The sequence below is a fragment of the Natrialba hulunbeirensis JCM 10989 genome, assembly GCF_000337575.1.
Classification (GTDB): domain Archaea; phylum Halobacteriota; class Halobacteria; order Halobacteriales; family Natrialbaceae; genus Natrialba; species Natrialba hulunbeirensis.
Genome location: NZ_AOIM01000034.1, coordinates 1 through 57,671 on the forward strand (window position 1 = coordinate 1; position 57,671 = coordinate 57,671).

51 protein-coding genes and 1 pseudogene (1 of these 52 running past the window's edge) are annotated in these 57,671 nt (G+C 63.1%); 24 read left to right on the forward strand and 28 right to left on the reverse strand.

The annotated features are described in order from the left end of the window. Window positions 1-1,585, reverse strand: a 1,585-nt coding sequence (locus tag C483_RS10470) for a heavy metal translocating P-type ATPase (protein WP_006653330.1), incomplete at its 3' end; no start/stop codon positions are given. Window positions 1,586-1,892: 307 nt separating this feature from the next. On the opposite strand from C483_RS10470, the gene hisG reads away from it, so the two are divergent. Then, on the forward strand, window positions 1,893-2,747 hold the full coding sequence (gene hisG, locus C483_RS10475; RefSeq protein ID WP_006653331.1) for an ATP phosphoribosyltransferase: 855 nt from the start codon (window positions 1,893-1,895) through the stop codon (window positions 2,745-2,747). A 59-nt stretch (window positions 2,748-2,806) separates the two neighbouring features. Here the strand turns inward: hisG and C483_RS10480 are convergent, their stop codons facing one another. Together C483_RS10480 and C483_RS10485 are read right to left on the reverse strand one after the other, a co-directional pair. Beyond that, window positions 2,807-3,523: a hypothetical protein gene (locus tag C483_RS10480; RefSeq protein ID WP_006653332.1), complete on the reverse strand. Its 717-nt coding sequence runs from the start codon at window positions 3,521-3,523 to the stop codon at window positions 2,807-2,809. Beyond that, on the reverse strand, window positions 3,513-3,767 hold the full coding sequence (locus C483_RS10485; RefSeq protein ID WP_241431507.1) for a PRC-barrel domain-containing protein: 255 nt from the start codon (window positions 3,765-3,767) through the stop codon (window positions 3,513-3,515). Before C483_RS10485 ends, C483_RS10480 begins: the two co-directional genes overlap by 11 nt. Before the next feature lie 173 nt (window positions 3,768-3,940). On the opposite strand from C483_RS10485, the gene C483_RS10490 reads away from it, so the two are divergent. Continuing rightward, window positions 3,941-4,957 carry a M48 family metalloprotease gene (locus C483_RS10490; RefSeq protein ID WP_049912570.1) on the forward strand — a complete coding sequence of 339 codons (1,017 nt, stop codon included), beginning with the start codon at window positions 3,941-3,943 and terminating at the stop codon, window positions 4,955-4,957. Window positions 4,958-4,995: 38 nt separating this feature from the next. Here the strand turns inward: C483_RS10490 and C483_RS10495 are convergent, their stop codons facing one another. Then, window positions 4,996-5,190: a DUF7534 family protein gene (locus C483_RS10495; protein WP_006653335.1), complete on the reverse strand. Its 195-nt coding sequence runs from the start codon at window positions 5,188-5,190 to the stop codon at window positions 4,996-4,998. Between the two features lie 164 nt (window positions 5,191-5,354). Here C483_RS10495 and C483_RS10500 point away from each other — a divergent pair, with 164 nt between their 5' ends. Further along, window positions 5,355-5,786: a universal stress protein gene (locus tag C483_RS10500; RefSeq protein WP_006653336.1), complete on the forward strand. Its 432-nt coding sequence runs from the start codon at window positions 5,355-5,357 to the stop codon at window positions 5,784-5,786. 87 nt (window positions 5,787-5,873) lie between these two features. Here the strand turns inward: C483_RS10500 and C483_RS10505 are convergent, their stop codons facing one another. Together C483_RS10505 and C483_RS10510 are read right to left on the reverse strand one after the other, a co-directional pair. Beyond that, complete coding sequence (locus C483_RS10505; RefSeq protein WP_006653337.1) at window positions 5,874-6,992, reverse strand: potassium channel family protein; 1,119 nt, start codon at window positions 6,990-6,992, stop codon at window positions 5,874-5,876. A gap of 278 nt (window positions 6,993-7,270) precedes the next feature. Then, a complete protein-coding gene (locus C483_RS10510) occupies window positions 7,271-7,831 on the reverse strand; it encodes a TATA-box-binding protein (protein ID WP_004267580.1) in 561 nt (186 codons plus the stop codon). A gap of 167 nt (window positions 7,832-7,998) precedes the next feature. Between C483_RS10510 and C483_RS10515 the strand changes: the two genes are divergently transcribed. Beyond that, the gene (locus C483_RS10515; protein WP_006653338.1) at window positions 7,999-9,084 is read left to right on the forward strand and encodes an RNA methylase; all 1,086 of its coding nucleotides are present in this window, start codon (window positions 7,999-8,001) and stop codon (window positions 9,082-9,084) included. A gap of 54 nt (window positions 9,085-9,138) precedes the next feature. On the opposite strand, the gene C483_RS10520 is transcribed toward C483_RS10515, so the two are convergent. From C483_RS10520 to C483_RS10545, 5 genes are all read right to left on the reverse strand, one after another. Next, window positions 9,139-9,498, reverse strand: coding sequence for a hypothetical protein (locus C483_RS10520; RefSeq protein ID WP_006653339.1), 360 nt, complete (start codon window positions 9,496-9,498; stop codon window positions 9,139-9,141). A 104-nt stretch (window positions 9,499-9,602) separates the two neighbouring features. After that, window positions 9,603-10,040, reverse strand: a complete 438-nt coding sequence (locus C483_RS10525) for an acyl-CoA thioesterase (RefSeq protein ID WP_006653340.1) — start codon at window positions 10,038-10,040, stop codon at window positions 9,603-9,605. A gap of 232 nt (window positions 10,041-10,272) precedes the next feature. After that, window positions 10,273-11,403 (reverse strand): guanosine monophosphate reductase, encoded by a 1,131-nt coding sequence (locus tag C483_RS10535; RefSeq protein ID WP_006653342.1) that lies wholly within the window; start codon window positions 11,401-11,403, stop codon window positions 10,273-10,275. Between the two features lie 213 nt (window positions 11,404-11,616). After that, window positions 11,617-12,621, reverse strand: a complete 1,005-nt coding sequence (locus C483_RS10540) for an AAA family ATPase (protein WP_006653343.1) — start codon at window positions 12,619-12,621, stop codon at window positions 11,617-11,619. A 99-nt stretch (window positions 12,622-12,720) separates the two neighbouring features. Continuing rightward, entirely contained in the window at window positions 12,721-13,935 is a 1,215-nt protein-coding gene (locus C483_RS10545) for a DUF7282 domain-containing protein (protein WP_006653344.1), read from the reverse strand. A gap of 177 nt (window positions 13,936-14,112) precedes the next feature. Here C483_RS10545 and rnz point away from each other — a divergent pair, with 177 nt between their 5' ends. Continuing rightward, window positions 14,113-15,048 (forward strand): ribonuclease Z, encoded by a 936-nt coding sequence (gene rnz / locus C483_RS10550; RefSeq protein WP_006653345.1) that lies wholly within the window; start codon window positions 14,113-14,115, stop codon window positions 15,046-15,048. An 84-nt stretch (window positions 15,049-15,132) separates the two neighbouring features. Further along, window positions 15,133-17,202, forward strand: coding sequence for a DUF460 domain-containing protein (locus C483_RS10555; protein WP_006653346.1), 2,070 nt, complete (start codon window positions 15,133-15,135; stop codon window positions 17,200-17,202). Window positions 17,203-17,236: 34 nt separating this feature from the next. On the opposite strand, the gene C483_RS10560 is transcribed toward C483_RS10555, so the two are convergent. Continuing rightward, complete coding sequence (locus C483_RS10560) at window positions 17,237-17,416, reverse strand: DUF7470 family protein (protein ID WP_006653347.1); 180 nt, start codon at window positions 17,414-17,416, stop codon at window positions 17,237-17,239. Between the two features lie 125 nt (window positions 17,417-17,541). On the opposite strand from C483_RS10560, the gene eif1A reads away from it, so the two are divergent. Next, window positions 17,542-17,832 carry a translation initiation factor eIF-1A gene (eif1A, locus tag C483_RS10565; protein WP_004267570.1) on the forward strand — a complete coding sequence of 97 codons (291 nt, stop codon included), beginning with the start codon at window positions 17,542-17,544 and terminating at the stop codon, window positions 17,830-17,832. A gap of 175 nt (window positions 17,833-18,007) precedes the next feature. Beyond that, window positions 18,008-19,396: a S8 family peptidase gene (locus C483_RS10570; protein WP_006653348.1), complete on the forward strand. Its 1,389-nt coding sequence runs from the start codon at window positions 18,008-18,010 to the stop codon at window positions 19,394-19,396. A 151-nt stretch (window positions 19,397-19,547) separates the two neighbouring features. Here C483_RS10570 and C483_RS10575 read toward each other — a convergent pair whose 3' ends face one another. Both C483_RS10575 and C483_RS19950 read right to left on the reverse strand, forming a co-directional pair. Beyond that, window positions 19,548-19,829, reverse strand: coding sequence for a hypothetical protein (locus C483_RS10575; protein WP_006653349.1), 282 nt, complete (start codon window positions 19,827-19,829; stop codon window positions 19,548-19,550). Between the two features lie 345 nt (window positions 19,830-20,174). Beyond that, a pseudogene (locus C483_RS19950) lies at window positions 20,175-20,303 on the reverse strand (alanine--glyoxylate aminotransferase family protein); the annotation flags it as partial. A gap of 84 nt (window positions 20,304-20,387) precedes the next feature. On the opposite strand from C483_RS19950, the gene C483_RS19955 reads away from it, so the two are divergent. Continuing rightward, the gene (locus C483_RS19955) at window positions 20,388-21,437 is read left to right on the forward strand and encodes a hypothetical protein (protein WP_152419865.1); all 1,050 of its coding nucleotides are present in this window, start codon (window positions 20,388-20,390) and stop codon (window positions 21,435-21,437) included. Here C483_RS19955 and C483_RS19960 read toward each other — a convergent pair whose 3' ends face one another. From C483_RS19960 to C483_RS10595, 5 genes are all read right to left on the reverse strand, one after another. Continuing rightward, complete coding sequence (locus C483_RS19960; RefSeq protein WP_152419866.1) at window positions 21,438-21,833, reverse strand: hypothetical protein; 396 nt, start codon at window positions 21,831-21,833, stop codon at window positions 21,438-21,440. It lies immediately after the preceding gene. 659 nt (window positions 21,834-22,492) lie between these two features. Continuing rightward, window positions 22,493-23,605, reverse strand: coding sequence for a pyridoxal-phosphate-dependent aminotransferase family protein (locus tag C483_RS10580; protein WP_006653351.1), 1,113 nt, complete (start codon window positions 23,603-23,605; stop codon window positions 22,493-22,495). A gap of 135 nt (window positions 23,606-23,740) precedes the next feature. Continuing rightward, entirely contained in the window at window positions 23,741-24,844 is a 1,104-nt protein-coding gene (locus C483_RS10585) for a DMT family transporter (protein ID WP_006653352.1), read from the reverse strand. A gap of 331 nt (window positions 24,845-25,175) precedes the next feature. After that, window positions 25,176-25,658, reverse strand: coding sequence for a cupredoxin domain-containing protein (locus tag C483_RS10590; protein ID WP_006653353.1), 483 nt, complete (start codon window positions 25,656-25,658; stop codon window positions 25,176-25,178). Window positions 25,659-25,830: 172 nt separating this feature from the next. Next, window positions 25,831-27,057, reverse strand: coding sequence for an MFS transporter (locus tag C483_RS10595; protein ID WP_193787509.1), 1,227 nt, complete (start codon window positions 27,055-27,057; stop codon window positions 25,831-25,833). 448 nt (window positions 27,058-27,505) lie between these two features. Here C483_RS10595 and C483_RS19515 point away from each other — a divergent pair, with 448 nt between their 5' ends. From C483_RS19515 to metX, 3 genes are all read left to right on the forward strand, one after another. Further along, window positions 27,506-28,402: a hypothetical protein gene (locus C483_RS19515; protein ID WP_083860424.1), complete on the forward strand. Its 897-nt coding sequence runs from the start codon at window positions 27,506-27,508 to the stop codon at window positions 28,400-28,402. A gap of 542 nt (window positions 28,403-28,944) precedes the next feature. Beyond that, window positions 28,945-30,285: an O-acetylhomoserine aminocarboxypropyltransferase/cysteine synthase family protein gene (locus tag C483_RS10605; RefSeq protein ID WP_006653356.1), complete on the forward strand. Its 1,341-nt coding sequence runs from the start codon at window positions 28,945-28,947 to the stop codon at window positions 30,283-30,285. Then, a complete protein-coding gene (gene metX, locus C483_RS10610; protein WP_006653357.1) occupies window positions 30,282-31,496 on the forward strand; it encodes a homoserine O-acetyltransferase MetX in 1,215 nt (404 codons plus the stop codon). The genes C483_RS10605 and metX overlap by 4 nt, the downstream gene beginning before the upstream one ends. Before the next feature lie 26 nt (window positions 31,497-31,522). On the opposite strand, the gene C483_RS10615 is transcribed toward metX, so the two are convergent. Together C483_RS10615 and serB are read right to left on the reverse strand one after the other, a co-directional pair. Beyond that, window positions 31,523-31,924, reverse strand: coding sequence for a hypothetical protein (locus C483_RS10615; RefSeq protein ID WP_006653358.1), 402 nt, complete (start codon window positions 31,922-31,924; stop codon window positions 31,523-31,525). A gap of 203 nt (window positions 31,925-32,127) precedes the next feature. Beyond that, window positions 32,128-32,766: a phosphoserine phosphatase SerB gene (serB, locus tag C483_RS10620; protein ID WP_006653359.1), complete on the reverse strand. Its 639-nt coding sequence runs from the start codon at window positions 32,764-32,766 to the stop codon at window positions 32,128-32,130. A gap of 387 nt (window positions 32,767-33,153) precedes the next feature. Here serB and C483_RS10625 point away from each other — a divergent pair, with 387 nt between their 5' ends. The 5 genes from C483_RS10625 to serA all read left to right on the forward strand — a co-directional run bounded on the left by C483_RS10625 (window position 33,154) and on the right by serA (window position 40,393). Then, the gene (locus C483_RS10625) at window positions 33,154-34,707 is read left to right on the forward strand and encodes an ABC transporter substrate-binding protein (protein ID WP_006653360.1); all 1,554 of its coding nucleotides are present in this window, start codon (window positions 33,154-33,156) and stop codon (window positions 34,705-34,707) included. A gap of 1 nt (window position 34,708) precedes the next feature. Continuing rightward, complete coding sequence (gene nikB / locus C483_RS10630; protein WP_006653361.1) at window positions 34,709-35,659, forward strand: nickel ABC transporter permease; 951 nt, start codon at window positions 34,709-34,711, stop codon at window positions 35,657-35,659. After that, a complete protein-coding gene (gene nikC, locus C483_RS10635) occupies window positions 35,656-36,564 on the forward strand; it encodes a nickel transporter permease (RefSeq protein ID WP_006653362.1) in 909 nt (302 codons plus the stop codon). The genes nikB and nikC overlap by 4 nt, the downstream gene beginning before the upstream one ends. Window positions 36,565-36,648: 84 nt before the next feature. Continuing rightward, window positions 36,649-38,673, forward strand: coding sequence for an ABC transporter ATP-binding protein (locus C483_RS10640; protein ID WP_006653363.1), 2,025 nt, complete (start codon window positions 36,649-36,651; stop codon window positions 38,671-38,673). A 133-nt stretch (window positions 38,674-38,806) separates the two neighbouring features. Then, window positions 38,807-40,393 carry a phosphoglycerate dehydrogenase gene (gene serA / locus C483_RS10645; protein WP_006653364.1) on the forward strand — a complete coding sequence of 529 codons (1,587 nt, stop codon included), beginning with the start codon at window positions 38,807-38,809 and terminating at the stop codon, window positions 40,391-40,393. A 178-nt stretch (window positions 40,394-40,571) separates the two neighbouring features. On the opposite strand, the gene C483_RS10650 is transcribed toward serA, so the two are convergent. Then, entirely contained in the window at window positions 40,572-41,549 is a 978-nt protein-coding gene (locus C483_RS10650; protein WP_049912573.1) for a hypothetical protein, read from the reverse strand. Window positions 41,550-41,694: 145 nt separating this feature from the next. On the opposite strand from C483_RS10650, the gene hisI reads away from it, so the two are divergent. Continuing rightward, the gene (gene hisI / locus C483_RS10655; RefSeq protein WP_006653366.1) at window positions 41,695-42,135 is read left to right on the forward strand and encodes a phosphoribosyl-AMP cyclohydrolase; all 441 of its coding nucleotides are present in this window, start codon (window positions 41,695-41,697) and stop codon (window positions 42,133-42,135) included. 8 nt (window positions 42,136-42,143) lie between these two features. After that, window positions 42,144-43,346 (forward strand): DUF7118 family protein, encoded by a 1,203-nt coding sequence (locus tag C483_RS10660; protein WP_006653367.1) that lies wholly within the window; start codon window positions 42,144-42,146, stop codon window positions 43,344-43,346. A 131-nt stretch (window positions 43,347-43,477) separates the two neighbouring features. Here C483_RS10660 and C483_RS10665 read toward each other — a convergent pair whose 3' ends face one another. Continuing rightward, window positions 43,478-44,758 carry a polysaccharide deacetylase family protein gene (locus C483_RS10665; RefSeq protein ID WP_006653368.1) on the reverse strand — a complete coding sequence of 427 codons (1,281 nt, stop codon included), beginning with the start codon at window positions 44,756-44,758 and terminating at the stop codon, window positions 43,478-43,480. Window positions 44,759-45,146: 388 nt separating this feature from the next. On the opposite strand from C483_RS10665, the gene C483_RS10670 reads away from it, so the two are divergent. The 3 genes from C483_RS10670 (at window position 45,147) to C483_RS10680 (ending at window position 47,048) form a co-directional block, all read left to right on the forward strand. Further along, window positions 45,147-45,857 carry a CatB-related O-acetyltransferase gene (locus C483_RS10670; protein ID WP_006653369.1) on the forward strand — a complete coding sequence of 237 codons (711 nt, stop codon included), beginning with the start codon at window positions 45,147-45,149 and terminating at the stop codon, window positions 45,855-45,857. Between the two features lie 157 nt (window positions 45,858-46,014). Continuing rightward, entirely contained in the window at window positions 46,015-46,428 is a 414-nt protein-coding gene (locus tag C483_RS10675; RefSeq protein ID WP_006653370.1) for a universal stress protein, read from the forward strand. A gap of 110 nt (window positions 46,429-46,538) precedes the next feature. Next, entirely contained in the window at window positions 46,539-47,048 is a 510-nt protein-coding gene (locus tag C483_RS10680; protein ID WP_006653371.1) for an HPP family protein, read from the forward strand. Window positions 47,049-47,142: 94 nt separating this feature from the next. On the opposite strand, the gene C483_RS10685 is transcribed toward C483_RS10680, so the two are convergent. From C483_RS10685 to alaS, 4 genes are all read right to left on the reverse strand, one after another. After that, complete coding sequence (locus C483_RS10685; protein ID WP_006653372.1) at window positions 47,143-48,351, reverse strand: AMP-binding protein; 1,209 nt, start codon at window positions 48,349-48,351, stop codon at window positions 47,143-47,145. Between the two features lie 66 nt (window positions 48,352-48,417). After that, window positions 48,418-49,218, reverse strand: a complete 801-nt coding sequence (locus C483_RS10690) for an alpha/beta fold hydrolase (protein WP_006653373.1) — start codon at window positions 49,216-49,218, stop codon at window positions 48,418-48,420. Window positions 49,219-49,307: 89 nt separating this feature from the next. Next, the gene (locus C483_RS10695; protein ID WP_006653374.1) at window positions 49,308-50,573 is read right to left on the reverse strand and encodes a M20/M25/M40 family metallo-hydrolase; all 1,266 of its coding nucleotides are present in this window, start codon (window positions 50,571-50,573) and stop codon (window positions 49,308-49,310) included. Window positions 50,574-50,681: 108 nt separating this feature from the next. Then, entirely contained in the window at window positions 50,682-53,462 is a 2,781-nt protein-coding gene (alaS, locus tag C483_RS10700; RefSeq protein WP_006653375.1) for an alanine--tRNA ligase, read from the reverse strand. Between the two features lie 299 nt (window positions 53,463-53,761). Between alaS and C483_RS10705 the strand changes: the two genes are divergently transcribed. Further along, on the forward strand, window positions 53,762-56,296 hold the full coding sequence (locus C483_RS10705; protein ID WP_006653376.1) for a PAS domain-containing protein: 2,535 nt from the start codon (window positions 53,762-53,764) through the stop codon (window positions 56,294-56,296). Between the two features lie 98 nt (window positions 56,297-56,394). On the opposite strand, the gene C483_RS10710 is transcribed toward C483_RS10705, so the two are convergent. Next, window positions 56,395-57,414 carry a replication factor C small subunit gene (locus tag C483_RS10710; protein ID WP_006653377.1) on the reverse strand — a complete coding sequence of 340 codons (1,020 nt, stop codon included), beginning with the start codon at window positions 57,412-57,414 and terminating at the stop codon, window positions 56,395-56,397. 199 nt (window positions 57,415-57,613) lie between these two features. Here C483_RS10710 and C483_RS10715 point away from each other — a divergent pair, with 199 nt between their 5' ends. Continuing rightward, window positions 57,614-57,671: the 5' end (the start) of a bactofilin family protein gene (locus C483_RS10715; protein WP_006653378.1), read on the forward strand. It continues 1,109 nt past the right edge of the window; the window shows 58 of its 1,167 coding nt (coding positions 1-58); it begins with the start codon at window positions 57,614-57,616; its stop codon lies beyond the right edge, outside the window.

Genomic DNA, 57,671 nt, shown 5'->3' on the forward strand with positions numbered 1-57,671 from the left:
TCCCCCGCACCTGCTCCAGCACGTCACCGCCCTTGAACAGGACGCCGTTCGTCGCCGAGAGCGTCGAGCCAACCATCGTCGCCGCCGGCGTCGCCAGTCCGAGCGCACAGGGACAGGCGATCAGCAGCGACGAGGCGAGCACGATCACGGAGAACTCGAGTACCGGGACGCCAGCGCCACCAACTGCGGCGACCTCGGGGCCGCCCTGGACGAGCCCCCAGAGCGGGATCATGTCGACGAACGCCGCGAGCTGTTCCGGGAACGCGGCCCAGAGCAGCGCCCAGGCGACGGCGTTGACGATCACCGCAGGGACGAAGTAGGCGCTCACCCTGTCGACCAGCCGCTGGATCTCGGGCTGGCGCGACTGGGCTTCCTTCACCCGGTCGACGAGCTGCTGGATCGCCGTCTCGGAGCCGACCTTCGTCGCCTCCACGAGGAGCACGCCGTTCTCGTTAATCGTCGAACCGACGACCTCGTCGCCGGCTTCCTTCTCGGCCGGGACAGATTCGCCGGTCAGCATGGACTCGTCGACCGCGCTCTGGCCGTCGACGACCTCGCCATCGGTCGGAATCCGCTCGCCCGGTCGGACCTTCATCACGTCGCCGACGGCGACGTTCTCGAGTGGGACCTGTTTCTCGTCACCGTCTTCAACGATGGTGGCCTCGTCCGCCTCCATCTCCAGCAACTCACGCAGCGCGTTGCCCGCCCGGGCCTTCGAGCGCACCTCGAGCCAGTTGCCGAGCGTGATGAACCAGAGAATGAACGCGACGGCCTCGAAGTAGAGCCCCGCGCCGGCGATGAGGCCAAAGAGGAACGCCGTACTGTAGACGTAACCCGCGGACGTGCCGAGCGCGACCAGCGTGTCCATGTTCGCCCGCCGGTTGTGCGAAAACGCCCGCCACGCGCCGGCGATGAACTCCTTGCCGAGCGTCGCCATCAGCGCCGTCGCGAGCACGAACTCGAGAAGCCCCAGAATCGGAACCGACGCGATGGCGAGGTCGACCGTCCCGAGATCGGGTAACGTCACGAGGCCGAACATCGCGAGCATGATCGGCACGAACGGGAGCGTCAGGATGCCGCCGCCGATCACCAGTCGGCGCTGGCGGCGGAGTTCCTTCTCGACGGCGCGCTCGCGCTGGCTCGCGCCCTGGGTCTCCTCGGCCTCGTCGTGGACGGGTTCGTAGCCGGCGTCCGCGATCGCGTCGCGGATGTCGGCCAGCGAGATATCGTTCGGGTTGTACTCGACGCGCGCCTCGTCCGAGGCGAAGTTCACGTCGGCCCGAATCACGCCGGGGAGGTCGGAAACGGCGTCGCCCACCGTGCCAGAGCAGGTCGAACAGGACATTCCCATCACGGTGAGCGTCTCGGTAACCGAGGCGGCCTCGTAGCCGGCGTCCGCGATGGCGTCGTAGATTTCGGCCAGCGAGGTCTCGGCCGGGTCGTACTCGACGGTTCCCTCGTCCGTCGCGTAGTTGGCATTGCCCGCGTCGACGCCGTCGAGGTCTGCGACCGCGTCCTCGACGGCTCCTGAGCACGTCGAACAGGACATGCCCGTGATCTCGAGATGGGCCCGTCTGGTTGTCATGGCTAGTCGTACGGGCTACACCTTCAAGCGGGTTGTGCCTTTGAAGAATCGACTCGTTCAACCATGGACTTTCGAAAGTAAACTCGAATTCGGTTCGGGAGCCAGATGCGAAAGCGGACCGGCCCCAGCGGGTGTGCGAGACTGCAGTGTACTCGAGTCCCGACTGCGGCGTCCGTGGAAACGCACCCCGTTCCACTGGTGGGTCGAGTGATTACGCGAAACTCGAGTATCGACCGCGTGAAGCGAGCACAACAGCAGCTGATGGAGATGAAAAGACAATTCCCCGCTGGGACCCAACACGCTGTAAATGCGAATCGCCGTTCCCAACAAGGGCCGCCTGCACGAGCCGACGATCGACCTTCTCGAGCGGGCCGGGCTCCATCTCGAGAACGGTGCCGACCGACAGCTCTACGCCGACACCGTCGATCCCGAGGTCTCGGTACTGTTCGCCCGCGCCGCCGACATTCCGGAGTACGTCGCCGACGGCGCGGCCGATATGGGCATCACCGGCTACGATCAGGTTCAGGAAGCGCAGGTCGAGGACGTCGCAGAACTGCTCGATCTCGAGTTCGGCACCTGCCGACTCGTCCTCGCCGCACCGGAAGACGACGAAATCGAGACCGTCGAGGATCTCGCCGGCAAGACCGTCGCGACCGAGTTCCCGAACATCACTCGCGAATTCTTCGCCGAACGCGGCCTCGAACCGACCGTCGTCGAGGTCTCCGGTGCGACCGAACTGACTCCCCACGTCGAAATTTCGGACGCTATCGTCGACATCACGAGCACCGGCACGACGCTGAAGATGAATCGCTTAGCCGTCGTCGAGGAGGTGCTCTCGAGTTCCGTCCGCCTGTTCGCCCGAGAGGACGTGCGCGAGGAATCGAAAGTCGAGGAGGTCCGGACCGCACTGGCGTCGGTGAAGCAGGCCGAGGGCAAGCGTTACCTGATGATGAACGTACCCGAGGAGCGCCTCGACGACGTGCGCGACGTGATTCCGGGAATGGGCGGCCCGACGGTGATGGACATCGCGAACGGCGGCGGCGAGAAGGTCGCGGTTCACGCGGTGGTCAACGAGGGAGACGTGTTCGAGACGATCACGGATGTCAAGCAGGCCGGCGCGAGCGATATTCTGGTGACGGAAATCGAGCGGTTGGTCGAGTGAGCGACGCAGGTACTGTTTTCGCTGTTACCGCCAGTTTCCGGTGTGGCAACCGTTGTGGGTCACGACAGTACTTCTTCTCGATACTCGGCCATCACCGGCCGCGTCGTCTCGAACGACTGCCCGTCTAGTTCGTACGTAACCGACACCGAGTCTGGCGTCGCCGCCACCAGTTTCTCGGGGTCGACTCGCGCACCAGCGACCAGTTCGCCATCCTCGCCGATGGTAGTCCTGACCGACACCGTCGGCCGACGGCTGCTCGGTTCACGGTTCGCCCCGACAGGACGACTGATATCGTCGATGCCGAGCGCTTCTGAAACGTGCGCTGCGGCCACTTTCGATGCGATCTCGTTCGCGCGCATGTACTTCCAGCGATCCCAGGACGTGGTGGTGAACGTGAGGTCACGCTTCGGCGACTCCTCGTCCCGGTCTTCGTACGCTTCTGGATCAACCGCATTCGAGGGCCCCTTCGATTGTACGTATTTCACCTCGGAGTCGGCGGCTGAATCGTCTGTGTCCGCTGGAAGATACTCGACCCATCGATCCCACTCGGTCCGCTCTGCCGAGAGTGACTCGGCCGTGCCGCGTTCAGTGTGGCGCTCGACGACGGTGGCGGTGGGCATGGGGTCCGTGGACTCGGCCACTCCTGTGAGATCATCGTCCGAACCGGGCTCGTCGTGTTCGCTGTCGGACTCGGTTATAGCGTCCAGACAGCCGACTGTCGACATCGGAAGGGAGACAACTGCCGTCGCGAGGAGGGAACGGCGGTCAGTCGGCATCCGACAGCGTCACCACGAGTTGGTCGTCGACGCCGACGATCGCGCCCGCGGAGATTCGAAGGTCGCCCTCCGGCGTCCGCGGAATGTGTCTGAGTTCGCCAGCTGACCGGTCCGTAGCGACGAGAACCGATTCTAACCGGCCAGTCTGTGGATTCATCGTCAGGTTCCGGACGGTGCCGAGTTGACGGCCGTCCGCACTACACACCGGCTTTTCCGTCAGGGCACTCGCAAGGATCGGGGACATACCACCAGTTTCGTCGTTCACATAAATAAAAACACGTGTCTGTTGTGTCACGTCGCGGGCAATCGTCGAGACCGAGCAGTGGAACGTGGAACGCGAAACGTGAATCAAGACACCAGCGAACGCGTCGTTCACGGATCTCAACACTTTTGGGATACGCATGGAAAGAGAGGCGCATGCCCTCCGCTCACGCGTCCCTGAAGGGTCGGATGGTCGCAGCGGTCTTCGGCCTGGTACTCGTCACGGCGGTGTTCCTCGCCGGTGTCTGGGCCGTCTTCTACGGCATCTTCACTTTCCTCGACATCGTGTTCGGCGCGCAGTACGCCGCCGGCATCACCATCATCACGCTGCTGGCGATCGGCTATCTCGAGTACACCCAACTCGAGACGATCGAACGACTCGCGGACGCCCACCCGGTCGACGAGGAGGCGGCCCCGGAGTTGTATCGGACGACGACGCGGGTTGCGGCCCAGTTGGACGTTCCCGTGCCGACGATCGCCGTCTCAGACCGCGACGCGCCGGAGGCGCTGGTTGTCGGCTTCCGGCCGGAGAACATGCACCTCGTGCTCTCACTGGGGACGATCGAGTCGGTCGGCGGTGCCAACAGCGACGAACTCGAGGCCGTGATCGCCCACGAACTCGCCCACGTCGCAAACCGGGACGCGATGGTCATGACGGTCGTCTCCCTCCCCGTTGTGCTCGCCGACGGCCTGAGTTCACGGATCGCCGAGATTGAAGATCCCGGCTGGCTCGCGGTTTTCACGGTGCCGCTCGGGTTCCTCTCAGCCGGCGTATTAGTCGTCGGACGAACGATCACGAGTCACCTCTCGCGGGCCAGAGAGCGAGCAGCGGATCGGGCGGCTGCGGAGGTGACAGGGTCGCCCGCCGCGCTCGCGAGCGCCCTCCGGCGACTGGATCGGGAGGTTGCGGAGACGCCGACGGCAGACCTCCGGGACGTGTCGGGTGTCTCCTCGCTGTCGATCGTCCCGCTGGAACCGGCGGAACTCGAGAAGGTTATGCTCGGTCCGGACGGCGACCGAGAGCCGGCCTACTGGGAACTCACCAAGCGGCTGCACCGACTCGAGCGCCGGTTGTTTGGGACCCACCCGCCGACAGAGTCGCGACTCGACGCGCTGGCTGCTCAGGAGCGCGAGCGAGAACGGGGACAGGCCCAAGAGAAAGAGATGGAGTGAGCAGCGAGCACGCGTACACGGATAAGCAGAAAGCAGCGTTACGTCTCGTTTCGAACGGACTCGAGTCCCCCGCCGTAGGTGAGGATAACCGAGAGGACAACGGCGACGACCAGAAGTGGTGCGGCGTAGCGTACGAGTGTGAACGGATCGGGTGGAGACACGATACTCGCGATACCGATCGCGAGCGCACACAGGAGGGCGAGTGTTCGTGCGAAGTGATCGTGGGAGGCCATCGTCGGTGAGTGGACTGTTCCTGTCAATACTCATAACTGTTTCTACATGGTCGGGCAAAGCGGCGACCACTACCGCGATTGAACAACATTTGAGCACCGACTCAGCGTGAGCAGGAGCTGTACCGCAGCGATACCACTATCATTGTCGGGAGCTAACACCACACATGCCCGAACACGTACTCGTGCCGATGGATCGGTCGGAGCAATCACGGACAGCGCTGGCGTTCGCTCTCGACGAACACCCGGACGCGACGATCACGTTGCTGCACATCATCGATGTAGGGAACCTCGCGAAGTATGGTGACGAGGGCTACTTCTTCAGCGACGACTTCGTCGATCAGTTGCGCCAGCGCGGTCGTGAACTACTAGAAGAAAACCGAAAACAAGCGATGGAGCGGGTCGACGGCGTCGAAATCGAGACCGAACTCAGAATGGGTTCGCCGGCGCGGACGATTACAGAGTACATCGATACTCACGACGTAGACCACGTCATCATGGGGAGTCATGGCCGTCACGGCGTGAGTCGCGTGTTGATCGGCAGCGTCGCCGAAACGGTGACGCGCCGGTCGCCGGTTCCGGTGACGATCGTCAGGTGAGTTACAGGTACCGGTACCGAGTATCAAATGAGCCGCTGGTACCTGCGATAGACACTCGGTGAACTGCCAATCAGCGGTTCGACCACGTCAGTCATCCACCGGCGGCCACTCCCACGCGTCGGCCCGCACGACACCGAGCAACTTCCGCCGGCGCTCGGCGTGGTCCTCGAGTGCCGCCTCGAATTCGTCGTCCGAAACAGTCGGAATACCTTCCTCGCGCAGCCGGTCGAGCTCCGGCGCGGGCGGGGCCTGCGCTGCCGGTTCGATGAACGCCGTCTCTAACGTCTCGAGGTAGCCGTCGACGCTCGAGCGCGCGTCCTCGACCAGCGTCGGATTCGGCTGGTCCTCGTCCGGAATGCCGTGTCGAAAGAGCGTGAGCGACTCGTCCAGAATCGGAACGGCGACCGCGGAGGCCTGGGCCGACTGCTCGCTGTGGTAATAATGCAAGATCGGGTAGGACTTGTGTTGCTCCCCGAGGAGGCTAAGCTGTGTGGCGAGGGACTCGAGTGAGAGATCCAGCCCGGCGAAGGGGTTGTCAGTGTTGGGATGGGTGTGGGTGTGGGTGTGGGCGTTGGTATCGGAGCCACCGTCGGCGGCTCCGGGCGTACTACCGGTACCATCCGAGCCGCCACGACCGCTGCCGTCGGGTGAGCCACCGGTCCACCCTGTCCTGACGAGCCGTTCGCTTCGGTCGCCCAGCCCCGTCACATCGCTCGCGAACGAGCGCTTTTCGGAGACTGCACCGAGCACCGAGAGCACGTAGGAGACCGCGAGCGTAACGAACGCCATGCCCGTCGCCGTCGTCACGGCGCTGACTAGTTCCCAAGTCGCGCTGGTCGGCGCGTAGTCACCGTTGCCGCTGGTGAACATGGTGTAGGCGACGTAGTAGAGCCGGCCCGGCCAGGTCGCGGGGTCGCCGGTGTGGGTGTTGACCAGCGCAGCCGAGCCGCCGGCGAAGAGGAACGCCCAGCCGAGCCAGAGCAGCCCGATCCACATGACGAGCGTGCACGCGAGAATCAGCGGACCGGCAATGCTGAGCGCGCGGGAGCGCTCCCGTGCGACGAACCGAAGGCCGCGCCAGACGCCCGTCGTCAGGCGTCCCGAAAGCGGGCCGGAGCCGCCGTCGACCCAGAGTGTCGTCCAGAAGAGGTCGACGATGACGGCGATCAGCAGCACGAGGCCGACGGCGAGATACAGCGGTTGCATGGATTCGGGCAGTGCCTACGACGCCCCGCGGTGTCAACGATGGCCCGGCGACGGACGACCCGGTTTTGTGCCCGTCGCTCGCGACCGGAACGCGCCGTGCGGTTTGCGAGCGACGAGACGACTCGGAAAGCGGACAGACGTGTCTCCGGGAAGCAGGACGGTCGGAGAACGGAGATCAGAGAGTGGCGAACGCAAACGCAGACCGCGAACGCAAACGCAAACGCAGACCCCGCAAAGAGAGATCATCAGCGAGCGCGAACCGGACCGATTCCAGCCCGTTACTCGAGTAGACCGAGATCTTCGAGTCGGGAAACGATCTTGTCGACAGCGTGTTCGGCGTCTTCAGGCTTCTTGCCGCCGGTGATGACGAGCTTACCCGAACCGAACAGCAGTGCGACGACTTCTGGGTCGTCGAGGCGGTAGACGAGACCAGGGAACTGCTCTGGCTCGTACTCGATGTTCTCCAGTCCCAGCCCGATCGCGATGGCGTTCAGGTTGAGGTTGCGGCCGAGGTCGGCCGAGGTGACGATGTTCTGGACGACGATTTCCGGATCCTCGTTGACCTGGATCTGGAGTTCACGGAGCTTATCGAAGACGATACGGAGGCTCTCGTGGACGTCGTCAGTGCTCTTTGCGCCGGTGCAGACGATCTTCCCCGACCGGAAGATCAGCGCTGCGGACTTGGGATTCTGGGTGCGGTAGACGAGACCGGGGAACTGCTCGGGGTCGTAGTCGGCCCCCTCGAGGTCCATTGCGACGCTCTGGAGGTCGAGTTCCTGTCCGATGCCGGTCGACGCCACCACGTTTTCGATGTTGATGGTGTCCTTCGGATCCGTCATAAGTCGCTTAAAAAGACGTATTTAAGGTTTATAAAGGTTGGTACCGACACCTGATATATCCGGTTTATTGAGTCGGGAAGCCCTGAGGCGGCCGATTTGCGCACGGAGCGGCCGACGGCGTCGGGAAAAACGGTAGGCTCATACCGTCCCCGCGGTGACGAACGACCATGTACTTCCTCGAGCTCGGCGGCGAGGACGACGCGTTCGCGGCCCGCGAAGCGGCGAGCGCCGCGAGCGACGTCCGCCGAATCGCACCCGGGCTCGCCACCGCCCGCGGCATCGACCCGTCGCGCGTCCGCGGACTCGCCTACACCCACCGCGCGAGCGAGCTGCTGGGGCGAACCGACGCCGACCTCGCGAGTGCACGGGCGCTCCTCGACGCAGTAGGGCTTGGACTCGAGTGCGACCCGGCCCCGTCAGAGACGACAGTCGCGGTCCGCGCGACGGACGTTCACGGCGCGACCGGGATCGACACCGCACAGGCCGAGCGCGAACTCGGACAGGTGTTGGTCGACCGCGGGTTCGGTGTCGATCTCGACGAGCCGGACCGGGTGTTACGGGCGGTGTTTTCGGCCGCCGACAGTAGAAGCGATGACGGCGACGGCGATGGTGACAGTGACGGCGACGGAGACGGCGGCGACGGCGTCTGTACCCTCGGCTGGCTCGCCGCCGAAAGCGTTCGGGACTTCGGCACCCGCGCACCGACTGACAAACCCTTCTTCCAGCCCGGCAGCATGGACCCGCTGCTCGCCCGCGCGGTCGCGAACATCGCCGGTGCACGACCCGGCCGCACCCTTCTCGACCCGATGTGTGGCACCGGCGGCGTGCTCGTCGAGGCCGGCCTCGTCGGCGCGGACGTGATCGGGACCGACGCGCAGGCGAAGATGGCCGAGGGCGCACAGCAGAACCTGAGGCATTTCCTGGATCGAGACGAGCCGTCACCAACTGGCGTCGAACGCGGCTCCTGGCACGTTGGCCGCGGCGACGGCACCCGCCTCCCGCTCGCCGACGACGCAGTCGACGGCGTCGTTTTCGACGCGCCCTACGGTCGCCAATCCAAGATCGACACCCACCGGCTTGAGGACCTTGTGGCCGGCGCGCTCTCGGAAGCCCGCCGCGTCGCCACCCGCGCCGTCGTCGTCGCCGACCGCTCGTGGGAACACGAGGCGCGCCAGGCTGGGTGGAAACTCGAGTCCGTCTTCGAGCGACGGGTGCATCGCTCGCTGACGCGATACGTGCTTGTACTCGAGTAGTAGCGGCGATAACAGCGGTGTCCCATTGCGGTCACGAATCAGTGTAGGCCGACGTCACGAACGCCACCGGTCCGCCGTCGCGGCGACGAGGCCAGCGGCAACCGCGCCGAGCCAGGCGCTGAGCGCAACCACGACGTCGGTGCCGTCCTGGGAGATGTCGAACACGCCCCAGAGGACGAACGCCGCGAGCCAGGTCGTCAGTCCGAACCGCCAGACGTGGGCGTACTCGAGACGGTCCGATCGGAGCACCGCCAGCCCGACGAGGATTCCGGGGACGAGCGCGAGAAGACTCAGTCGGACGGGCAAGAGTACGGCGTCGACGAAGATGCCGAGCAACGCGGCGGTCGGAATCGCGAGCAAGATTGCACAGCCGGCGACGACGCCGAGTTCCTCGAGTCGGTCCGCGAGTGCCATACCGGCCGCTCGAACGGGGCGGAAAAGAGAATATCGGTTCGAATGCGTGTGCGTGTCGACGCCGGAACCGGTTTTGAGACACTCATACGGATCGCTGTAGCGTGTCAGTAGTCGGCCGCGAGCGCACGCTCTCGGAGCCGGTCGCCCTCCTCCGTTTCGACGGACAGTTCGGGCACTGGAACCGGCGCGTTGTCCTCGTCGATCGCGACGAATGTGAACGAGGACGCAGTCGTCCGCTCGGTCTCGCCGCTGCGGGGTTCCTCGCGCCAGGCTCGGAGCGCGACGTGGACGCTCGTCCGGCCTGCGCCGTAGACGTAGGCCTCGACGAGTGCAGTGTCGCCGATCCGAATCGGGCGCTCGAAGTCGAGTTCGTTCACTCGCGCGGTGACGCAGGTCTCGCCGGCAAAGCGCATCGCCGACATCGCGCCGACCTCATCGAGCCACTTCATCAGGGTGCCGCCGTGGAGCGTTGCGTTGTTGTTCGCGTGATTCGGCTGGACGCGAAAGCGATTTCGGATACGAGTATCGAGAACAGTGGGCATGTGCCAGAATGTAGTCGGAGTGACGATAAATCCTGCCGGGTCCACCCGCTTTGGACGCTGTTTCGGCGACCTCACGGGAAAGCCGCTCTGGGTCGCGGACCAACGGTTTCTGAGTGCCGACACTGGGTTCGACTCCTGCGTTATCAACGGTCTTGTACCCGTCTCTGGCGGTCTCGCGTTTGTGCCGATTCAACTCGACGCCGTCTTGCGGTTCATCGGCGACAGTTGGTAATTAGTCGTCACTCTCAGCAGTGCTGTTCATACCTGGATCCGTGTTCTCGGTCTGTGACTCATCGATCGCCTCCACCCCGCTGTCGACGCTGACGCCTTCCCAGTCGTGGTCCGAGTGGTAGCCTTCACGTTCCTTCGCGCTGGGTGCAACGCGGATGAACTCCGCCTTCTCGCGCGCGTTCTGGATCGTATGGCCACCACAGTAGGAGAGACCAGACTGAATACCAGCACAAAATTCATCGACGACATCGGTGACTGTGCCTTTGTACGGCGTTAATGCCTCTACCCCCTCATCAGCCCGAACATTGTTGTCTTTGTCCTCACGCTTCTTGCCAGCAGCCGTCGTCGCCATTCCACGCGAGCGCTTGTACCGATCCCCGTCAATCTCGACCACTGCTCCAGGCGCTTCCTCGGTGCCAGCAAAAAGGCTGCCAAGCATTACCGTGTTTGCGCCAGCCATCAGCGCCTTCACGGCATCGCCAGATGTGCGGATGCCACCATCCGCACAGATGGTAATGTCCAGGTCATCAGCCGCTGTCGCGCAGTCATCAACAGCAGTCAACTGGGGGACACCAGCACCAGCGACCTTTCGAGTAGTACAGTGAGATCCAGGCCCGATACCAACTTTCACACAGTCAGCACCGGCGGCTGCAAGATCTTCAACTCCCGCTGGAGTAGCAACATTGCCAGCAATGAGATCGATACTGGGGAACGCTTCCCGGAGAGCTTCCACCGCGGTGAGTGTTCGTTCGAGGTGGCCGTGAGCCACATCGATTACGAGTGCGTCAACGCCACTTTCAATCACAGTAGAACTGCGCTCAATGTAGTCCTCGTTAATACCGACGGCAGCACACACCTGTTCACCCGCGGCTTTCACCTGTTCGATCTGCTCGGCCTGTTCAGCAGGCGTGAGAAACCGATGAAGCACACCGATCCCACCAGCACGAGAGAGTTCGATCGCGAGAGTTGCCTCTGTAACCGTATCCATGGCGGCGGAAACCAATGGATTGGCCAGTTCAATGCTTGGTGTGAGGGGCGTCGAAAGGGAAACATTACTGCGGCTATCGACTGGCGAGCGTTTCGGGACAAGGAGCACGTCACCGTAGCTCAGTCCAGTGCGGAGATCGTTCATACCGTTACATGACAGGGAGTCTTTGCTAATTAAACCTTCTCCCCCAATCCGACGCTGTTCAGAGTGAACCGTCTCGAGGGGAACAGGGCGCGGTGAATCGCCAGACCAGGGTCGAGTTCAGTGTGTAACGACGTGCATACTACTGGGGACGACGCACAGCAGGACGATTTCACGGAACCACGTATATAAACAGGACCGCTCAGTGAGACGCGCTCAGGTGTCCCGGCCTAACTCCGCCAGCAGGTGCGAGACGTGAATCCGGTCGCTCGAGCCCTCGTGCATCTCGAACTCGATATCGGCGGCGAGTCGGTGCATCCGCGCCAATTTCTCGCCCTGATACCGCTTTCGCGAAAGCCGCAACATTGAGTCGAGAACTTCCTCACCGTCCAGCCCCTCGTCGACGAGGAGGTCGTCTAAGGTCTTTCGAGCGTCGGTGAACTCGCCGGCCTCCGCGTCGTCGAGCATCGACTCGATTTCGTCCTCCAGCCCGACCTCGCCGATCGTCTCGTAGGCCGCGCTCATCGTGAGTTCGCCCGCGTCCTCGACCGTCGTCTGGGCCGCGAGAATCGCCTGCCGGAGGTTGCCGTTCGCGTAGCCCGCGACGAACTCGAGTCCGTCCGGTTCGTAGTCGACGTCCTCGGCCTCGGCGATGCGCTCGAGGACGGTGACGGTCTCCGCACTGCTCGGCGAGCGAAAGGAGACGGGGAAACAGCGTGAACGGATCGGCGGGATGAGCTTCGTCGGCTGGCGGGTTGCGATGATAAACTGCGTCGTCCGGTGGTGTTGCTCCATGATCCGGCGCAGCGCCTGCTGGAAGTCCTCGCGGACGTCTTCGGCGTTGTCGAGCAAGATCGTCTTGTAGTCGCCGGAGACGGAGGCGTAGCTCGCGGATTCTTTGAGAACGTGGTTGATCATGTCCCGCTTGGACAGCGAGGAGCGGCCGACGAGGAACTGTGCGAAGCGCGGGTCGTTCTTGATCTCGGTTTTCGTCCGCCCGAAGAAGTCGGCGACGTTGATCTCGATCAGGTCGTTGTCGGGGTCGGCGTGTGCCTCGCGGGCGAGTGCGCGCGCTGCCGCCGTTTTGCCGCTGCCGGGTGGCCCCTGTAAGAGGAGATTAATCGGCTCGTCGACGGCCCGCTCTAGGTACTCGCGGGCGTCGTCCTGTGGCAACTCGGCCAACTCGGGGGCGTGCGTGTCGGTCCACAGCGGCGCGTCCATCGGCAGGCGATAGGGACGGGACGGGTAAGAATCGGTCGGTTGTGGTCGGTTGCACGCCGTGACGTATGAGACGCGGGTAACGCACGAGACCCGCGACGGTCACTCCGCGTCAGTCGACTCCTCGCCAACGGTGAACGTCGTCGCAACCAGTTCAGGCAATGCCTCCTCGTCGACGACGATCTCGTCGGCATCCGGTTCGTACGGCGAGGCTGCCTCACGGTTCTCTGGATCGCCCTCGTAGATGACTGCCGTAAGCTCATCGCCGTCATCGACCGAGACGTTCTCGTCGAACGAGACGCGTACCTCCTCGTGCTCACCCGGCTCGAGTTGGTCGCTCGCGCCACGTATCTCCCAGTCATCGGGATCGGCGTCGGTCTCGTCCGTCCCGTTCTCTGCAGTTTCGTCCCCATCTCCGTTCTCACCGTCGTCTTCGCCTCCATCCTCGACGACCGCAACGAATCCCTCGACCGGAATCGCCACATCCGTGATCACACGGCTGTCACTCGCATCAGTGACCGTGACACTCGGCTCCGTGTGGAACTCGAGTTCGATCGTCTCGTGGATGCCGTCACGGTCAGTGTAGACGCCGAGGACGCGCTCGCCGGGTGGCGTCCCGCGAGTGTCGACTTCGAAGGTGACCGTCGTCGACTCGCCGCCTTCCAGGTCGAGCGTCTGCCACTCGAGTACCCGACCGTCGAGGCGGAGTTCGACGGGCTGTTGGGCGTCGAGGTCAGTCGGGTTGCGGATCTCGGCGGTGACCTCCATAGTTTCGTTCGTCGTGGCGCTGTCTGGTGCATCGAGGTCCTCGACGGCGAAGGAGTCCTCGAGTGCGTCGTCGATTTCCTCGGCGGTGACGGTGGCGGTAGCGCTGACGGGATAGCCGGCCGAGAGGTACGGTTGGTCCTCGGTGCCGTCGGTCTCCGCATAGGCGAAGTCGTCCTCGTCTGCGGTGTTCTGGTGGACGGTTGCGGTGAGGCGACCGAGCAAGTCCTGCTCTGCGTCATCGTCTCGCTCGATGGTGAGGTTCTCGTGGGTGCCGGCAGAGAGTGGGTCCGAGACGGCGAGGGGTTCGGTCGCGTCGGTGCCGCCGGTAATGACGACGTAGCCACCATCAGAGAGGGTGACCTCGTCGATGACGACCGCCGAGCCGTTTTGCTGTTGGTCTTCGAACTCGATCGTGGCTTCAGGGTCGTCGTCGATGCCGAAGAGTGCGGGTGCCTGCCCGACGACGATGCCCGCCGCGAGGACGATCGTGATGGCGATCAGGATGGCGACGACACGCTTTATCGTGCCGAAAGTCGGTCTCGAACTCATTGGGGGTGGCTAGATGCGCAAGGTTACGGACTGGAGTGACGTAAAACGCGCCGTCCGTTTGCACGACACTCGTCAGACAAGTCATGACTGACAGCGACACAGCGAGTGGCTACTGCACCGATGGGGCGACATTCGAAGCGGGTTTAGCCCCGGGCCGTCGAACACCCTATCACTACGATGCCACTACGCGTGACGTTCCTGGGGACGGCGGGTGCGGTTCCGACGACGAACCGGAACCCGAGCGGAATCCACGTCGCCCGCGAGGGAGAGGAACTGCTGTTCGACGCCGGGGAGGGAACCCAGCGCCAGATGATGCGCTTTGGAACCGGCTTCTCCATCTCCCATCTGTTCGTCACGCACCTCCACGGCGACCACGTCCTCGGCATTCCGGGGCTCCTCCAGACGATGGACTTCAACGACCGCGAGGAGCCACTCGCCGTCCACACACCACACGGGACCCGTCGCCAGCTCAAAGGACTCGTCAACGCGCTCGGCAACCGCCCCTCGTTTCCGGTGCGGATCAACGAAGTCGGCGACGGCGACGTTGCCTACCGCGCCGACGAGTACGAAATCCGCACGTTCGGCACGGACCACGATACGAACTCGGTCGGGTACGCACTCGTCGAAGACGACCGCAAGGGCCGCTTCGACCGCGAACGCGCCGAAGAACTGGGCGTCCCCGTCGGCCCGAAATTCTCGAAACTCCACAACGGCGAGCCAGTCGAACTCGAGGACGGCACCGTCGTCGACCCCGAGCAGGTCGTCGGCGAACCCCGGCCCGGCCGCAGTCTCGTCTACACCGGCGACACGCGGCCAACGGTGGCGACGATCGAGGCCGCGGACGAGCCCGACCTCCTGATCCACGACGCGACGTTTGCCGAGGACCGCGCGGATCGAGCAGCCAAGACCGCGCACTCGACGGCCCGGCAGGCCGCCGAAATCGCGAACCGCGCCGGTGCGGACCGGCTGGCGCTGATGCATATCTCCTCGCGCTACGCGGGCCACACCGGCGACCACCTCGCCGAGGCGCGCGACGTGTTCGACGAGGAGGTGGTCGTCCCCGAGGACGGCGATGTGATCGAACTCGAGTACAGGGACGCAGACGCAGCGTAACCGGAATTTACTGGCCACCTGACACCGCCGCCACGGACTCACGCCCGCGCCGGATTTATACTTACTTCGCCCCTACCCCCGTGCGTGAGTACGCGAACGAGTGCGCTCGATGCAGTCGTCTTCGGGGTCGACATCCAGAGCGGCGACGTGCGCGGTGACGCACCGTCGTACGCGCTGGTCGAATTCGACGGCGAGACGGTCTCGCGGGACGTCGTCTCACACCGAAAACTCAGACGGCTGATCGACGACGAGGAGCCGGCGATCGTCGCGACGGACAACATGTACGAGCTGGCCGCCGACAAGGACCAGCTCATCCACCTGCTCGGCGCGCTCCCGACGGGAACGAAACTGGTGCAGGTAACGGGTGCCGAACAGCCCGAGCCACTCTCTCGAGTCGCGAAACGCCACGGGATTCCCTACGGCAAGGAACCGATGCAGGAAGCCGAGGCTGCCGCCCGCCTCGCCGCCCACAACGTCGGCCACGAGGTCTCCGCCTTTACCGACACCACGACCGTCAAGGTCGCTCGGGGCCGCTCCACCGGCAGCGGCGGCTGGAGCGAGGACCGCTACACCCGCCGCATCCACGGCTCGGTGAAAAAGCGCGCCCGTGAGGTCGAGTCCGAACTCGAGGAGGCCAACCTCGCGTACGACACCGACATCCGGGAAGCATACGGCGGCTACGCGAACGCGGTGTTCACCGTCGAGGCGCGCCCACAGGATATCCCCGTCTCGCGCAACCGCTCGGGTGACGTCCGCGTCGAAATCGAGCGCGAGCGCCGCGACGGCATCGAGTTCCGCCCGCTCGCGAAGCGCCGGGACCACGTCGTCGTCGGGATCGACCCGGGGACGACGACCGCCGCTGCCATCGTCTCTCTCGAGGGCGACGTGCTCGATGTCTGGAGTTCACGGACCAGCGACACCGCCGACGTGATCGAGTGGATCGTCGAACGCGGTCGGCCGATCATCGTCGCCGCAGACGTGACGCCGATGCCCGAAACGGTCGAAAAGTTCCGCCGGAGCTTCGACGCGGCTGGCTGGGCTCCGGAGAGAGACCTGCCGATCGACGAGAAACAACACCGAACGCGCGAACACCCCTACGACGACGACCACCAGCGCGACGCGATGGCGGCCGCGCTGTACGCCGTCGACGCCCACGAAGACCAGTTCGAGCGCATCGCCGCGAAGCTCCCGCCGGGAATCGACCGCGGCGAGGTCACCGCCCGCGTCGTCGCCGACGAGGAGAGCGTCGAGGCAGTCCTCGCCGACCTCGAGGACGACGACGGCGACGAGGAGGAGACAACCGAACACGAACCGCGTGAACTCAGCGAGGAGGAACGGCGGATCAAAGATCTGGAACGACAGGTCGACCGCCTCCAGTCACACGTCGACACTCTCGAGGGACGGATCGCAGATCGCGACGACCGCATCGACGAGTTGGAAGGAGAACTCGAGTCGGCCCGCCGCCAGGAACGCAAGGAAGTGCGACAGGACCGCGAGGTAACCCGCCACCGTCGCAGGGCGGAGCGACTCGAGTACGAACGCGACGAGGCCCGTGAGCGCGTCGAGGAGTTAGAGGACAAGGTCGCGCGGATGAAGGCGCTCTGGAAGCTGGATCACTCGAACTTCAGTGATGTCTCCGCGAAGAAGGAGGGACTGGTGCCGGTCAAGGTCGTCGAGAAGTTCACGAAGGGAGCGATTCGCGAGGCCGACGATCAGTACGGAATCGCAGAGGGAGACGTCGTCTACGTCCGCGACGCGAGCGGTGCGGGGCGCTCGACGGCGGAGTTACTCGCGGGGTTCGAACCGCGGGNGTACGGAATCGCAGAGGGAGACGTCGTCTACGTCCGCGACGCGAGCGGTGCGGGGCGCTCGACGGCGGAGTTACTCGCGGGGTTCGAACCGCGGGTGATCCTGAAAGATGGCGGGCTCTCGGAGGTTGCCGACGAACTGCTCTTCGAGCACGGGATTCCGGTCGGACCTGCCGGCGACGTGGCGATGCAGGAGGTTGACGAACTCGCCGTCGCACGGGAAGAGGACGTGGAGGCAGTGATCGACGACTGGCACGACCGCGCCCAGGAGCGCCGACGCGATCAGAAGTCGGCGATGGTCGATCAGCTGATCAGCGAGCATCGGGCTGGCGATAACGAGGTCTGAGACGAACAGGACAGGACGGTGGGCAGAACGGAGCTTAGAACATACCGAACTGCTGGAGGACACTCGAGACGAGCGCCTTGACGACGAGACCGAGGCCAGCGAGCACGAGTGCGATGCCGACGGCGACGATAGGGCTCGCATACGCGACGATACCGATACCGGCAACGAGAATCAAGATGCCGACGATTCCGAGCAGTCCGAGATGTTTCAGCATAGTCGTGCATGCTCAGCCGACCGAAATAAACGCCGTGGTTCGCGGGACAGTCCTCGCCAGCGCGGGGTGTGATCGCCCCAGGGAATCGATAAAGGGTTAAACCGTTCGAACTCGAACCGGGGTCCATGAGCGACGACGGCGAGGGTGGTCGGAAGAACCTCCGAATGCCTGAGGAGGATGAGGTCTTCGCGACCGTCACGAACATGCTCGGAGCGAATCGGGTGACAGTACGCTGTGCGGACGGGAAAGAGCGCACTGCGCGCATTCCCGGCAAGATGCAAAAGCGCATCTGGATCCGCGAGGATGACGTGGTTCTCGTCGAACCGTGGGACTGGCAGGACGAGAAGGCAGATATCACCTGGCGCTACGAGAAGAGCGACGCGGATCAGCTCCGTCGCGAAGGGCACATTCAGTAGCGACTCGAGACGGCATTTTCGTTTGGTTCGGTTCGGTTCGGTGGGAGTGGAGTTTCGTTGTCGGGACAGTCGTGTCGACTCGGTAGCTGCCTCTGTGCATCGATGAGTGAGACGTGCCAACGACGCGAACAGACAGCACAGAAAGCTTATCTTGCAGGTTTACCTTTCAATCCGCATGACTCTCACTCGTCGCCAGCTCCTGCAGGGTGCCGGTGCGGCCGTCTCCGTGAGTCTCGTCACGTCTTCGGGGACGGCAGCGGCATCGCAGTCGTCCGCAGCGTCACCCTCGTCGGACAGCCGACGGGTGTTCGTCCACCCGCAAAACGGACTGCTCGGCGAGCTACTCGACGTCGTCGACTCCGTCGGCGGCACGACGCTTCGCGAGTACGACAACTTCGGGTTCGTGCTCGCAGAAGTGCCGTCGAACCGACTAGACGAGTTGCTCGCCGCTACCGGCGTCGCCTCCGTCGAAGAAGACGACGAAACCGGAATCCCAGACGACTGGTCGCCGTCGCTACTCGAGTCGTTGTTGCCGCCGGACCGATCGGACTGTGAGACCCACCCCGACCAGCAGGCCTCGTGGGGGCTCGAGCGCATCGGCGCGACCGAGGTCGAACCGGACGGGTCGGGCGTCGACATCGGGATTCTCGACACTGGCATCCAGGCCAACCACTGTAGCCTCTCGGTCGCTGGCGGACAGAACGTCACGGGCTCCGGACTCCCCGACGATTACGAGGACCGCCACGGTCACGGCACCCACGTCGCCGGCGTCGCCGGCGCGGTGGACAACGACCGCGGCGTGGTGGGGACGGCACCGAACGCGAATCTCTACGCCGTGAAGGTGCTCGACGACAATGGTGACGGGCGCTACAGCGATCTGATCGCGGGCATCGACTGGTGTATAGAGAACGACGTGGAGATCATCTCGATGAGTCTCGGTGGCGAGAGCGAGAGCGAGGCAGTCGCAGAGGCAATCGAGACCGCCCACGCGGCGGGCCACCTGCTCCTTTCGGCGGCCGGCAACGAGGGTAATACCGGAAGCGACTCTTGCACCGAGGAGACGATGACCTACCCGGCGACACACGACGACGTCGTCGCCGTTACCGCGATGAACGAAGACGACACGCTCGCCGCCTACAGCAGCGTCGGTGAGGGTGTCGACCTGCTCGCACCGGGCACCGACATCACCTCGAGTACCGTCGACAACCGCTACGCCGAGGCCAGCGGAACGAGCGTCGCAGCGCCGTTCGTCGCCGGCGTTGCGGCGCTGGTCTGGGAGACGCGCGAGGAGTCGGGACCGGAACCGGGAACCAACGAGGCAGTCCGATCGATTCTTGGCGAGACGGCGGAGTCGGTGCTCGACACCTGCGCGGAAGGAGACGGCCTCGTCGATGCCCGCGCGGCGGTCGGCGACGACCGGGCGACGGGTGGCTCCGATCACGAGGAGGGCTGGTCCGAGAGTGGCTCAGTTGGGACGCTCCGAGACAGCGTCTCGTCGGCGTTCGAGTGGGTCACTGAGCTGGTTGGAGCGATTATCGAACGGCTCGGACGGCTGTTCGGGTAGCGAGCGGGACGACACTCGCCTTTTGTCGACCGGCAGAGTCGGGACTTGGAAACTGGAACTGGGTACTCGAGTACCGCGGCTGTCGTGACTACGAGTCTACTGTCGCGATGGGACTGCTGTGCTGTACGGACACCGAGACGCGAAAAATCGATTACTGAGAGTTGACGCGGATTTCGACGGTTCCGAAGCCGGGCACATCGAGTTCGGTCATGTAGCCACGGAGGCGGCGACCGAGTGCGGGCAGTGCGCGTCGGAGGACGACGACTGCGAGTGCGACCGTAATCGTGATCGTTGCCGCGTAGACGGGGTAGCTCGCAGCGACGAGCAGCGCGAACGTACCGATCAGGAAGACGATCCCGCCGATGAGCGAGCTCGTGACCGAGGGTGGTTTGGGGTCTGTGCTTCGTGGGCGAAGGTGTGGATACTGTGTCATGGTGTGTAGCAGCCGTCGCCCCGAACGGGGGACGGGTGGTCTCGATTCGAAATACGGGTTCCCCGTATATAATGTTTCACTTTCTTGGTAGGAATGGATGTGTGTTACCACACAACATTATAGAAAACAACCGTTATAGACTCCATAGACCATTGTAACCACTACCATGGTAACCTTTGTCTACATTACCAAACGATTATACATTCGGACGTGAACGAGCTCGCTGTGATCCGTAGTGATGGCGACAGTCACAGCTGCGCAGTGCGAAGCGAACGGGAACCGAACAGGAGACAGAAAGCCCGAGAGGAGTCAGAAACGCCCGTCGTGCTGGATTCGGCTCGGTAGCTACAGATCCGCGACGTCTTCGATGGCGTCGGTGAGCGCCCGAATACTCTCGACATCGTGTTCGCCCATGTGACCGATGCGGAACGTCTGCTCGCCGAGCGCGGAGCCGTAGCCGTTCGAGAAGACGATTATGACCAAGAGGGTCATAACCATAGGAAATTGTTATAAGGAGTTTCTATAAGATATTTATTATTGTTGGCCTATGTGATTTTCATGGGAGAAGATAAATCCCAACACAGTCGGTCAAGAAGAGATTTTTGTCGAACGAGCGTTGCATTAGTAGGTTTCGGAGGACTCACACAAACATCATCAGCGGATGATGCGAATACTGATGATTACATGCGTCCACCACCAGGTGGAGAACCGTCTCCAACGACTGATGAATGGGATGGTGCCTGTTATGTCAATCCGTCCCTATACCAGTATGAGGGATATCATACGAGCAGTGTTGTTGAATATGATCGATTTTATGCGCCAAATAATCCTCTAGGAGCGTGGGGTCATGACCTGCAAATAACTGCGCGGTCGGAATTCGGACGTTGGAGTTCCCGATTAGGAGATGATCCAAGCGATGCCGATTTTGCTCCGTATTTGGAAGCACAAGGGATTAATTTTGATATGAATAATGGGAATCTAATGACTCCAAGTCCAGGTAATATGGAAAACAATAATTATTTCGGGACATCTCGTCCAGAAGACGATGATGCCGAGAAATTAAATGAACCCGATGATGACGAACTTGAAGATGTTCTTGAAGCAGCATTAGGTGCTGCTCCAGTAATTGGGGACATGCTAGATTACGCAGCTATCGCCGATGCCCTCATTGCGGATGGAAACAACGGTGAAGGATACGATTTTTACTGGCCATTCGCTACTGGAGGAGCATCTACGGGGTCAGGATTAACTGAAACAACCTGTACGATTCGATGTCAAGCATTTGGTGACCCAGATACGTACATTACTGGGACTATTGAAGCGACGATCTGGGCCGAAACGAATTTTGGTGATGAATGGGGGAATAGGTTACACACCCATGAATGGGAAGTAGAACTGTGGTGTCCTGATTGGGTCCCTGATGAAGTTGGTCAAGCCACAATATCTAGCCCAGAATTCACGAACGACGAGAAGACCAATATTGTGGTAGAAGACGTAGATGAGTCGTTGGTAATCAATGGGGAAGAAATAGATATAGAGAAGAGGGTAAAAAAATGTCCCCTCCCAAATTCGGCAAGTAAGTTAATCGGGTGCGCTACATATTTGTAACTAGCAATCATATTCTCTATTTTCTGGGTCCAATTTAAAGAAAGATACTTCCTCTTCCTCTGTAATAACTGCTTGAACACCCACTGGGATAGAATCAGCATATATTGCTGTCATGTCAATGGATTTCCATTCAGAAGAACCTACCTTTACACGAAATTTGAAGGCACCTTCTCGTGAAGGAAGGTCTGATCTTGTTATTGAAATGGTAGTTGGATTAAGATTATGAGACATCCCTAATGGGGATAATTTTTTAGTTACTTCATATACCAATTCATCCTCATCAACAATTTGTGCACGGATATTATAGCTGTTTGACCCATCCATATTTTGAATAGTTGCCAAGCAAAATTGGACAGGCTCGTCTAATTCTTCGTCCGAGGTACAACCGCTACTCATCAGTAGTATACTACTAGTACAAACTCCTAACAATGTTCGACGTGGTAGAGAAGGCATTTTTAACTACGTGAGAGGTTGTATTGGTTTAACTTATAGCCGTTGGTTCCAACCAATATAGCTGACGGCGACGAGAAGCGTGAACGTGCCGAGCAGGAACGCGAGACCGCCGCCGATCGAACTCGCGACCGATGGTGGTTTCGGGCCTGTGCCGCTCGGTTGAAGGTGTGGATATCAGATCATGGGTCATGTAACCGCCGTCTCGAACGGGACGTGTGAGTTAAGTCGACGTATGTCCTCGCCGCATATCACATTTCATATTTCTTATAAGAATAGTAGTAACGGTAACGCGCGCGACTGTAGAGATCATCCGATATAGACCGTATACCCTATTGAAACAAGTACTATGATACAGTATCTGAATCACGAAAATATCATACAAGCATGATGACTGGTCCGGCGGTGCGCAAAGCGGAAGTGAGATGACTGCGAGGCCAACGGCGCAACGCAAATACGAGACGACGAGAGAGTCGCGTCGCTTGAGCACGTTCGAAGACGAGCGAAAACAGCGGAGACAGCGAAGAACGAAAAATGGAGTCGCCGTCGTTCCGCCGTCACGGCGGGTTCCAGGACGCTCCGACCGATGTGTGCGCCCCCGTCGGTTACAGGCCGGCAGCGTCTTCGATCGCGTCGGTCAGCGTCCGAATGCTCTCGACGTCGTGTTCGCCCATGTGACCGATGCGGAACGTCTCCTCGCCGAGTGCGGAGCCGTAGCCGTTCGAGAAGACCATATCGTATTCCTCGGAGACGGCATCGATCGTTTCCGCAACGTCGATCCCCTGCGTGTTCTCGATACAGCTCACCGTCTGGGACTCGTAGCCCGCCTCGGGAAACATATCGAAGTGCTCGCGCGCCCACTCGCGCGTGTACTCGGACATCTCTCGGTGACGCTGGTCGCGCGCGTCGTGGCCTTCGTCGAGCATGTGCTTCATCTGCTGCCGGTAGGCCAGCATGATTGGAATCGCCGGCGTGGAGTGGGTCTGGCCCTTCCGGTCGTAGTAGTCGAGCGACCGCTGGAACCCGCCGTACCACGAGGCCGAGTCGGACTCGAGTTCGCGCTCGTAGGCGTCGTCGCTGACGACACAGACGCCGAGTCCCGGCGGCATCGCGAACGCCTTCTGGACCGAGGTGAAGATCACGTCGATGTTGTGCTCGTCGATGGCGACGAAATCGCCACCCAGCGAGGAGACCGCGTCGACGATGAAGTACGTGTCCGGGTACTCCGCGACCACGTCGCCGATCTCCTCGACCGGGTTCCGGACACCGGTCGAGGACTCGTTCATCACGCACGTGACCGCGTCGTACTCGCGGTCGCTCTCCTCGAGCGCCTCGCGGACGTCCTCGGGCTTGACCGCCTGGCCCCAGTCGTACTCGAGTGTGTCCACGGTCTTGCCCACCCGCTCGGCGACGTTGGCCTGGCGTTCGCTGAAGCTGCCACAGGTTGTGACGAGGACGTTGTCGTCGACGAGGTTGAGGATCGAGCTCTCCATGAACTCGGTGCCGGAGCCGGTGAGAATGATGACGTCGTTGTCGGTGCCGAGGAAGGTCTTGGTATCCTCGACGATGGTCGTGTAGAGGTCGGTCATCCGGTCCATGCGGTGGCCGAACATCGGCTCGCACATGGCCTCGATGACATCGTCGCGCACCTCAGTCGGGCCGGGGATGTACAGCGTCTGCTCGGGATAGTCGTCTTGGTATTCGCGTTTTTCGGTCACGGAAGCCACCTGAGTACCGCCTACTGGGTGGCGAGGAGGTATGGTAGTTTTGGATGGCGCAGTCGAAACGAAGGGGTTGGTGGTGGTGAGTGAGACGCGATGTGAACGAGTGGTGGACTTCGAGAGACAGACGGCTCAGTCGCCGTGTGGAGAGACCGACGCGGACCCGCCAGTCGCGTTCGTACCGTGTGTGTTCGGCGTCGCGTTGGCGGTCGTCGTCGAGTCGGTTGCGGCGTCGTCGGCACCGAGCCCGATACCGAGGTCGCGGTCACTGAGATAGGAGTTCCCCGAGACGACGACGCTGCCGTCCGTGAACGTCGGCCGCCGCGGGCCGTAGCCCACGAGCGGACCGCCGACCTGCCAGAGCGCGTCGAGTTTACAGAGTGCGAAGCCGGCGATGATCAGCGCGAAGCCGAGGATCGTTAGTGCGGTGATCGACTCGCCGAGCAGCGCCCAGCCGAAGACGGCAGCGACGACCGGCGTCGCGTAGTTAACCAGACTGAGTTCGGCCGCGCCGACGCGCTCTAGGAGGACGAAGTAGATGAGAAAGCCACCAGCCGTCGACGCCACGCCGAGGTAGAGCAGCGCGCTCGCCGCGGGCAGCGTCAGCGACGCCGAGGAAACCGCCTCAGCGGGGTGGGCGACGCTCAGGGCGTGCAAGACGGCAGCACCGACGACCATTGCCCACGCCTGCAGGGAGATGACCGGGAGGCTCTCGTCGACCCCCTCCATGAGCACCGACCCGAGCGCGAACAACGTCGCTGCGACGAACAGCAGTGCAACGCCGAGGATCTGCCCGTCGAGCGAGCCGCCGGGAACCGCGATGACAACGATGCCCGCCAGTCCGACGAGGAGTCCAAGTACAGCGGGTGCGCGGATCCGCTGGTTCGGCAGGAGTGCGAGTGCGAGCGGCGGCGTCACGATCGGCGTCAGACTCAAGACGATCGCGGCAACGGCACTCGAGACGTACGACTGTCCCAGAAAGAGAAAGGCGAAGTGGCCACCGACGAGCAGGCCGCCGGCGACGCCGATCGCGTACCAGTCCGTCCGAGTCCGTGGTCGCCACTCGAGTTCCCGGAGCGCGACGAGGGCGACGAAGACCAGCGCGGCGATGTCAAAGCGAAGCGCCGCAAAGAGAATCGGCGGGATCGTCGCGAGACCGACCTCGATCGCGCTGAAGGCGGTCCCCCAGACGAACGCAAGAGCGACAAAGAGCAGGATGTCTCTCTGTGAAATCATTTCTAGAGAAAATGGTCCGGGGGTACTTCTGCATTCTGATTTCGCACCGTCAGCGCCTGAGCGTTCGAAATTCGTCGTTACGTGGTAACAATTAACAATGGTGAAGAGCCGTGGTAATCTCCGGATTCCGACAAACGGATTTGTAGTGTGATACGTCAGCGGTAGTGGGCAGTTGCGAGCCAGTCGGGAGTGTCGAGCGTGAACAGCGAAGTGATGGCAGCACGGGGAAGCAGTGCGGAGACAAGAGACGGCCGGTGTTGTGACTCACGAACGAACGTACGCGAAAGAAGTCAGATCGAAAGAACTGCAGCCAGTGGTAGTCGTCGCTGTGTTACTCGATCTGAATCTCGCCCTGCATCTGGCCGTGTGGCTCACAACGGTAGTAGGCCATCTCCTCGGAGGCAACGACGCCCTCGAGGGTCTGCTCGTCGTCGTTGACCTGGTCCGTTGCGTAGTCGTCGACGATCTCTTCGTCTTCGTCCCAGATCTCGATGTTGTGGGTACCACTGTCCTGGTTGTACCAGGTGAAGTCGTACTCCTGGCCCTCGAAGAGGACGATCGTCGGGTTCTGCTCACCAGCGATCATGTCAGGTGCGACGCCTTCCCAGCCGCCGGTTGCGCCGTCGAGTTCGATCGTGTCGACGTCTTCCCACTCCGATGGGTCGATGTCGTCGCCGCCGTTCTCGTCGCCATTTTCGGCGCCGTTTTCGTCGTCCGTATCGTCGTCGCTACATCCTGCGACGAGTGCGGTCGCGGCTGCCGCACCCGTAAGCTTCAGTGCCGTACGTCGGGAGAGAGGGTTGTTTCGACTCATCAACAGCGTATTAGAGACCACCACATAAAAATGGCCCTCCTCTATCGGCGTGCCGTTATGCGATTTCATACCATAGTAACACTGACCAGTAGTGATTCCTTACGACGGAGAAAGACCGTGTTACGTCGTGAACAGAGGGATAGCGGGAGTACCGACGAGACGTGCTCACCCCCTACCGGTCCGCCTGCGGCGACGACTTCGCACCGGACTCGAGTGACAGCCGGAGGAAGATCGGGATCGTGACGAGCGCGATTGCAATTTCGAGCCCCCCGACGACGAGGAACGCGAGGTCGTAGCCGTAGGAGCCGGCGACGGAGCCGCCGATGAGGAAACCGCCGAGGAAGCCGAGGCTGCCCGCGACGTTGAAGCCGGCCATCGCAGTTCCGCGTTCGCGTTCGTCGGCGAGGTCGGTGACGAGCGCCATCGTCGCGGGCGAGACGAGCGCGCCGAGGATGCCGACGACGATCATCGCACCGGCAGCAGAACCGACGGACGGGGCTGCCCCCACGCCGAGAATGCCGATGCCGTAACAGGCGGAGCCGACCACGACCGGAATCGTCCGCCCGATCCGGTCGGAGAGCGTCCCGAGCGGGTACTGCAGGAGGGCAAAGGGCGCGAAGAAACACGCGAGGAGCAGTCCGGTCGCACCGGGATCGAGGTTGAACGTCTCCTGGAAGTACAGCGTCCCAACGAGCGCGAAGAAGCCTGCCGTCATCCGATCGACGAAGCCGAAGGCGTAGGGCAGTGACAGTGTTGGCCGCTTGCGAACGCCCTCGAGAAGGGCACGGGCGGTCCGACGAGACGCCGGCGTTCGGTCCTCGAGCCGAGAGACCAGAAGGCCAACACAGACGAGCAGGGTCGCCGCCGCGAGCAGCGGCGCAACTGGGTCGAGTTCGGTCAATTGGCCGCCGATCGGGGCGCCCATCGCGGCACCGAGTCCGATGGCGATACCTGCCGCGCCCATATTACGACCGTGGCCGCCGTCGAGATCCATCAGCATCGTCATCGTTAGCGAGAACGCGCCGATGGTCATCGCACCCTGCAGGACGCGCAACAGGAGGACACCCTCGAACGGGATGGTGCCGAGCGTGGGAACGACCGCCAGCGCGGCGTAGCTCGCGGCCCCGCCGAGTGCGCTCAGTACGATAAACGGCGTCCGACGGCCCGTAACATCGCTTATCGCACCCCAGACGCCGACGAAGACGACGTAGGCCCCGAACTCGCTCACGAGAAACCACATGCTCGCATCGAGCGTCGTCGACGCGACGGGCGAACTCGCCGCATCAGCCCCCAGCACGTCGACCAGGGTCGCGATACCCGGATAGAGCAGCAGTTGGGAGAACAGGACGGCAAAGACGACCGCCGCGAGCACCAACCGGTCACGATCACTCGAGTGCACGACCAGAGGTTCGAACCAGGAGAATATGAAGGCGTCCGTCTCGTCGCCGTCCGTGCGCTCGCCATTAGATGCGTCGTTCGCCACCGCCAGGGAAGCCCGCCAGACACGTCAACAGGACTAATACCGTTAGCCAGTGATTTCTTAAATATCACTTACAGGAGAGTATTGAAGTCTATTCGGTGACCCGGACATCAACATCATACGTAAAAATAAATGTAGATGAACGAGGGGCTATTCAAAGACCGTTCCATTTGACCAATGAAGAGCGTTTTTTACAGAGATTTGGTTAAATATAGTGCATTGAATGGATGGGATGAAATTGCGTCATAAGTAGAAGAGGTTTCAAGAGGAAGAACCCCTCCATTATATTAGATGGGAATTCTAATGGTAAATGTTTAGTTTAAGTTTATACCATAGCTTTTAATATATGTGATGAGTAATCTAATATATGGAAAGAAGAAGGTTACTCCAAGCAATTGGAAGCGGATCGGTTGGTATCGGTACTGTAGGGGCAATTTCAGGTAGTAGTACGGCCAAAGAAAACAACATTGCAGCACGAGACCACAGTGAGGACGCTACAGCGTCTCTAATCAAACAGGCTCAATCGGATTCGGACTTACGCGCCCTCATTGATCATGCAAATGAAAACGGATGGCGTATACCGTGGGACAGTGCAACAACTAAACGTATAACCAGCCAAACGGAAACAGGGTATTACGACTACATCGTTGTCGAGGCGGAGTCGTCTAGCCAACAAGTGGAGAAAGAGGAGGAGTTAGTATTCATTTGGATTGGTAACGATACAATGGGTTTAGACCTTTCGCACCATACAGTTATCCACCACGTTCAAAAAACGGACAAACCGACAGCTAGTGGCCTCTTTGGGTGGGACAAAGTAAAGGTGATAAAATCCGAGGCCGGTGATATTATCCAAACAGAGAGGGATTTCCATAGGGAGAACGAATTAGGAGCGGACGATTACACGTTCCCTCCCGGTGGTGGCAGTAGTGAATGTGTCGAAGTAGACGTCCAAATAGCTCCAGACGCAAAATGGGATTGTGTCGCCCTAGCTGTCGCGGGTGCGATTCCAACTTCCGTGCCATGTTCGACTTGTATTCTAGATGTTACACGTACGTCGTGTGCTGTCTGCGCAATTGCGACTGTTATATACAAGGTTTCCTCGATGCATTGCTTTTCTGATTTGGGGCCTGTCGTTCAAGCAGATGTCGAAGAATGGTTTTTCGAGGAACACGATGATTTCAGTTACTCGGATTTTGCGACCTGGACAGATGAGGCACTAGTTGTTGACGAAACCTTCTACAACGAAGACCTACCTGTCTGCTAGGTGAGCTATAGAGCCACATTTATATCCACATGGTTATGGGAATTTAAATATATAATACGGAGAAATATACAGAACACCATGATGAGTCCACTGCTCTTGTTGTACATCCTGTTATTTATATTTCTATTTTTGATTATAAGGAGAGAGTATGCAAGAGGGTCAGATAAGTATGAAATTTGTGGTTGGGTTATGGTGGCGGGAAGCTTTTTCTTCCTCTTTGTTACTACTACTGACATGCATGTTCCTATATTATCAAGGGTGCAAGAAGTGACTGTGTACGGTCTAATAGCCATTCAGGGGGTGGCAGCGTGGATGTTTCTCTGGTTATCGAATACGTCAAAGTTTTAATATCTTATCTGTGGCAGACTAAATTGGTTATTGGCGTTAGTTTTACAGATAGTTATTAATACGACTACAGACGGCCACACCAGATAACCCGATTCAGCCCACGTTTTAATTCCGGAGTGTTATCACTAGCCACAGACAGCGGTTTTTGCCGTTACTGAGGCGCATATGAGTCTGGAGTTATATGCATACTGAACATGAGCGACGACGCGAGCGACGGGACCGACGCCGAGTTCGGGACGGCGGAATTCGGCACGCGGAGCGTTCACGCCGGCCAGCGAGCCGATCCGGCCACTGGTGCGCGCGCCCCGCCGATCTACCAGACGACATCCTACACCTTCCCCGACGCCGAGACCGCCGCCGAGCGCTACGCGCTGGCGGACGACGGCTACATCTACTCTCGAATCAGCAACCCCACCGTCGAAATGCTCGAGGACCGCCTCGCCTCACTCGAGAACGGGGCGGGCGCGGTCGCGACGGGCAGCGGTATGGCCGCACTCGACTCGGCCACCCTGATCCTCGCCGAGGCGGGCGACAACGTCGTCTGCTCGACCGACACCTACGGCGGGACGACGGCCTACTTCGCGAAGACCGCAACGCGACGCGACATCGAACCCAGATTCGTGCCGACACTCGAGTACGACGCCTACGAGGAAGCCATCGACGAGGACACCGCCTTCGTGCACGTCGAGACGATCGGCAATCCCTCGCTCGTCACGCCGGATTTCGAACGCGTGGCCGAAATCGCCCACGACAACGGCGTGCCGCTGGTGGTCGACAACACGTTCGCGACGCCGGCGCTCTGTCGGCCGCTCGAGCACGGGGCCGACGTGGTCTGGGAGTCGACGACGAAGTGGCTCCACGGCTCGGGGACGACCGTCGGCGGCGTGCTCGTCGACGGCGGCACGTTCCCGTGGGGCGAGCACGGCTACGACGAGGTTGCCGGACAGAATCACGCCTACCACGACGTCGACTTCTCGCGGGACTTCCCCGAAGCACCGTTCGCCGCCGCTGCTCGCTTCCGCTCGCTTCGCAGCCTCGGCAACCAGCAGTCACCCTTTGACGCCTGGCAGACGCTACAGGGACTCGAGTCCCTCCCGCTGCGGATGGACAAACACTGCGAGAACGCGGCCATCGTCGCGGAGTACCTGGCCGACCACGAGGATGTCGCCTGGGTGACCCAGCCCGGACTCGAGTCCCATCCGACCCACGACAACGCCGCGCGCTACCTGGCCGACTACGGCGGCATGGTTGCGTTCGGTCTCGAGACCGGCTACGAGGGCGGAAAGACGTTCTGTGAGAGCGTGGAAGTCGCTCAGTTCCTCGCGAACATCGGCGACGCGAAGACGCTGGTGATCCACCCCGCGAGCACGACTCACGGTCAGCTCACCCCCGAGGAGCAAGCGGAGGCCGGCGTCACGCCGGATCTGATCCGCATGTCGGTCGGCATCGAGGACCCCGCGGACATCCTCGCCGACCTCGAGCAGGCGATTGAAACCGCGACACGGACGGCGACGGAGGGCGACGGACGAACATGACGACGACCGACGTGCAGTCGCTCGGCGAGTTCACGTTCGAGTGTGGCGAGTCGATCCCGAATCTCGAGGTGGCCTACGAGACGTACGGCGAGTTCACCGGCGATAACGCCGTCCTCGTCTGCCACGCGCTGACCGGGAGCGCACACGTCGCCCGCCGCCCCGACGCCGGCGACGACACCGCGGGACAGGCTCGCGCCTGGTGGGGCGACGTCGTCGGTCCCGGAAAGGCGGTCGACACCACCGAGTACTACGTCGTCTGTGCGAACGTTCCCGGCTCCTGCTACGGGACGACGGGGCCCGCGAGTACGAACCCCGAAACCGGCGAGCCCTACGGCACCGACTTCCCGCCGGTCACGGTCGGCGACTGGACGCGCGCACAGCGTCGGCTGCTCGACGAACTCGGCGTCGGGCGACTGCACACCCTCATCGGTGGCAGCGTCGGCGGGATGAACGTCCTCGACTGGCTCTCGCGGTATCCCGACGACGTCGAGCGCGCGGCGGCCGTCGCCACGGCCGCGAGACTCGACGCGCAGTGTCTCGCGCTGGATACGGTCGCTCGCCGAGCGATCACGGGCGATCCGAACTGGAACGGCGGGCACTACTACGGGGGACCGGAGCCGGAGGAGGGCCTCGCACGTGCTCGCCAGATCGGCCACATCATGTACCTCTCGAAGGCCTCGATGTCCCAGAAGTTCGGCCGACGCTCGGCAGGCCGCGAGACAGTTCGCGAGGAATCACCGGACCCCGCAGCGTCGTTTTTCCCCTACCGCGAGGTCGAATCCTACCTCGACTACCAGGCCGAGAAGTTCACCGACCGCTTCGATGCGAATAGCTACTTGTACCTCACGCGCGCAATGGACGACTACGACCTCTCGACCGGGTACGAATCCGACGCGGCCGCACTCGCGGCTTTCGAGGGCGAACTCCTCCTCCTCTCGTTCACCGGCGACTGGCACTTCACCGTCGAACAGTCCGAAGCGGTCGCCGAAGCCTGCCGCGAGGCCGGCGTCGACGTTTCCCACCACGTCGTCGAATCGGACCACGGCCATGACGCCTTCCTCGTCGAACCGGAGAAGGTCGGCCCGCCGCTGTCGACCGTACTCGAGGAGGGACTCGTCGGGCGGACGATTACGGATACGACAGATGGTGACGAACCGACGGGCGAATCGGAGTCGTTTGCACCCGTTCACACCAGTCTGTTTTCCGAGTAACAGCCAGAAAAGCGGCGTGTAACACGTCAGTCGGCCGTGTTCACATGCCCCTGCCGCGGGGACTGGTCGTCCTGTCCGCCATCGAATCGAACGTACTGGGTGGCAACGCTGCGGCCCGGTCGCCGTCGTGCCAGCCACCGTCGCAGGTCGCTACCGAGCAGGTCGAGCCCCGTTGCACGCATAAATCGTCGCGCCGGCGGGGAACGGAACATCGTAATCAGCGCCCACATCGTCCCGGCCGTAAACGTGCCGAGCGCCGAAAACGTCATTCCGAGTGTCAGGAAGGTAAGCGTATAGACGTAGCCAATCGTCATCGAGGGGATACTCGTTCCGAGCGGCACACGAGCGCTGGCGTTCGCCAGCGTTGGCCCGAGAAAGACCACGGAGAGACCGCTACCGATCATGAACACGAAGTCTTGCCACATCATCAAATCCAGTTACTCGATTATGAGTTAAAACTCTCTCGGTCGGGAAATAGGCCATTACAGTGGATACTCGGAAGCGCGAGAACGTCGTGCACAGCAGTCAATCGGCAGCGAGTAAACCGCGTCGATCATACTGCCGGACAGAACGATTCGAAGGTCGGTCGCGCTACTGCGGCCGACTTCTCACTGACTTCTGTCAGGCAGTATCACTCGAGTACAGCGTTGGACTCGAGTACCTCGCGCGCTTCGGCCATCGAGGAGACGACGACGTCACAGTGTGGTTCAACGGCCGGTTTCGGCTCGAAACCGATCGCGAGGCCGGCGACCTCGAGCATCGGAAGGTCGTTCGCACCGTCGCCGATCGCGACGGTCTCCTCGAGGTCGGCACCGACATCGTCGGCGAGCGACTCGAGTGCGTCGTCCTTGGTGCCCTCGATTAGTGAGCCGTTGACCTCGCCGGTGAGTTCGCCGTCCACCAGCGGGAGGCGGTTCGAAACGATGTGGTCGACGGCGACACCCTCGCGCTCGAGTGCCGCTGCGACGCCGCGTTCGAAGCCGCCGGTCAGGATAGCGGTCGTGATACCGGCGGTGTTGAGCGCCTCGATCAGGTCTGCCGCACCCGGTCGCAGTTCGACTTGTTCGTAGGCGGCGGTCGCGTCGGATTCTGGCAGGCCTTCGAGGAGAGCCGCCCGTTCCCGGAGGCTTTCGGCGTAACCGATCTCGTTGTTCATCGCACGCTCGGTGATTTCGGCCATCTCGTCGGCGACGTTGCAACGCTCGCCGAGCAGTACCGTCATCTCGGAGTCCGAAAGGGTCCCGTCGAAGTCGAAAGCGACGACTGTCATCGCTCGCCGATTGTGGGCGGCCGGATAAACCAGTTCAGGTTCACGGCAGGTTTCACACGGCACCACAATCGTCCCGCGTGTGGCCTTGCCACGTTGGACCGACCAACGACGGCTACTGGCTGATACGTGGTGCGAATCTGCGAAAGTCGTACTCGAGTAGGGGTCTGCTCGACTCATCAATCGTCGGGAGCTATCGATGCGTGAACCAGAACATTCACAAGTTTACTTTCAGTACATAAATTCAGGTTGCACAATGAGCATCAATGACGGTGATCAGGATCGAATTAGCACCAGTTGCGGCTGGAAACTAACGAGTACGAGAATCCTTGTTAACCTCCACCCCTAGTTAGCAAGTATTATTAAAATATAGAATTAGTTAATAACATGATGGACACAGCACCCACACGTCGACAACTCCTTACTGCCGGAGTTGGCGCTGGAATCGTCGGTCTCGCCGGCTGTGCGGAGACCAGTCTGGATGCGGAAGCGGACGGGACGTTCACGATCGTCCCGACTGCGGACCCGACGGGAACGGGCGACTCCTGGGACAACTGGGGTGGGATGACACCCTACTGGACGCGGGTCATCGAACCACTGGTCTGGGGGACCGACGGGATGCAACCACAGCCGTGGCTCGCGACCGACTGGACCGCGACAGACGACACTACCTGGGTGTTCGACCTCCGGGAGGGCGTCACCTTCCACAACGGCGACGAGATGACCGCGGACGACGTCGTCCACTCCTTCGAGGAGGACATTCTCACCGAGCGTGGCGACTTCGTTCACGGCTGGCTCCACGTAGAACCCGGCAGCGTCGACCGGATCGACGACTACACCGTCTCCTTCGAGACGACGGAGCCGTTCCCCGGATTCCCCGGAACGATCGCACACAACATGATCGACATCCAGCCGGCCGAGGCCGACCGCCGCGCCGGCGAAATCATCGGTACTGGCCCGTTCACGCTGGCCGAGATGGAACAGGGTCAACAGCTTCGCGTCGAACGCTTCGAGGACTACTGGGGCGGCGCTCCCGAACCCACCGAACTCACGTTCCGGGCCGCCGAGGACGCGACGACCCGAACCGACCTGCTCGTCGCCGGTGAGGTCGACCTTATCTACGAGCCCGCGACGAGCCGAATCGACGGACTACGTGAACGTGGCGACGTGCGCATCGAAACCGAACAGTCCTCCGGCTCGGTATTCGTCTCGATCAACATCCACCGAGAGCCGACCGACGATGCCGACCTTCGACGGGCGCTCAACTACGCGATCTCGCAGGACGAAATCGTCACCACCGTCCTCGAAGGCGTCGGCCAGCCCGCCAGCGGCCCGCTCTCGACGGTCATCGACTGGGCCGCCGACGAGGAACTGCCGGCCTACGAGCGCGACCGTGACAGGGCGCGTGACCTCGTCTCGCAGTCGTCCTACGACGGCGAGGAACTCACCTGCCTCGTCGAGAACGATATGGACGACGGCCGCACGCTCGTCCAGATCCTCCAGGAGGAGTACGAGAAGATCGGCGTGACGCTCGACGTGGAGGTACTCGAGAGCGCCTCGCTCCGGGACCGAACCGACCGCGGCGAGTTCCACCTCGAACTCGGCACGTCGCAGTCGAACAGTCCGGCGGCGGACTACATCATGTGGGAGAACTTCCACACGATGGGCATCTCGAACAAGGACCTGTACGAAGCCGAGGGGACGGGCCTACACAACCTCGGCGGCGAGGTCGACGAACTGATCGAGACCGGCTTCCAGTCACACGACCCAGACGAGAAGCGCGAGGCGTACGTCGCCGCCCAGCGTGAGATTATGGACGCAGGCGTCGTTATCCCTCTGTTCTATCGGGAGTACGTCGTCGCCGCGGACGCCGAACTCGAGGGGCTCGACCTCCATCCGATCGACAAGTTCGCCCAGTGGGGCGAGCTGACGCGAACGACGTAGCATGGATACGGCACCCTACCTCGTCCATCGGTTCGGCACGTCGCTCGTGGTGCTCGCTGGCGTCTCGGTCGTCACCTACGGGCTGCTCTTTCTGACGCCTGGCGACCCGGCCGAGGTGATTCTCAGCCAGCAACTCGACCGCCAGCCCTCCGAGGCCGAAATCGAGGCGTTCCGCGCGGAACACGGCATGGACGAGCCGGTACCGCTCCAGTACGCCGACTGGCTCACCGACGTGCTGCGCGGGGATCTGGGAACCTCGTACTACAGCGACGCATCCATCTCGGCGCTCATCCTCGACGCGCTCCCGCTGACGCTCGAACTCGCCGCCGCCTCGGTGGTCGTCGCGCTCGCGCTCGCGATTCCGACCGGCGTCCTGAGCGCCGTCCACCGCGGGACGGCGATCGACCGCGCGAGCCAGCTCGGGGCGCTCGTCGGCGTCTCGATGCCGAACTTCTGGCTCGGCTACCTACTGATCCTCGTCTTCGCGCTGACGCTCGGCGTCTTCCCGGTCGCGGGCGCGGGGAGCTACAGCCAGCTCGTCCTCCCCGCAGTCACGCTCGGCACCGGCATGGCCGCCGTGCTAACCCGGCTCGTCAGGAGTTCGATGCTCGACGTCCTCGACGAGGGCTACCTCGACACCGCGCGCTCGAAGGGCCTGCGCGAGCGGATCGTCGTCTACAAACACGCACTTCGTAACGCGCTCGTCCCCGTCGTGACCATCCTCGGCGTCCAGCTCGGCGCGCTGCTCAACGGCGCAGTCGTGATCGAGATCGTCTTCCAGCGCCCCGGACTCGGCATGCTGCTCGTCGACGCCGTCTTCGAGCGCAACTACCCGGTCGTACAAGGGATCACCCTCTTTACCGCAGTCGCCTTCGTCGTGACGAACCTGCTCGTCGACCTGAGCTACCGCTACCTCGACCCGCGCGTCGAGCTCGGAGGTGACCCCACATGAGCGTCGCACTCGAGTCCATCGCAAGCGCGGTCGGCCGCCGGTATCGTGCGCTCCGAACGTCGCGAACGCTGGCGACGTTCTGTGCGAACCCGCTCAACGTCGCGGGGTTGAGTATCGTGACGGCGATCACGATTGCCGCGGTCATCGGGCCGCTCGTCGCGCCGTACGACCCGACGACGCAGGATCTCGCGAATCGGCTGCAGGGTCCCTCGCTGGCGCATCCCTTCGGCACCGACCAGCTCGGCCGCGATCTGCTCTCGCGGCTCCTCTACGGTGCGCGGCTCTCGCTCGGCATCGCCGTCGCCGTCACTACGATTCGGCTCGTGCTGGGGACTACGATCGGCCTGCTCGCGGGCTACACCGGCGGCTGGGTCGACGAGGCTCTGATGCGGCTCGTCGATATCCAGCTCGCCTTCCCCGGACTCGTCCTCGCGCTCGTGATCGCTGGCATCCTCGGCCCAAGCCTACGGAACGTGATGCTCGCGCTCGCCGTCGTCGGCTGGGCCTCCTACGCGCGGCTCGTCCGCGGGACCGTGCTCGCGACGAAAGAGCGCGACTTCGTCCGCGCTGCACGGCTGATGAACGTCTCCCGGTTTCGGATCGCGACGCGACACCTCCTGCCGAACGTCGCCGGTCCGGTGGTCGTCCTCGCGACGCTGAACATGGGAACGGTCATCCTCGGCACCGCCGGCCTCTCGTTCATCGGCCTCGGCGCACAGCCGCCGACCCCCGAGTGGGGGACGATGCTCGCCGACGGGCGTCACCACCTCCGTACCGCCTGGTGGATCGCGAACGTTCCCGGCGTCGCCATCATGTGCACCGTGCTCGGATTCACCCTGCTCGGCGACGGCCTGCGCGACGTGCTCGACCCGAATCACGAGACGACACTGGAGAAACGGACGTGACTATCACACTACCACACCACCCAGATCCAGAACCAGACCCAGACCCAGAACCAGAACCAGAACCAGAACCAGAACCAGATCCAGATGACCACGACACCACCCACACTCGAGTACGGCCCTGACGACGCGGCCACCCCCGACGACGAGTCGACGGACCTCCTCGCCGTCGAGAACCTGCAGGTACAGTTCGGAACATACGACGGCCCCGTCCGCGCGGTCGATGGCGTCTCGTTCAGCGTCGAACCGGGCGAAACCGTCGGGATTGTCGGCGAGAGCGGCTGTGGAAAGTCCGTCACGGCCCGCTCGATCGTCGGCCTCCAGGAACCCGGCGAGGTCGTCGGCGGCACCGTCCACATCGACGGCGTGAACGTCCACGAGGCGAGCGATCGAACCCGCAGACGGCTGCGCGGCGATACCGTCTCGATGGTCTTTCAGGACCCCGACCAGACGCTGAACCCCGCGTTCGACGTCGGTGAACAGATCGCCGAATCGCTCAAGGTCCACGACCAGCCGGAACGACAGCGCCTGCTCGACTACCTGCACGCGCCGCTGTTCGCCAGTCGATCGGACTGGCGAGACCACCGCAAGCGCGCGGTCGAACTGATGGCACAGGTCGGCATCGACGACCCCGCCGACCGCGTCGACGACTATCCCCACGAGTTCTCCGGCGGAATGCGCCAGCGCGCCGGCCTGGCCATCGCGCTCGCGTCCGATCCCGACCTGCTGATCGCCGACGAACCGACAACCGCGCTCGATACGACGACGCAAGCGCAACTGCTGGATCGCTTCCGACGGCTCACCGACGAGCGCAACATGGCCACCCTGCTCATCACCCACGACCTCGGCGTCGTCGCCGACATCTGCGACCGCGTCGTCGTGCTCTACGCCGGGCAGGTGATGGAGACCGGCCCGACCGACCGCGTGCTCGCAGAGCCACACCACCCCTACACGAGAGCGCTACTCGAGTGTCGAACCAGCCGGGCGGCGAGAAAGCAACGAGTGCCGACGATCGAGGGAGCGGTTCCGGACCGCCTCGGCGAGCAGCCAGGCTGTCCGTTCGCGCCGCGGTGTCCGGCGGCGGTGGACACCTGTCAGGAGGGGAAACCGCCGACGTTCGAACGCGACGACGGGACGGTGCGCTGTCGCGAGGGCGTCGTGTTCGGCGAGTCCGACGACGATGGTGGCCCGGTGCTGGAGTACGGGTGCGGAGAGACCCAGTGCGCCAGAGAAGACTCGAGTACCACCTCGGACACAGCTACAGCCACAGCCAGATCGGCGAGCCCACCGCCGAGACCGGACGACGACACTGACCCGCTCGTCTCTCTCGAGGGCGTCTCGAAACGGTACCAGCAGGCAGGCGGACTGCTCAGGCGTCTCCTCGGAACCGATCGGTGCCTGCAGGCCGTCGACGACGTGACGCTCGAGATCGCGGCGGGCGAAACGCTGGGGCTCGTCGGCGAGAGCGGGAGCGGCAAGTCCACCCTCGCCGATCTGGTGACGGGACTCGAAACACCTACGAGCGGCGCAGTTCGGTTCGACGGCGACCCCGTCGGCGCGGCCGGAACGCGCACGGCAGCCACCCTCCACGACGTGGGCGTCGTCTTCCAGAACCCGCGCTCGAGTCTCAACCCGCGGCTGCCGGTCGCGCAGGTGATCGCCGAGCCCTTGTACGCGGACGGCTGGGAGGACCAGCGACGACGCGACCGCGTCGGCGAGTTACTCGAGTCGGTCGGGCTCTCGGAGCGCCACACCGAGCGGTACCCCCACGAGCTCTCGGGCGGGCAGCTCCAGCGCGTTGCGATTGCACGGGCGATCGCACTCGAACCGCGGCTGGTCGTTCTCGACGAACCGGTTTCGGCGCTCGATGTCTCGGTGCAGGCGCGGGTCCTCAACCTGCTGCTGGAACTGCAGCGGGAACTCGAGTTGACGTACCTGTTGATCTCCCACGATCTGGACGTGGTCGAGCACGTCTCGGATCGGGTCGTCGTCCTTTCGAACGGCGAGGTGGTCGAGGCGGGGCAGACCGAGCGGGTACTTGCGGAGCCGAGTCATCCCGAGACGGCCGCGCTGGTGGAGGCAGTGCCGCGGCTCGAACACAGTTCGCAGTAGTGGAACGGAGAGAATGAGTCGGAAGTGGTGCCCAAGGAAACAGCAGAAATCGCCAGACAGCGACGACAAGGTAGTTTTTGCCACCCGTGGCGACAACGGAAGGGTTTACCTGCTGCGCGCGATTGTCTCGCGCATGAACGTGCTCGTCACGGACCCCATCGCGGACGCGGGTCTTGACGTACTCAGAGACGCCGGCCACGACGTCGAAACGGGCTACGAACTCGAGGGCGAGGATCTTCTCGACGCGGTGTCTACCGCCAACGGACTCATCGTCCGCTCCGGGACGGAAGTCACCGAAGACGTGCTCGAAGCCGCCGAGGACCTGGTCATCGTCGGCCGTGCCGGGATCGGTGTCGACAATATCGACATCGAGGCCGCGACCGACAACGGCGTGATCGTCGCCAACGCGCCGGAAGGAAACGTTCGCGCGGCCGCAGAGCACACGGTCGCCATGACCTTCGCCGCCGCGCGCTCGATTCCACAGGCCCACATCCGCCTGAAGGACGGCGAGTGGGCCAAAAGCGAGTATCTCGGTGCCGAACTCGACAGCAAGACGCTCGGCGTCGTCGGCCTCGGCCGCGTCGGCCAGGAGGTCGCAAAGAAACTCGACTCACTCGGGATGGACATCGTCGCCTTCGATCCCTACATCTCCGAGGAACGCGCCGACCGCCTCGGTGCCGAACTCGTCGACTTTGAGGACTGTCTCGCCCGCGCCGACTTCCTCACCATCCACACGCCACTGACCCCCGAAACCGAGGGGATGATCGGCCCCGACGAACTCGAACTACTCGAGGGCGGCTACGTGGTCAACGTCGGCCGCGGCGGCATCATCCAGGAGGACGCACTCGCCACCAAAGTCGAGGACGGGACCGTCGCCGGTGCAGCGCTCGACGTCTTCGCCGAGGAACCGCTCGCCGCCGACTCGCCGCTGCTCGAGCACGACGACATTATCGTCACGCCACATCTCGGTGCCTCGACCGAGGCAGCACAGGAGAACGTCGCGACCTCGACGGCCGAGCAAGTCAACGCCGCACTCGCCGAGGAGCCAGTCGCGAACGCGCTCAACGCGCCCTCGATCGACGAGAGCGCCTTCCCGCGTCTCGAACCGTACATCGAAATCGCCGAAACCGGCGGCAAGGTCGCCGCACAACTCCTCGATGGCCGCATTGAGAACATCGAAGTCACCTACGAGGGCGATATCGCAGACGAGGACATCGAGTTCGTCACGGCTTCCGCGCTGAAGGGCGTCTTCGAGCCACTCGAGTGGCAGGTCAACGCGGTCAACGCACCACAGATCGCCGAAGACCGCGGCGTCGACGTAACGGAGTCGAAGACCCGCCAGGCCGAGGACTTCCAGAGCCTGATTTCGGTGACGGTCAGCAACGACGACGATTCGATCACCGTCGACGGAACGCTCTTTGCGGGCGACGACCCGCGGATCGTCCGCGTCGATGGCTACCGCGTGGACGCCATTCCGCACGGAAAGATGGTTGTTACGCGCAACACGGACGAACCGGGCGTCATCGGCCTCATCGGGACCGTGATGGGGAAACACGGCGTCAACATCGCCGGGATGTTCAACGCCCGCGAGGCCCACGGTGGGGAGGCACTGACGGTGTACAACGTCGACAGTCAGGTGCCCGACGCGGCGAAGGACGAACTCAACGAGGACGACCGGATCATCGGTGTCGATTACATCACGCTGAACGGCCAGAACTGAGGACTGGGGACTGCGGACTGCAGACTGCAGACTGAAAGGTGAGAACTGAGGCCGAACCGGAACCGAAACCGAAGCCGAACTGAAACCAGAAAGCCGTCTTTTTCCACACCCACGCAGCCTCAGTCACGCGGCCACACTCACACGGCCCCGCTGAACGCGTCCTCGCCAGTCTGAGCGCCTACTCGTCGGGTCCGGGCGACACGTTCGGTGCACCGCCGGTAATCGTCACCGTCCGCCCCTCGACCTCGGTATCGTGGACGTCGTCCGAGATACCTTCGAGTTCGGCCACGATGTCGTCGGTCGGCTCGGCACCCTCCTCCAGAATAAACACCCAAGTCATGGTGTCTGCCATCGGCGACTCACTCGAGACACCCCAGATGTAGATCTCGTCGAGCGAGACGTCGCTCCCTTCAGGTGCGTTGTACTCCCCGGTGAGCGTCGTCCTGTGGGGGAACTGCCGGAAGAGGTGGGTGAACTCCTGGTCGATGTCCTCCAGGCGGTCGTGGCTGCCACGGTGGGCATCGATCCGCTCCTCGTAATCCGGGCCGATGACGATAGCCGACTCGCCGACGGCGATGTCGCGCCGGCCAGCGGTGTTCGGGATCGGTGCGTCGATGACCGCGAACCCCTCGTACTCCTCGACGAACTCGTACTCGTCGTCGTCCTCGACGCCCGCGAGGATGGCGTCCTGATCGAACGAACCGAAAAAGACCTGCGTGAGCGACTGGATCAAGTGTGCGTCGACGGTCTCCGACGAGACCTCGAAGTACTCGGGGAAGACGCTCCCGAAGTCGGTCCCCTCGGGGAACTCCTCGGTGTAGTCGAAGCGGCGGTTGCCGCCATTGAACGGATCCGCGTCGGTGAGCCAGGTCCGGAAGGCGGCGGCCTCTTCCCAGTCAGGTTCGATGTCACGGTCGGGAATCTCGCGCTCGAAGCCCTCCTCACCGTTGGCGTCGCCGTTTCCGTCGTGGCCGTTCGAATCGCCGTCGTCGGAGTGGTTCCCGTTGTCCGATGGATCGTCCATCTCTTCGCTATCCGCACAACCGGCCAGGCCTGCCAGTCCGACCGCAATGGCACCGATCGCGCCACGGCGCGTGATCGTGGTTGCCGAACTCGAGTTACTCATGTGATAAGCGCCAACCATGGATGGACCCATAACTGCTCGTGACTGTTTATCGTAGTGAGAACGTCCGCAAATCGAGACGGACATGCACCGAACAAGTTCGTCCCGATAAATCGCCGGGCGGCGACGGTTGCGAGGCGGCAAAAGACCTATCGCCCCGACGACCAACCCATCAGACATGGACGACAACGGCGACGTTGCGGTCGACTTCGGCGAGGACGGCCTCGTCCCCGCGGTCGCACAGGACGCCGAGACGGGCGAGGTCCTCATGCTCGCCTACGTCTCTCCGGAGGCCCTAGAGCGCACGCGCGAGACCGGCCGCGCCCACTACTACTCGCGCAGTCGGGACGAACTCTGGGAGAAGGGCGCGACGAGCGGGCACGTTCAGGACGTCCGCGAGGTGCGCGTCGACTGCGACGCCGACACGCTGCTCTATCTGGTCGACCAGGAGGGCGGCGCGTGTCACACCGGCCATCGCTCGTGTTTCTACCGGACTATCGATGGCGAAACGGTCGGCGAGGCGGTGTTCGATCCGGACGCGGTCTACACGGACGGCGGGACGGTCGACGAGACGACTGATGGAGACGAAAGCGGCGAGACGACCACCGAATCCGAGTAACCCAGACGATGAGTGAACGCGTCCACGACACCCACGACCACAACGCCGCTGACGGCACCGAGGGCGATCGCCGGGACGGCCACGAACAGGTCGACTCACCGGCACTCGCCGACCTCGAAGCCGCCCGCGACCGATTCGAACGCGCAACCCAGCGTATTGAGGACCACGGCGGAGATGCTGTCCACGAAGCTGCAGCCGCCTATCGCGACGCCGACGAGCTCCTGACCCAGTACGTCGACCGGGCGACCGGCACCGGCCGCGAGAACTTCACGGCCTACGTCGAACTCGAGGGCAAGTTCTCCACGCTCGTCGAGAACCTCCCCGACGACCTGAAGGGACGTGCGGCGTTCGACGACGCCCTCGATGCCATCGACAAACGCCGCCTCAGCGAGTCCGACTTCGAGCGCGCCCACGACGCACTCGAGCCTGCGGCACAGTACGCCGAACTGCTCGACGAACGCGAGGCCGCCCGGGAGGCGATCGACGACGCCCGCACCGCAGCCGCCAAGCGCCGGCGCGAACTCGAACGCGAAATCAGCGACCACGAACGGCTGCTCGAACTCGGCACCGCCGACCTCGACGCACCGATCGAACGACTGCGGGACCCGGTCGAGGCCTACAACGACGCGATCCGCGAGGTGTTCACCGAGTACCGACTCGAGACGCCCGCCCGAGAAGTGTTCGCCCTCGTCGATCGCAGCCGGTGGTATCCGTTCGTCGGCTTCAGACAGCCGCCCGACGACCTACAGGCGTACGTCGAGCAGAGTTCCGACGGCGAGTACCCGATCCCGAAGCTACTTGAGTTCGCCGACTACTCACACTCGAAACTCGAGCACTACGTGGAGGATGCGGACGTGCTCAAGCGTCGCGTCGCGACCCAGCAGACGTATCTGGACGGGATCGACGCCGAGGCGCTGACGATCGACTGGCCACCAGAACCTGCGGGGGCACTCGAGCGCCGTGTGCGAGAGTACCGACCGTTCGTCGCCCGCGTGGCTGACGAGGAGACGGTTGCACAGCTTCGCGAGATCCGGCTGCGGACGTACAATGACGAGTACGACCGGCTCCAGACGGCCGCGCAGGCGGTCGAACAGCTTACTTCCGAGGAACGCGAGCGCCTCGCAAACGGTGCACTCGCGGACGACCTCGACTCGCTGCGCGCAGAGAAGGCGGCACTCGAGTCGGCGCTGGATGTGGACGATCCGGTGTAGAGTTTGCTCGCAAGGGGCGCCAAACGAGCGAAAACGCGGGATGCAACGCCGGGTCAGAACGCGATCCCAGCGGCCGGTTCCCGAACCCCGATCCAAGCGGTGGCTTCTACCACCAGTTACCACCAGTGTCGTTAGTGTACGTACTCGTCGGCCATCTCCGTCGGCGTAATGACCTCCAGATCGCCGGCTTCGACATGGGCATCGAGTTCTTCGAGCGTCTCTTCGAGACCCTCGATCGCCTCCTCCTCCTCGAGTTGGTAGAACGCGAGCGACGTGATGCCGCCGTGGGTCGCCGTCCAGTCGAGTAAATTAGCCGCTTCGCCGGGTGCAGGGTTCGACACCGTCGAACAGAGGTGTGGGTTGCCGGCATAGCCCTGTGCCTGTGTCTGGCCGGCGAACGCGAGGTCGTAGTGCTCCTGGACGAGTTCGTAGGCGGATTCGGTGTACTGCGAGCCGGGGAACGCAAAGAAGCGAGCACCCTCGTCGTACCCTTCGTCCTCGAGCCAGTCGATCGGTTCGGTGATGTTCTCCTCCATTTCGTCCGGGCCGATGTTGCTGACGTGCGTTCCGAAGTGTGAGTGGCTCCCGATCGTCCACCCATCGTTGGCGAGGTCAGCAACCTGATCTTCCGTGAGTCGGTCGCCTTCCACCGCAACGTCCGACCGAATGCGACTGGTCGGGACGAACGTTGTTGCCGGGAACCCGTACTCGGAGACGCGCGGCAGTGCTTCCGAGTGATGGGTCTCGTAGCCGCCGTGGAACTGGAGCATCACTTTGCCGGCGTTCGGCTTCGGGACGAAGTGGAAGTCATCGACCCACATCCGGCTGTCGTCGTCACCCTCGTCGCCACTGCTGCCGAACCAGCGGATAATCTGCAAGACCATGATCTCGCTCAGGTCCGGTTCACCGCGGACGCGTGTGAGTCCGAAGTTCTTGCGAGCCAACGGCATGTCCGACATCACCTGTTGGCTGTACTCGACGTAGTCACCGTCTTCGTCCTGCAGTTGAATGAGTACGACACCGTCGTCTTCAGCAGTCATCGCGAGCCCAGGGACGACGTCCCGAATATCGATTGGGTCGTCGAGCGAGCGCCGGGCCCGGACCTGGCCGTCTTCTGGGTCCGGCGCGAGAACCATCGATTGCGAGCCGTCGTAGGACCGCTCACTATCGGTGTCGATCGCGCCGATGTCCTGAAATGCCTCCCACTCGTCGATCGATTCGAAGTCGTCGAAGGTGCCGACCAGACCGGGTTCGCCGCTGCCGTTGCCGCCGTCGTCACCGTTCTCACTGTCGGCGTCACCACCGTTCTCGTCGCTCGGATCGTCACCGCTCTCATCACCGCCCATACAGCCCGCCAGCGCGAGTCCAACGGCCGTAGCCGATGTCGTCGTGAGATACGTTCGTCGTTTCATCGGTGTACTACCGAGGCAATTCAGGAACCCCGATTGTTATGTACGAAATAGTTCAAATCGGTCATCGCTACCACTATGGTTACCGATAGTAACGAGATCAAACGGCGCGACAGCGACATGCTGGTTACTCGTACGCCCGCTATGCGTTTCCCAGCCGACACCCACAGACAGATTCCCGATCCATAATCAGCGGGCTACTTGTCAGGACTCATGATTGCACGTTTGCTCGCGCCGGTACGAGTGAGCCAGCCGACAACGCAAACGTCGAACTAGTCGAACTGGTCGTCGTGCCTACTGACGGTAGGTACGTGTTTCGACTGGTCTCGAGTGATGACACTCTGGTGGATAGAAATAACTTATATCCGACACGATGAGGAAGCACCGTTCCATGGCCCTCGATACCATCGTGGAACGGTCCCTGTCGATGCTTGGGTATCCGTCCATCACTCACGGGCTGCTCAATCGACGTGTCGACGCAACTGCGCTCGATGTCGCGCCCTCGGCACGAATCTCGATGGGGTGTCTCCTTCGAGGGCACGTCACGCTCGGCCCTCACGTCCGGTTGAGTCGTGGCTGTATCCTGAACGGGTCGATCGATGTCGGACGGCGGACGAACTTCGAACCGGACTGTGACCTCGTCGGCGACATCGAGATTGGCAACTACTGTGCAATCGCCAGGGAGACGACGTTCCAGCAAACGAATCACGAAACGACGAAACCCGCGATGCAGATCAGGCTGTACGACGAAGTCCTCGACAGCGAGCTGCCACCCACAGCAGACGGGCCAATCGAAGTCGGTAACGACGTCTGGATCGGAACGGATGCGACGATCCTCTCCGGCGTCACGATTGGGGATGGCGCGATTATCGGTGCCGGTGCCGTCGTGACGAGCGACGTCGACCCGTACGCGATCGTCGCCGGCGTCCCAGCCAAACGAGTGAGGTGGCGATTCCCAGCGGAAACGCGGGAACGGCTGCTCGAACTCGAGTGGTGGGAGTGGGACGAAGAGACGATGCGCGAGAATCGCGACTTCTTCGAGCGGACGCTTCCCGACTCACGGACCGTACAGGATGCACTATCGCCTGAGACGGCGAACTAACGCTGCACGCGACGGAAACGACGGTCGAACAGCCGCCACAAAGTGGTGAGAGCCGGCGGCGTTCGGCGGACACAGCAGCGGACAGATGCAGTGGCCAGTATCGAGCCGAGCGCAGAAGGGGCCGGGGATTTTCACGGACAACCCCGTACGAACACCCATGACTCGGCAGTTGCTCGTTCCGATGGACGACTCTGTGCCCGCTCGTGCGGCATTCGAGCATGCTCTCACAGTCTATCCCGATGACGAGATCACGGTCGTTCACGTCGTCGACGACCTCGAAACCGGCTATGCGGGCGGGTCGGCCTCAGCGGACGCTGACGAGGCAGAACCCGAGTTCTTCACCGAGGTGCGGGAGCTGGCAACAACACACGACCGCTCCGTCGAGACAGTCGTCATCGAAGGAACCTCGGCCGAGGCGATACTCGAGTTCGCCGACGAAGAGGGTGCCGACCAGATTGTGATGGGGAGTGCGGGTCGATCCGGCGTGTCGCGGATGCTGCTCGGGAGTATCGCGGAGGGTGTCGCGCGACGATCGACGATTCCGGTAACGATCGTTCCGCGAGGACGGTAGCGACACGCGAGAGTGCAAAGCGACACGCGCGGGTGAACAACGCGAGTACAGGGCCGAGAGAGTTGACTCAAACCGAGGATGTTTTTCGAGTCAGCCCCCAATCGAAGGATATGGATGACCGGACGGGGACGACGCTGCACACCGGCCTCCTCATTCTGACCACCGCTGCAGTGGCGTGGCTGTCCGGACTACCGATGTTGTTCCCGAGTCTCGGTCCCTCGGCGTTCGTCCTGGCGCTCTTTCAGGACAGTGACGCGACCTCTCCCCGGCGGGTGATCGGCGGTCACGCGATCGGCGTCGTCGCCGGACTGCTCGCGTACCACCTGTTCGCCGCAGGCGTGACGATGACCAGCGCGACAGATCCGGGTTCGATCGAAGGCCTTCGGATCGCCGCGAGCGCCGTGCTCGCGACGGTGCTGACGACCGGCGGCATGCTCGCGACCGACACGCGGCACCCGCCGGCGTGTGCGACGACGCTCATCGTCTCGCTCGGATTGCTCTCGACGGCGTTCGAGGGCGTCCTGATCGTCCTTACCGTCGTCGTGCTCGTCGTCGCCCACGAACTGCTGCTGGCGACGGAGCGACTCGGCGCGCGATACGAGAGCCGACTGCGGTCCTGATGGGTGCCGGTTCGGTTTCGTTTTGTCCCGTTCCGTCCCATCCTGTCCTGTCCCGTTTCGCTCCATCCCGTTCTGCCATATTCAGGACCGTCTCTCACTCCAGTGCGTACCGCCCGTGCTCGTCTCGCTCGAACGACTGGCCGGTATCGACCCACCGATCGGCTGGTTGACTCCCTGCCTCCCCACCGAGGCGACCGTCCGCAACCACCGGCCCCCTCACCTCGAGCGTTCCGCTCCCTGCACCCTCGACGACGGAGCCGTCCGAAGCGACAAGTCGCACTCGACAGTCCAGAATCGGACGCCCGATACTCGCCGTCTCGGCAGCCCCGTCTCTCCCATCTCCGTCGTCAGTCCCCGCAAAACCACCGCTCGCAACGGCGCTTCCCGCGAGTATCGTCGGGCACTCGAGTACCCCATACACGCGCGAGACTGGAATCCCCCGGTCCCGGTACGGATCGAGCAGCGCCGGGTCGACCGCCGCATCCGGCAACACACACCGGACGGACTCGAGTGCGGCCGTGAATTCGCCGTCCGCGTCGCCCGCCAGATCGCGAAAGACGCTGGTCCGTCCCGAGAGGTGCGTCGCGTTCTCGGCGGCCATCGCGGTCAGCGCATCGCCCGGATCGAACGCTCGGTCGAGTAACAGCCGGCCGCCGGCGTACAGCACCGGCAGCGCAAGCCGAACGAGTCCGTCCGGGGCCGACAGCCGAGTCGGGATCGGCGCGACGGCGTCCTGCGTGACCCCCCATGTCAGGACCGCCGCGATGCAGTTGGACTCGAGTGTTCGTTCGGAGAACGTCGTGACTGGCCGGCCGTCGTCGCCGTGGAGGGCAAGCAGCGGCCTCGACGAATCGGAATCGCCGCGCCAGCGATCCGCGGGGTCGACCTCCGCGAGGTCGGGCAACGTCACCGAGCGGTCGAACGAAATCGAGCGCACGAGGTCTCGTTGGGCCGGTTCGGCGACGACGAGATCGGGGTCGAGTACGTCGAACGGGCGTTCGACGGTCACCGGCGTGAGCAGGTGTGAAATCGGGGCGAGTGTCGCACCGAGGCGGCGACAGGCAAACAGTAGCGCGAGCGAGGTGACGCGATTGCGCGAGACGAGACAGATGGTGTCGCCCGACTCGATGCCGAGCCCTGCGAGGCGCGCACCGAGCCAGTCTGTGAGCGTCGAGAGTCCGTCGTAGGTGATCCGATCCTCGTGGATCGTCTCGGACGGCGCGTACAGCCGTTTCTCCGAGATATCGACGACAGCGGTGCGATCCGGAAAGCGCGCAGCACGCCGTGCGAGCGAGAGAGTCACGAGAGTACCGATAACGCTCGCGGCCGTAATACGAGAGGAGTCATTCGCAAGCCGCCAGCTCTGTGGCTACGAGTCCGCCGACTGCGACTCGGACTCCAAGAACCCAAGCAACCGATCGTTCACATCCCGCGAGCGCTCGACAAATCCGAGATGGCCGACGGACTCGAGTACCTCGAACTCGCCGCGGGGCAGCCCACGCGCGAGGTCGCGACCAGCGTCGGGATCGACGAGCGAGTCGTCGGAGCCGTGGAACACCTGCGTCGGCTGGGTCACCTCGACGAGCCAGTCCGTCGCGTCGAACTCCTCGAGCGCTGCAACCTGTGCCTCCCAGCCCGCGCGGTCGGCATCGCCATCGGCTCGCCAGTCGACCATACCCTCGATAACGTCCGGCTGGGACGCGACGAAGTCAGCGGAGAGCACCGTCTCGAGTGACTCCCGAATCGCATCGCGGTCGTCCGGCGGGGCAAACAGCGACTCGAGAGAAAAGGCATCGCCGGTGGCTGCCGTGCCGAACAGCGAGAGCGTTTCGACCCGACTCGTAGAGCGAGCGGCCGCGAGTGCAATCGCGCCGCCGAGGCCGCAGCCGACGAGGTGAGCGCTGCGAACATCGCACTCTGAGAGGACCGCTTCGAGGTCGGCGACGAAGTCGGAGAGAGCGTACGGACCGGACGGCGCGTCCGAGCGGCCGGTACCGCGGAGGTCCCAGGCGATGGTCTCGAACGGGCCGGTGAGCGCGGCGTGTTGCCAGCCCCAGAGCCAGCCGCCGAGACCGGCATCAGAGATGAAGACGACGGGAGCGGTGTCGGCCGCGGCGTCGCCGTCGCGGGAGTAGTACAGCGAGACGGAGCCGTTCGACGCGGTAGGCATGGTCGAGACGAGGAGCGCGTGCGGGAGGACGGTTTCGGTTCCAGTTCCGGAGTCACTCGCGACCGGGTCAGCTCGATTTGACGGCCGAACTATGCCGCAAGATATTGCTTCGCGGCCTCGACGAGCACCTCACCTGCCGTCAGGACAGCCACCCACTCGATCGACTCCTCCGGGAAGTGCGCCTGCTCGATGCGTCCCGGTCCGAACAGCACTGTCGGAATCCCCGCCTCCACGTAGTGGCGACTGTCCGCACCGTACGTCGCACCCTCCACGTCGGTCCACTCGAGTCCCCGTGCCGCCATCGCCGACTGAACCGCCCGGACGACGGGTTCGTCCTCGTCGATCGCCGCCGGTTCGAACTGAATCGAGAACCGCTCGAACGACGGCTCACTCGAGAGCGGAAACGACGGCTCGGCGACGAGATCCGCCAGTTGCGCCTCGAACTCGCGCTCGACCTCGTCGACGGTCTCCCCCGGCGCAACGCCGATACGAAACTCCGCCGTGAGTTCGTCCGCAACGGAGGACGCCCAGCGGCCCGCCTCGGCGCGCCCGACACACACCGGCCACGGGATGTCGAACTCTTCGTACAGTGAGTGGGACACCCGCTCGCAGCGTTCGGACTCGAGTGCCATGAACGCGCGACGGATGCGCTCGAAGGCAGGGAAGACCGACTCACCCTCCCAGCGCGTTGCCGCGTGCGCCGACCGGCCCTCGAGTCGGAGTCGCTTCATCAGGCTCCCCTCGGTCGCCGTCACCGGTCGGCAGTCGGTCGGTTCGGCCACGATTGCGGCGTCCCGAGAGAACGGGTACGGATTCTCGAGCGCGGCGGCCGCCGCGCCGATGCCGCCCTCTTCCTCGCCGACGACGCTCTCGACGACGAGTCGGCCGTCGAGGTCGGCCGGGCGCTCGGCCGCCAGCTGGCGCGCCGCGAACACGCAGGCCGCCAGTCCGCTCTTCATGTCCGCCGCGCCGCGGGCCGTCAGCGTGCCGTCGGCCCAGCGCGGTTCGAAAGGGTCCGCCTCCCACCCGTTTCCGGTCGGTACGACGTCGACGTGTCCGTTCAACACCAGCGTGGGACCTGCGTCGGAATCACCGAACTCGAGAACGCCCGCCACGTTCGGTCGAGCGGCCGTCTCGACCTCGTCGGTAACGGCGTCGGGGTCGTCGGGAAACGACGGGTGGTCGGCGAGGACAGCGGGGTCGGCCTCCCACTGGTAAGTTTCGAAGCCGGCATCTTCGAGGCGGTCGCGGAGCCACTCCTGGGCCGGTGCCTCGTTCCCCGCGGTCGTCTCGAACCGACACAGTTCGTCGACGAACGACCGCAACTCCTCGTTCCACGCCGTCGCAAAGTCCATACCCGAGCCAGGAACGGCGTCCTCAAATAGACCGGTGTCGCTTCCGAGCGGGCCCGAGAAGTTCGAGAAACGAGACTGAAAACGAAAACCGCAGTGCGACTGGGCGGCTTAGGCGTCGAGGACCTGCCGCAACACGTCCGGCGCGTCCGCGAGTGCGTCGTCCAGATCCTCAGTGTTCGGGCCGCCACCCTGCGCGAAGTCCGGCGGACCGCCGCCACCGCCGCCGACGCGAGCGGCGAGTTCGCCGACTACGTCGCCGGCGTTGACGCTGACGTCGTCCGGAACGGCGACGACGAACGTCGCACCGCTCTCGCCGCTGCCGAGCACCGCAATGCTCCCTTCGTCGACGATCGCGCTCGCGGTCGCACGAAGTTCGTCCATATCGGCGTCCAGTCGGTCGACGACTGCCGTCGTCTCGCCGACGTCGTACTCCTCGCCGCTGCCACCGCCGCCCGCACGGGCCGCTGCGAGTTCCTCCGTCAGGTCCTCGATCTGCTTGCCCCGGTCCTTCCACTCGGTGAAGAACCGCTGGGCGGTCTCGGGGACGTCCTCGGGCGAGACGTCCAAAATCTCGGCCGCCTCGTAGAGGGCGTCCTCGTTCTCCTGGGTGGACTCGAGTGCAGCCTCGCCGGCGGCGAAGGTGATGCGCTCGACGCCGTCCTGGACGCGTTCGGTGGTGAGGACCTTGATGGAGCCGATGTCGCCGGTGCGGTTGACGTGGGTGCCACCGCAGGCCTGAACGTCGTCGGCGACGTGGATGAGGCGGATCTGCTCGCCCGGCGGGATGCCGCCCTGGTAGAGGTCGAAGCCGTGTTCGGATTCGGCGTCGTGACGGTCGGGCCACTCCTGGCTGACCGAGGTGTTGTCCATCACGAGGTCGTTTGCGACGCGTTCGATCGCCTTGATATCCTCGCGGGAGATGCGGTCGTAGTGGCGCAGGTCGATTCGCGAGGAGTCGACGCCCTTCTGGGCACCGGCCTGGCGGACGTGCTCGCCGAGGACCTGGCGGGCGGCGTGGATGATGATGTGGGTCGCCGTGTGGTGGCGCATAAGCTGGCGACGCCGGGCGGTGTCGAGTTGGCCGTTGACGAACTCGCCCTTGCCGAGTTTGTCGTCCGTGCGGTGGAGGATGACGCCGTCCTCGCGCTGAACGTCGCGGACCTCGACGGTCGCGTCGTCGGTCGAGAGCGTTCCGGTGTCTGCGGGCTGGCCACCGCCCTCGGGGTAGAACATCGTCTGGTCGAGGACGATGTCGTAGCCCTCCTCGCGTTCGAAGACGTCGAGGACGACCGCCTCGAACTGGGTGCGCTGCTGGTCGTCGTAGTACAGCGTCTCCGTCTCGGGGAGGTCCGCAAAGCGCTCGTCGGTCTCGTCTGCCATCTCCTCGGCCGCGTCGGGCGTGTCGTGGCGCTCGGCGACGAGGCTGTAGAAGTCGTCCGGCACGTCGACGTCCGCACCGGCCTCTGCGGCGATCTCCTCGACCATGTCGGGCTGAAGCCCGTGAGAGTCGTAGAGTTCGATCAGTTCGTCGGTCGGGATCGGCTCGCCCGTCTCGGCGTGCTCCTCAGCGAGCGATTCGACGCGGCGACTGCCGCGTTCGAGCGTCTCGCGGTACTTCTCGACCTCAGTGCGGACGATGTCGCGGATCGTGTCGCGGTTCTCGTACTCCAGGCGCGCTGCCTGCATGTCGACGAGTTCGTCGAGGGGTGCGTCGACGCCGACCGTGTCACAGAGGCGTTTCGTTCGACGGAGAACCATTCGTGCGAGATAACCCGTGCCGACGTTCGAGGGGACGATACCGTCGCCGAGCATGTACGCGAGCGTCCGGCAGTGGTCTGCGATGGCGTAGATGTCCTCGAGTGGCTCCATCAGGGACTCGAGTTCGTCGGCGTCGACGTCGAGTTCGGTCGCGATTTCGCCGCGGGCGGTCTCCATGTCCTCGGCCTCGTCGATGTCCATGTGGCCCGCGAGCTTGGCGGCGCGGTGGATGAGCGCCTCCTCCTCGTCGGTGTGTTCGAGTCCCGCGTTGTCTTTGAGGAACTCGATCATGTCGGGGTAGACCGCCTCGTAGACGGTCGGGGTTCCCTGGGACACCCAGGTCCACCGTTCGAGGCCGTAGCCGGTGTCGACGATGTAGGTGTCCATCGGGGTGTAGCGGTTCCCGTCTTTCATCTCGTACTCGCCCTCGGGGTCCTGTTCCATCGACATGAAGACCAGCGTGGCGAGTTCGACGCCGCGGTAGATGACCTCGATTGCGGGACCGGCGTTGCCGCCACCGACCCACGGATCCTCGATGTAGATGACTTCCTCGAGGTCGACGCCCATCGAGTCGAAGAACTCGTCGCAGAGTTCGACGGTGCGGTCCTTCCAGTAGACCTCGCCCTGGTAGGCGTACTGCTCGGGGTCGTCGAGGTCCTCGCGCGCGTTGAACGCGTGGTGGGCCATCATCTCGAAGGCCATCGTGTGACGGCCGGTCTTCCCGACGTTGTCGATGTCCTGCATCCGGATGCAGGGCTGAGAGACGGTGAGCGGGTTCGCCGGCGGCGGCGTCTCGCCGCTCGTGACGAGCGGCTGGAAGTCGTAGATCGACGCCTGGGTCAGCAGGACGTCGTCACGCCAGCGGTTCGCTGCGACCGGATACGGGTCGATCCGCTCGTGGTCGTGTGTTTCGAAGAACGAGAGGAACTGCTCTCGCATCTCCGAGAGGCTGTACGTTTCGTCGAATCCGGGGTTCTCGATGAAGTCGTACTCCTCGCAGGGCGGTTCCCCACAGGTTTCCCGATCGTGGTCGCGCGTCCAGAACTGCGCGCCACAGGAGGGACACTCCTTTCGGACGAACCCCTCCGTCTCGAAATACTCGAGACGGTACTCCTCCTCAAGTTGGCTCATTATACACGTGTTGGCCATGCAGGGCGTAAAACAGTTCCGCAACGCTCACTGCGCGAGAATCCGCCCGATAGCAGTGCGTTCATCTCAGATACTGAGTGTTCAGTTATCCATAATGTCGGATAGATATTAGTGAGTTTGGTGTGAATTAGTGAATTAGAGCCAGGTTCTGAGCGCTGTATCGACGGCTCTCCGAGAGCTAGATGATGTCTGAACTGTTACAAAACAGCTGCCGGCAGCAGAATCTTTATCGTGGTGATACAGACAGTACGAATAGACGACGAGTCAGGGGCAGGCTCACGATGGGAACCGGGACACCACGACATCGGCCGCAGACAATCCTCTACGTCGCCGCATCCGAAGACGCGGCCCGCGACGGAGCGGCAGCACTCCAGCGCGTGCCGTCGGGTCCCGACCGCGCCGTCCGGCCGATGACCGCCGTCGAGCGGGTCGAAAGCTGGGCTGCAAACGTCGACTGTGTCGTGTTCGCCGAGACGCCGACGACGCCCGACGGCGCGCATCTCCTCGAAGTTGCCGACGCCTGCGGAGAGACGCCGCTCGTCCTGTTCTCCGAGAGCGGCTACGGGGCGACGGCCGCACGCTCGACCGACGGCATCGACGGCTACGTCCGACGCGATACCGACGACGCCATCTCTCACCTCGCGGACGAACTCACGTGGCTGTGTTACGGAAACGACAGCGGGTCGACGGAGACGAGCGCCGACTCAGTCGAGCAGCGCGACGGCGACAACAGCGAGACTGACACCGGCACCGATACTGACACTGACACCGCCATCGTTGCCACCGGCAAAACAGACTCGGGGACGGACACAGATACAGACACAAACACAAACACGAACACAGAACCACCCACGACAGCAACGACAGCGACCACCCACAACAGCACAGACACACCGCTCGCCGGCATCACCAACCTGCTCTCCTGTCGCGACCGCGACCGGCTACTTGAGTCCCTCGTCTCACTCACGGCGACCTCCCTCGACAACGCCGAGTGTTGGATCTCGACGGTCAACTTCGGCGAACTCGTCGCACAAACGACGGCTGAGGGGGTCGACGCGGACGCGATCGATGCGATGCCGACGGACGGCCCGGTCGGGACGGCCTTTCGGGCCGGCGAGTCGTACGTCGTTCCCGACATAGCGGCGGCCGAGGACGTGGAGCCACCGCTGCCAGATGTCCGCTCGCTGTGCAGTGTGCCGATCGACGATCTTGGGGTGCTGGTAGCCGCGAGTGAGACGCCGGAGCGGTTCGGGAGCGAGAGTGGGAGTGAGAACGAGGACGAGAACGGCAACAGAAACAGGAACGCCAACAGGAACAGGAACAGAAACAGAAACGAGGCCCACAGCGATAGAGACGAACGCACAGACACCGATACCGACGAAACCGACACCACCACAACCCCAACCACTGTCGACCAACTCGAGTTCCGCTGTGAAATCGTGGCCGCAGTCCTCGAGCGAAACCGCGCCGAGGCGCGTCTGGCGGCCGAGCGTGACCAACTCGAGACGGCCCGCGACGAAATTGCAAGCGAGCGCGACCGTCTCGCAGAGGAACAGACAGTCATCGGCGAGGCTGCCGAGCAGCTCGCGGCCGAGCGCGACCGGTTCCGGGCAGCGTTCGCCGCCGCGCCGCTACCGGCGTTGCAGTACGAACTCGAAGCCGAATCTGACCCCAATGGAGACGGCGAGGCCGTCATCACCGACGTCAACGCTGCCTTCGAAGCCACGTTCGGCGACAACCGCGAAACCCTGTGCGGTCGCTCCGTCGAGGAGTATACCATCCCGTCCGGCCTGAGCGAGCGCGCAACTGCACTCACCAACGCACTGCATGCCGGCGAACAGCGGGTACTCGAGTGCCGTCGGGAGACGGTTGCGGGGGTGCGGGAGTTCGAGGTAACTGTAGTTCCACTAGCTAGCGATAGCGGAACCCAGCAACCGACCGAGGAACGCACGTCTGCGAGCGCTCAGACCGGACTCCTCTACTACGTCGACCGCACCGAGCAGAGCGAGACGGAGCGAGAGCTCACGGCAACCAGACGCCGACTCGATGCCATCGCGACTCTGCTCGAAGACGAGGTCCAGACGCCGCTCAACGTCGCCCGGGGCTACCTCGAACTCGTCGAGAAGACCGGTGACGCCGAACACTTCGAGGTGATCGACGACGCCCACCTGCAGCTAACAGACCACGTCGAGTCGCTGTACGACCTCGCGGCGAGCGACGACGTGCTCGCCGAGACCGAGCCCGTGGCGATTCACGACGTGGCCCGGCGCGCCTGGATCACCGTCGACACCGGCACGGCCGAACTCGTCACGGAATCGACGCTCGTCCTCGAGGCCGACCGGACGCGACTGCGAGAGCTATTCGAACTGGTGCTTCGACTCGTGCTGGCCGACGGTGCTGGGCTCGACCACGCAGGTAACGGACCGACGCCGTCAGCGAGAGTCACCGTCGGCGCGACGGATGACGGCTTCTACGTTGCTCGCGATGGGCCTTCGGCGACGAGTGCTGGCGACGACTCAGTGAGGGGGGCGAGGGGAGAGAGGAAGGAGGACTCGAGTGTCGCCGACGAGACGGCGGCTGCGGCGAACGCGGATGCGCAGTCGGCATCGGCATCGGTATCGACACCACCATCTACGGAAACGGAACCGCAACTCGCCGCTTCAGCGGAGACCGAAGCGGAAGCTGCAGGCGATCTAGACGGTGCTCGCGAGCGCGTCGAACAGATCGCCGATGCCCACGGCTGGGACGTCGGGATTGCGGCGGACGACGAGCGTTCGGCGTTTGCATTCCGTGGTATCGACTCGGTTGAGTTGTGATCGGTGACCGCAACCCATCGACTTCTGACGTCGACCCTCGTCCCCGCCTTCGGACGTTTCTGAGACGAACCGAAACGAACCGAAACGAAAAGCCGTCGCTACTGGTGCTCGAGCGCCAACGACGCCAACATCGCCTCGAGTTGGAGTCGCTCGTTCGCCCCCTCCGTGATCCTGAAATCGACCTCGCCGAGGCGTTCGAGCAGCCGAACCGTCTCCTTTTCCGGAATGTCGAACTCCCAGGCCGAGCGGTGGAGCTGGTCGATCACGTCACCGCCTGCAAGGCCGCGGTCAGTGAGGAGGTCCTCGAGTGACGCGCGTGCAGCGGTGAAGTCGCCGGCGATAGCCTGGTCGACCATCTCCTCGACCTCTTCGGGCCGTGCGGTCGCGGTAATCGCGAAGACCGTCTCCTCGTCGACGGTTTCGCCCATCACGGCCGCAGCCTGCAGGGCATTGATCGCCTTTCGCATGTCGCCGTCGGCCGCGTAGACCAGCGCGTCGACGCCGTCATCGGTGACCTCGATATCCTGATCGGCGGCGATTTCGCGAACCTGCGCCTCGATGGCGGTTTCGGTGAGCTGGGTAAAGCGGAACACCGCACATCGAGACTGAATTGGATCGATGATCTGACTCGAGTAGTTACACGAGAGGATGAAGCGGGTGTTGTTCGAGAACTGCTCCATCGTCCGGCGAAGGGCGGACTGGGCGTCGGAGGTGAGTGCGTCAGCCTCGTCCAGGAAGATGATGCGGTGGTCGTAGCCGCCGAAGGAGGCGCGCGCGAAGTCTTTAATGCGGTCGCGGACGACGTCGATCCCGCGCTGGTCGGAGGCGTTGAGTTCGAGGAAGTTCTCACGCCAGTCGTCGTCGTAGACCTCGCGGGCAATAGCCTGTGCGGCGGTCGTCTTCCCGGTGCCGGCCGGCCCTGCAAACATGAGGTGGGGCAGGTCGTCCTGTTCGACGTACCGCTGGAGCCGCGGAACGATGTTTTCGTGGCCTTTGATCTCGTCTAAGTACTCCGGCCGATACTTCTCGATCCAGACCTCGGTCCGCCCGGCAGTCGACTCGGCGACCTCGGTGTCGGTATCGGTCTCGGCCTCAGTCGCGCCGTCGGCGTCGCTCATACCGGGTCAAGGGACGGGCCGAAGATAAATCGACCGAACGATGGTGCGCGACGGGCCCTGACTGCGAATCGGAGGGCACTGTCACCCTGAGCGGTGTACGACACGGTCGACATGTGTGGTCATCAATCGTCCCGGAAACGAACTGGTCCAGACGTTTACCGAATGACAGGTTTTTCACCACTCACGGTGAATGGGTGATATGGAAGGTGTTACCAATGGACGGTCGAGGCGCTCGACCGCGTTCGTCCTCCTCGTCG

Coding starts and splice junctions, on each gene's coding strand:
- C483_RS10640 (WP_006653363.1), top strand. CDS start 36,649: ATGACCACGACACCACCCACACTCGAGTACGGCCCTGACGACGCGGCC.
- C483_RS10535 (WP_006653342.1), bottom strand. CDS start 11,403: ATGAACGATCTCCGCACTGGACTGAGCTACGGTGACGTGCTCCTTGTC.
- C483_RS10575 (WP_006653349.1), bottom strand. CDS start 19,829: ATGACACAGTATCCACACCTTCGCCCACGAAGCACAGACCCCAAACCA.
- C483_RS10490 (WP_049912570.1), top strand. CDS start 3,941: ATGCCCTCCGCTCACGCGTCCCTGAAGGGTCGGATGGTCGCAGCGGTC.
- C483_RS10680 (WP_006653371.1), top strand. CDS start 46,539: ATGGATGACCGGACGGGGACGACGCTGCACACCGGCCTCCTCATTCTG.
- serA (WP_006653364.1), top strand. CDS start 38,807: ATGAACGTGCTCGTCACGGACCCCATCGCGGACGCGGGTCTTGACGTA.
- hisG (WP_006653331.1), top strand. CDS start 1,893: ATGCGAATCGCCGTTCCCAACAAGGGCCGCCTGCACGAGCCGACGATC.
- C483_RS10505 (WP_006653337.1), bottom strand. CDS start 6,992: ATGCAACCGCTGTATCTCGCCGTCGGCCTCGTGCTGCTGATCGCCGTC.
- C483_RS10690 (WP_006653373.1), bottom strand. CDS start 49,218: ATGCCTACCGCGTCGAACGGCTCCGTCTCGCTGTACTACTCCCGCGAC.
- C483_RS10695 (WP_006653374.1), bottom strand. CDS start 50,573: ATGGACTTTGCGACGGCGTGGAACGAGGAGTTGCGGTCGTTCGTCGAC.
- C483_RS10520 (WP_006653339.1), bottom strand. CDS start 9,498: ATGGCACTCGCGGACCGACTCGAGGAACTCGGCGTCGTCGCCGGCTGT.
- C483_RS10590 (WP_006653353.1), bottom strand. CDS start 25,658: ATGAGTCGAAACAACCCTCTCTCCCGACGTACGGCACTGAAGCTTACG.
- C483_RS10670 (WP_006653369.1), top strand. CDS start 45,147: ATGGCCCTCGATACCATCGTGGAACGGTCCCTGTCGATGCTTGGGTAT.
- rnz (WP_006653345.1), top strand. CDS start 14,113: ATGCCACTACGCGTGACGTTCCTGGGGACGGCGGGTGCGGTTCCGACG.
- C483_RS10500 (WP_006653336.1), top strand. CDS start 5,355: ATGCCCGAACACGTACTCGTGCCGATGGATCGGTCGGAGCAATCACGG.
- C483_RS10585 (WP_006653352.1), bottom strand. CDS start 24,844: ATGATTTCACAGAGAGACATCCTGCTCTTTGTCGCTCTTGCGTTCGTC.
- C483_RS10665 (WP_006653368.1), bottom strand. CDS start 44,758: ATGAAACGACGAACGTATCTCACGACGACATCGGCTACGGCCGTTGGA.
- C483_RS10510 (WP_004267580.1), bottom strand. CDS start 7,831: ATGACGGATCCGAAGGACACCATCAACATCGAAAACGTGGTGGCGTCG.
- C483_RS19515 (WP_083860424.1), top strand. CDS start 27,506: ATGGAAAGAAGAAGGTTACTCCAAGCAATTGGAAGCGGATCGGTTGGT.
- C483_RS10705 (WP_006653376.1), top strand. CDS start 53,762: ATGGGAACCGGGACACCACGACATCGGCCGCAGACAATCCTCTACGTC.
- C483_RS19955 (WP_152419865.1), top strand. CDS start 20,388: ATGGGAGAAGATAAATCCCAACACAGTCGGTCAAGAAGAGATTTTTGT.
- C483_RS10660 (WP_006653367.1), top strand. CDS start 42,144: ATGAGTGAACGCGTCCACGACACCCACGACCACAACGCCGCTGACGGC.
- nikB (WP_006653361.1), top strand. CDS start 34,709: ATGGATACGGCACCCTACCTCGTCCATCGGTTCGGCACGTCGCTCGTG.
- nikC (WP_006653362.1), top strand. CDS start 35,656: ATGAGCGTCGCACTCGAGTCCATCGCAAGCGCGGTCGGCCGCCGGTAT.
- C483_RS10605 (WP_006653356.1), top strand. CDS start 28,945: ATGAGCGACGACGCGAGCGACGGGACCGACGCCGAGTTCGGGACGGCG.
- C483_RS10625 (WP_006653360.1), top strand. CDS start 33,154: ATGGACACAGCACCCACACGTCGACAACTCCTTACTGCCGGAGTTGGC.
- alaS (WP_006653375.1), bottom strand. CDS start 53,462: ATGAGCCAACTTGAGGAGGAGTACCGTCTCGAGTATTTCGAGACGGAG.
- C483_RS10615 (WP_006653358.1), bottom strand. CDS start 31,924: ATGATGTGGCAAGACTTCGTGTTCATGATCGGTAGCGGTCTCTCCGTG.
- metX (WP_006653357.1), top strand. CDS start 30,282: ATGACGACGACCGACGTGCAGTCGCTCGGCGAGTTCACGTTCGAGTGT.
- C483_RS10485 (WP_241431507.1), bottom strand. CDS start 3,767: ATGTCCCCGATCCTTGCGAGTGCCCTGACGGAAAAGCCGGTGTGTAGT.
- C483_RS10545 (WP_006653344.1), bottom strand. CDS start 13,935: ATGAGTTCGAGACCGACTTTCGGCACGATAAAGCGTGTCGTCGCCATC.
- C483_RS10525 (WP_006653340.1), bottom strand. CDS start 10,040: ATGCCCACTGTTCTCGATACTCGTATCCGAAATCGCTTTCGCGTCCAG.
- hisI (WP_006653366.1), top strand. CDS start 41,695: ATGGACGACAACGGCGACGTTGCGGTCGACTTCGGCGAGGACGGCCTC.
- serB (WP_006653359.1), bottom strand. CDS start 32,766: ATGACAGTCGTCGCTTTCGACTTCGACGGGACCCTTTCGGACTCCGAG.
- C483_RS10480 (WP_006653332.1), bottom strand. CDS start 3,523: ATGCCGACTGACCGCCGTTCCCTCCTCGCGACGGCAGTTGTCTCCCTT.
- C483_RS10650 (WP_049912573.1), bottom strand. CDS start 41,549: ATGGGTCCATCCATGGTTGGCGCTTATCACATGAGTAACTCGAGTTCG.
- C483_RS10570 (WP_006653348.1), top strand. CDS start 18,008: ATGACTCTCACTCGTCGCCAGCTCCTGCAGGGTGCCGGTGCGGCCGTC.
- C483_RS10540 (WP_006653343.1), bottom strand. CDS start 12,621: ATGGACGCGCCGCTGTGGACCGACACGCACGCCCCCGAGTTGGCCGAG.
- C483_RS19960 (WP_152419866.1), bottom strand. CDS start 21,833: ATGAGTAGCGGTTGTACCTCGGACGAAGAATTAGACGAGCCTGTCCAA.
- C483_RS10515 (WP_006653338.1), top strand. CDS start 7,999: ATGTACTTCCTCGAGCTCGGCGGCGAGGACGACGCGTTCGCGGCCCGC.
- C483_RS10495 (WP_006653335.1), bottom strand. CDS start 5,190: ATGGCCTCCCACGATCACTTCGCACGAACACTCGCCCTCCTGTGTGCG.
- C483_RS10675 (WP_006653370.1), top strand. CDS start 46,015: ATGACTCGGCAGTTGCTCGTTCCGATGGACGACTCTGTGCCCGCTCGT.
- C483_RS10560 (WP_006653347.1), bottom strand. CDS start 17,416: ATGCTGAAACATCTCGGACTGCTCGGAATCGTCGGCATCTTGATTCTC.
- eif1A (WP_004267570.1), top strand. CDS start 17,542: ATGAGCGACGACGGCGAGGGTGGTCGGAAGAACCTCCGAATGCCTGAG.
- C483_RS10710 (WP_006653377.1), bottom strand. CDS start 57,414: ATGAGCGACGCCGACGGCGCGACTGAGGCCGAGACCGATACCGACACC.